This is a genomic window from Gemmatimonadota bacterium, from assembly GCA_039715185.1.
Classification (GTDB): Bacteria; Gemmatimonadota; Gemmatimonadetes; order Longimicrobiales; family RSA9; genus DATHRK01.
Map to the genome: position 1 here is coordinate 1 of JBDLIA010000020.1, position 44,316 is coordinate 44,316.

At 67.2% G+C, this 44,316-nt stretch carries 35 protein-coding genes and 1 riboswitch; of the genes, 20 read left to right on the top strand and 15 right to left on the bottom strand.

Going from position 1 to position 44,316, the window contains the following annotated elements:
- The 4 genes from ABFS34_05635 to ABFS34_05650 all read right to left on the bottom strand — a co-directional run.
- Positions 1-623: lytic transglycosylase domain-containing protein (locus tag ABFS34_05635; GenBank protein ID MEN8374913.1), on the bottom strand; the 623-nt coding region annotated here is incomplete at its 3' end.
- Between the two features lie 114 nt (positions 624-737).
- Entirely contained in the window at positions 738-1,643 is a 906-nt protein-coding gene (gene hslO, locus ABFS34_05640) for an Hsp33 family molecular chaperone HslO (GenBank protein ID MEN8374914.1), read from the bottom strand.
- A complete protein-coding gene (locus ABFS34_05645; protein ID MEN8374915.1) occupies positions 1,637-2,035 on the bottom strand; it encodes a co-chaperone GroES family protein in 399 nt (132 codons plus the stop codon). The genes hslO and ABFS34_05645 overlap by 7 nt, the downstream gene beginning before the upstream one ends.
- Positions 2,032-3,924 carry an acyl-CoA dehydrogenase family protein gene (locus tag ABFS34_05650; protein ID MEN8374916.1) on the bottom strand — a complete coding sequence of 631 codons (1,893 nt, stop codon included), beginning with the start codon at positions 3,922-3,924 and terminating at the stop codon, positions 2,032-2,034. Before ABFS34_05650 ends, ABFS34_05645 begins: the two co-directional genes overlap by 4 nt.
- Before the next feature lie 310 nt (positions 3,925-4,234).
- Positions 4,235-4,321, top strand: a riboswitch (cyclic di-GMP riboswitch).
- Between the two features lie 76 nt (positions 4,322-4,397).
- Between ABFS34_05650 and ABFS34_05655 the strand changes: the two genes are divergently transcribed.
- From ABFS34_05655 to ABFS34_05675, 5 genes are all read left to right on the top strand, one after another.
- A complete protein-coding gene (locus ABFS34_05655) occupies positions 4,398-4,547 on the top strand; it encodes a hypothetical protein (protein MEN8374917.1) in 150 nt (49 codons plus the stop codon).
- Between the two features lie 374 nt (positions 4,548-4,921).
- Positions 4,922-6,295, top strand: a complete 1,374-nt coding sequence (locus tag ABFS34_05660; protein MEN8374918.1) for an aryl-sulfate sulfotransferase — start codon at positions 4,922-4,924, stop codon at positions 6,293-6,295.
- On the top strand, positions 6,292-6,909 hold the full coding sequence (locus ABFS34_05665; protein MEN8374919.1) for a hypothetical protein: 618 nt from the start codon (positions 6,292-6,294) through the stop codon (positions 6,907-6,909). Before ABFS34_05660 ends, ABFS34_05665 begins: the two co-directional genes overlap by 4 nt.
- Positions 6,910-6,928: 19 nt before the next feature.
- Complete coding sequence (locus ABFS34_05670) at positions 6,929-7,054, top strand: hypothetical protein (protein MEN8374920.1); 126 nt, start codon at positions 6,929-6,931, stop codon at positions 7,052-7,054.
- Between the two features lie 491 nt (positions 7,055-7,545).
- Positions 7,546-7,701 (top strand): hypothetical protein, encoded by a 156-nt coding sequence (locus ABFS34_05675; protein ID MEN8374921.1) that lies wholly within the window; start codon positions 7,546-7,548, stop codon positions 7,699-7,701.
- A gap of 131 nt (positions 7,702-7,832) precedes the next feature.
- Here the strand turns inward: ABFS34_05675 and ABFS34_05680 are convergent, their stop codons facing one another.
- The 9 genes from ABFS34_05680 to ABFS34_05720 form a co-directional block, all read right to left on the bottom strand.
- Positions 7,833-8,444 carry a hypothetical protein gene (locus ABFS34_05680; protein MEN8374922.1) on the bottom strand — a complete coding sequence of 204 codons (612 nt, stop codon included), beginning with the start codon at positions 8,442-8,444 and terminating at the stop codon, positions 7,833-7,835.
- 38 nt (positions 8,445-8,482) lie between these two features.
- Positions 8,483-13,099 carry an RHS repeat-associated core domain-containing protein gene (locus tag ABFS34_05685; protein MEN8374923.1) on the bottom strand — a complete coding sequence of 1,539 codons (4,617 nt, stop codon included), beginning with the start codon at positions 13,097-13,099 and terminating at the stop codon, positions 8,483-8,485.
- A gap of 902 nt (positions 13,100-14,001) precedes the next feature.
- Positions 14,002-14,499 (bottom strand): hypothetical protein, encoded by a 498-nt coding sequence (locus tag ABFS34_05690; GenBank protein MEN8374924.1) that lies wholly within the window; start codon positions 14,497-14,499, stop codon positions 14,002-14,004.
- Between the two features lie 174 nt (positions 14,500-14,673).
- On the bottom strand, positions 14,674-15,288 hold the full coding sequence (locus ABFS34_05695) for a hypothetical protein (protein ID MEN8374925.1): 615 nt from the start codon (positions 15,286-15,288) through the stop codon (positions 14,674-14,676).
- Positions 15,285-16,082 (bottom strand): hypothetical protein, encoded by a 798-nt coding sequence (locus tag ABFS34_05700; GenBank protein ID MEN8374926.1) that lies wholly within the window; start codon positions 16,080-16,082, stop codon positions 15,285-15,287. The genes ABFS34_05695 and ABFS34_05700 overlap by 4 nt, the downstream gene beginning before the upstream one ends.
- Positions 16,079-16,366, bottom strand: coding sequence for a hypothetical protein (locus ABFS34_05705; protein MEN8374927.1), 288 nt, complete (start codon positions 16,364-16,366; stop codon positions 16,079-16,081). Before ABFS34_05705 ends, ABFS34_05700 begins: the two co-directional genes overlap by 4 nt.
- A 273-nt stretch (positions 16,367-16,639) precedes the next feature.
- Positions 16,640-17,302 (bottom strand): DUF3800 domain-containing protein, encoded by a 663-nt coding sequence (locus tag ABFS34_05710; protein MEN8374928.1) that lies wholly within the window; start codon positions 17,300-17,302, stop codon positions 16,640-16,642.
- A 372-nt stretch (positions 17,303-17,674) separates the two neighbouring features.
- Positions 17,675-18,028: a hypothetical protein gene (locus ABFS34_05715; GenBank protein MEN8374929.1), complete on the bottom strand. Its 354-nt coding sequence runs from the start codon at positions 18,026-18,028 to the stop codon at positions 17,675-17,677.
- Between the two features lie 209 nt (positions 18,029-18,237).
- Positions 18,238-19,407 (bottom strand): acyl-CoA dehydrogenase, encoded by a 1,170-nt coding sequence (locus tag ABFS34_05720; protein ID MEN8374930.1) that lies wholly within the window; start codon positions 19,405-19,407, stop codon positions 18,238-18,240.
- 763 nt (positions 19,408-20,170) lie between these two features.
- On the opposite strand from ABFS34_05720, the gene gcvH reads away from it, so the two are divergent.
- The 15 genes from gcvH to ssb all read left to right on the top strand — a co-directional run bounded on the left by gcvH (position 20,171) and on the right by ssb (position 40,735).
- Positions 20,171-20,557: a glycine cleavage system protein GcvH gene (gene gcvH / locus ABFS34_05725; GenBank protein MEN8374931.1), complete on the top strand. Its 387-nt coding sequence runs from the start codon at positions 20,171-20,173 to the stop codon at positions 20,555-20,557.
- Positions 20,558-20,659: 102 nt separating this feature from the next.
- Complete coding sequence (locus ABFS34_05730) at positions 20,660-21,346, top strand: metal-dependent hydrolase (protein MEN8374932.1); 687 nt, start codon at positions 20,660-20,662, stop codon at positions 21,344-21,346.
- 13 nt (positions 21,347-21,359) lie between these two features.
- The gene (gene gcvP / locus ABFS34_05735; GenBank protein ID MEN8374933.1) at positions 21,360-24,272 is read left to right on the top strand and encodes an aminomethyl-transferring glycine dehydrogenase; all 2,913 of its coding nucleotides are present in this window, start codon (positions 21,360-21,362) and stop codon (positions 24,270-24,272) included.
- Complete coding sequence (locus tag ABFS34_05740) at positions 24,269-25,123, top strand: lipoate--protein ligase family protein (GenBank protein ID MEN8374934.1); 855 nt, start codon at positions 24,269-24,271, stop codon at positions 25,121-25,123. The genes gcvP and ABFS34_05740 overlap by 4 nt, the downstream gene beginning before the upstream one ends.
- A 49-nt stretch (positions 25,124-25,172) precedes the next feature.
- Positions 25,173-26,774: an ABC transporter substrate-binding protein gene (locus ABFS34_05745; protein ID MEN8374935.1), complete on the top strand. Its 1,602-nt coding sequence runs from the start codon at positions 25,173-25,175 to the stop codon at positions 26,772-26,774.
- A 1-nt stretch (position 26,775) separates the two neighbouring features.
- Positions 26,776-27,759: an ABC transporter permease gene (locus ABFS34_05750; GenBank protein MEN8374936.1), complete on the top strand. Its 984-nt coding sequence runs from the start codon at positions 26,776-26,778 to the stop codon at positions 27,757-27,759.
- Positions 27,752-28,654 carry an ABC transporter permease gene (locus tag ABFS34_05755; protein MEN8374937.1) on the top strand — a complete coding sequence of 301 codons (903 nt, stop codon included), beginning with the start codon at positions 27,752-27,754 and terminating at the stop codon, positions 28,652-28,654. The genes ABFS34_05750 and ABFS34_05755 overlap by 8 nt, the downstream gene beginning before the upstream one ends.
- A 32-nt stretch (positions 28,655-28,686) precedes the next feature.
- Complete coding sequence (locus ABFS34_05760) at positions 28,687-29,724, top strand: ABC transporter ATP-binding protein (protein ID MEN8374938.1); 1,038 nt, start codon at positions 28,687-28,689, stop codon at positions 29,722-29,724.
- A complete protein-coding gene (locus tag ABFS34_05765) occupies positions 29,721-30,737 on the top strand; it encodes an ABC transporter ATP-binding protein (protein ID MEN8374939.1) in 1,017 nt (338 codons plus the stop codon). The genes ABFS34_05760 and ABFS34_05765 overlap by 4 nt, the downstream gene beginning before the upstream one ends.
- A gap of 140 nt (positions 30,738-30,877) precedes the next feature.
- Positions 30,878-32,977, top strand: a complete 2,100-nt coding sequence (locus tag ABFS34_05770) for a GWxTD domain-containing protein (GenBank protein ID MEN8374940.1) — start codon at positions 30,878-30,880, stop codon at positions 32,975-32,977.
- Positions 32,978-33,089: 112 nt separating this feature from the next.
- Complete coding sequence (locus ABFS34_05775) at positions 33,090-33,788, top strand: MotA/TolQ/ExbB proton channel family protein (protein MEN8374941.1); 699 nt, start codon at positions 33,090-33,092, stop codon at positions 33,786-33,788.
- Positions 33,789-34,109: 321 nt separating this feature from the next.
- Positions 34,110-36,500, top strand: a complete 2,391-nt coding sequence (locus ABFS34_05780; protein MEN8374942.1) for a transglycosylase SLT domain-containing protein — start codon at positions 34,110-34,112, stop codon at positions 36,498-36,500.
- A gap of 534 nt (positions 36,501-37,034) precedes the next feature.
- Entirely contained in the window at positions 37,035-37,238 is a 204-nt protein-coding gene (locus tag ABFS34_05785) for a cold shock domain-containing protein (GenBank protein MEN8374943.1), read from the top strand.
- A gap of 120 nt (positions 37,239-37,358) precedes the next feature.
- A complete protein-coding gene (gene polA, locus ABFS34_05790; GenBank protein MEN8374944.1) occupies positions 37,359-40,097 on the top strand; it encodes a DNA polymerase I in 2,739 nt (912 codons plus the stop codon).
- 242 nt (positions 40,098-40,339) lie between these two features.
- On the top strand, positions 40,340-40,735 hold the full coding sequence (gene ssb, locus ABFS34_05795; protein ID MEN8374945.1) for a single-stranded DNA-binding protein: 396 nt from the start codon (positions 40,340-40,342) through the stop codon (positions 40,733-40,735).
- A 41-nt stretch (positions 40,736-40,776) separates the two neighbouring features.
- Here the strand turns inward: ssb and ABFS34_05800 are convergent, their stop codons facing one another.
- Together ABFS34_05800 and ABFS34_05805 are read right to left on the bottom strand one after the other, a co-directional pair.
- Positions 40,777-42,837, bottom strand: a complete 2,061-nt coding sequence (locus ABFS34_05800; protein ID MEN8374946.1) for a hypothetical protein — start codon at positions 42,835-42,837, stop codon at positions 40,777-40,779.
- Between the two features lie 228 nt (positions 42,838-43,065).
- Positions 43,066-43,938, bottom strand: a complete 873-nt coding sequence (locus tag ABFS34_05805; GenBank protein MEN8374947.1) for an RNA polymerase sigma factor RpoD/SigA — start codon at positions 43,936-43,938, stop codon at positions 43,066-43,068.
- Positions 43,939-44,316 lie beyond the last annotated feature (378 nt).

The window sequence follows — 44,316 nt, forward strand, 5'->3', positions numbered from 1 at the left end:
GTGTTGGTCCCGTTCACGCAGCCGTTGTAGCCCAGCAGCGCGCGCTCCTCGTTGCCGCCGTAGCGGCGGATGTACCAGGACAGAATGCGCGTGCCGTAGCACAGGTTGGTTTCGATGTCGTACAGATCCCCGTCGGGGTCGCACCCGTTCCAGTGGCCCCGGTGCGTCGGCATGACCTGCATGAGCCCGCGGGCGCCCACGAAGCTGGTCGCCGCCGGCTTGCCGCGGCTCTCGAGCCACAGGATCGACAGCACCATCGCGGGGTCGAGCTCGCTGCGGTAGGAGTATTCGACCAGCGGCCAGGCGATCTGCCGGGCCCGCTCCGCCGGGACCCCGCGTACCTGCAGCACCTGCTCTACCGGCTGCACGTGCTCGCGGTACACGCGTACGAAGTCGTGGGTCTCCTCTCCTTCCACTCGGAGGGCGGCCATCTTCTCGCTGAGGGAGACGACTTCGCCGCCGTCCACGCGCTGGAACTCGTCTACGGGCTCGTAGATGGGCAACGCGAGCGCCTTGTTGGTTGCGTCACCCAGCGTGAACCCGGCGAGCGCCAAGAGCGGAACGGCCAGCGCGAGCAGCTTGGCGCGCCGGCCCAGGCGCTCGAGTTCCTCGAATAAGCCCACACGGGGCCGTCGTGGCCTGTTGGACCGCTTACGTGGCATAGAATCGGTGCTGTGGCCGGGAAGAGTACGACTCGGCGATCGAAATGTGTACGAGCCCCAGCGGGCTGGCAAGCTTCACGCTCGCGCGTCCTCGATGAGGCGATCCAACTGTTCGGGAGAGATCCGATAGATCTCGCCGCAGAAGGCGCACGTCAGCTCGGCTCCCGGGACGTCCGGCACTTCCTTGACCGCGCGCATCTCGACTGTTCCGAGCAACGCGAGCGCCCGCTCGGCGCGCTCGGGGCCGCACGGGCAAGCGAAGCGCACGGCGCGCTCCTCCTGAACGCGGAAGCCGTCAGTCGCCGCCAGCCGCCGAAGGATGTCCGCCGGACCGTCGCCCCCGAGCAGCATTTCCGTGGGTGGAGGAAGCGCGGACACGGCCTCTTCGAGCAGCGCGGCGTCCCTGCCGTCGGCTCCCGGCATGAGCTGCGCGAGGTAGCCGCCGGCAGCCTGGACCTCGCCGTCGGCGCTTACGAAGACGCCGATGCCCACCGCCGAAGGGACTTGCTCGCTGAGCACGAAGTAGTAGGCGAGATCCTCGCCTATTTCGCCCGACCGGAGCTCCACGGTGCTGACGTAGGGCTCGCCCATGGCCAGGTCGCGGGTGACGGTGAGGTTGCCCGGGAGGCCGACAGCCTGCCCGACGTTGAGCTTGCCGCTGGCGGCCACCTGGGCGATGTCCGGCCGCGGATTGCCTACCAGGGCGCGCACGTCGCCCGAGGGCGTGGCGCTGGCGATCAGGGAGCCGAGCGGCCCGGACCCCTTCACCCGCAGGGTAACGAGGTGCTCGTCGTCCTTCAGGAGCGCGCCGAGCAGGAGCGCCCCCAGCGCCACGCGGCCCACCGCGGCCGTGGCGACCGGGTCGGTCCCCTGCCTGCGCCGGATCTCCCCGACCACCTCCACTCCGTCGAGCGCGAGCAGGCGGTAGCGACCTCCCGCCGCGGTGGCGCGGACGAGGCGTCCGGGCGCGGGGGCTACCAATCCTCGGAGTGCGTGCTCTCGCGGACCAGCACGAGCACGGCGGCCTGCGGGACCACCAGGTAGGCATCCCCCTCGAAGGTGATCTCGACGGCGGCCTTGCGGAAGAAAATGGCGTAGTCGCCGCGCTCGGCCTGGACGGGCAGGTAACGCGCTTCTCCGCTGGCGATGCGCCACGGTTCGGAGTCCAGGTCGGTGGGGGGCGAGATGGGTGTTCCGGGCCCGGTGGCCATCACCGTACCACCGCGCACGGCCTGCGCGTCCACGGCGCTGGCGGGCAGGTACAGTCCGACCTTGCTCTTCTCCTCACCCTTCTCCGGCCGGATGAGGATGCGGTCGCCGACTACGATCAGGTGCTTCGGCTGCTTCGGTTCGGAGTCCGATCCGCTGCTCACGCGCCCGCGTCTCCATGCGGGGCGTCCACGATGCCCTCTTCGACGAACTCGTAGCGTCCCTCGAGCACCCTCTGCGCGAGCCTGTAGTTCGACACGTCGTCGTTGTCGAAGAGGCTGTCGAAGAGCACCTCGACGCGCCGCCGCGCGCCCTTCGCGAAGGCGTCGGCGAGCTCGTGGGCCGGCTCGGTGTCCAGATGCAGAGCGTAGGAGCAGGACGCGGCCACCGCGAACAACTCGGCGCCTATGTCCACGACCCTCCCGAGCACAGCCTGGCGGCGCTCCAGCTTGGGCCCGAACCGCGCCATCGCGTAGCCCAGGTTGCGCGCCAACCGGCTCGCCGCGCGATCCGCCCAGCGGATGTGGCGCGCGAGCGGACCGAAGTCCCCGTGCTTGGGCCAACGGCCGTAACCGACCACGTTGCCGGCCAGCCACTTGGCCATGTGCGCGCCCAGCCCGACCGCGTCCTTGGCCTTGTCGCCCAGGGAGCTGTCCGGCTGCACCATGGAGCCCGCGCGCTGGAGGTGCGGATCGAGAGCCTCGCGCGCGATGAAGAGGCGCATGATCTCGCTCGACCCCTCGAAGATCGTGTTGATGCGCAGGTCGCGCATGACCTGCTCTACGGGAATCGGTGCCTCGCCCCGCGACCCGAGGGAGGCCGCAGTTTCGTAACCGCGGCCGCCGCGCACCTGCATCGTCTCGTCGGCCACCAGCAAGGCGCACTCGGAGTTGAACAACTTCGCGATCGCCGCCTCCAGCCGGATGTCGTAGTCGCCGGCGTCGGCGAGGCTGGCCGCCAGGTCGGCGACCGCTTCCATGGCGAACGCGCGCGCGGCGATGTCGGCGATCTGCTGCGCGACGGCGTCGTGCTTGCCGATCGGCGCGCCCCACTGCGTGCGCTCGGCGGCCCAGCGCCGCACCACCTGGAGGCACCATTTGCCCGCCGAGGAGCACGTCGCCGGGATGGTGAGTCGCCCAGTGTTGAGCGTGATGAGCGCCAGCTTGAGTCCCTTGCCCTCGCCCCAGAGCAGGTTCTCCCTGGGCACCCTCACGTCCTTGAACGAGATCACGCCGTTCTCGATGCCGCGCAGGCCCATGAACTCCAGCCGGCTCTCGGTCTTCACGCCCTCCCAGGAGGATTCCACGATGAACGCCGAGATCCCTCGCCGTCCACCGGGCTTCCTGGCGGGCGTGCGAGCCATGACCACCATCACGTCTGCGATGGGGCCGTTGGTGCACCACAGCTTCTCGCCGTTGAGGATGTAGGCCTGGCCGTCTTCGGTGGGATCGGCGCTAGCCTGCATGCGCGCGGGGTCCGAGCCCACGTCGTGCTCGGTCAGCGCGAACGCCGAGATCTCACCCGCGGCTATGCGCGGCAGGTACTCCTGCTTCTGCTCGGGAGTGCCGAACATCTTGAGGGGCTGCGGCACCCCGATCGACTGATGCGCCGACAGCAGCACCGCCAGCGCGCCGGACTTGCTGCCGATCAGCGAAATGGCGCGACCGTAGGCCCGCTGGGACAGCCCGAGCCCCCCGTACTCCTCGGGTATCTTGATACCGAACGCGCCTATCTTGCGCAGCCCCTCGATGACCTCGGCGGGCACCCGCCCCTCACGCTCTATGCGCTCGGCATCGACCGTGTCCAGGAAGTCGCGCACGCGCTCCATGAACGCCTGCGCCTTGCGGACGTCTTCCGGGTCCGGCTTGGGGTACGGGTGGATCAGGTCCATGCGCAGCCGCCCGAGGAACAACTCCTTGGCGAAGCTGGGCTTGGTCCACTCGGTCTCGCGTGAGGACTCTACCACCTCGCGCGTCTCCCGTTCGGTCACCTCGGCCGGAGCCGATCGCTTCGTCCCTTCCTCCGGCAACGGTGGCGCTTGCGTCGTGCTCATGAGTGCGTCCGTGGAACGATGGGTGTGTGAGGACACCGCTTCCCGCCTGCCACATCCTCCCTCACAGACTACCCTCATGTGGGAGGCTGGTTCAAACATGCGCGGCGCTCGGCACTTTGTAGCGGGACCCGAAAAAGATGTCGCCCAACGTGCCCCGGCTCAATTCCCCTCCCGTGCCCCCGACAAGCGCGCTATGTGGTTTTCCGTCAACGGATTAGGCGCCTCGACGGCGGACACTGCCCTGGCGGGTGCGGGCGTTGCCCATTGAAACGGTCCGCGCGTCGAGCCGTGCACTCGGGGGAACGCGAAGCGCTGCAAAGAGCAAAGCCGCCGAAAGGCGGTGACGCAGAGCCACGGAGCTACAGCGGATTTCCGCCAAGCTAGCCGGGCCGCCAGCGACTCGGGGAACGAGTTTGTCGGCGGCCTCTTGTCGTATCGGGGCTCCGAGTCGATCGAAGCATGGGGTGGGGTGGATGACTGATGTAGTGATGCTCTCGATCTCGGTCCTGTCGTTCATGGTAGCGGGCGTGATCCTGGGTGCCGCGCTCGGCGGCGCGGAGGCGCCGGTGTCGGGCACCGGGCCGGAAGACGCGGGGAAGGGTGGTGGTAGGACGCAGTCGTAGTTGGGTGGCGTGGAGGCTGTGATAGACCGGCGTTGGAGTTCGGACGCCGGCCCGAAATGACAGGTCGGGGTGTGGGTTCTTGCCGCGCTCGTGTTTGCAACCGCAAGGCATCCCCCCCTCCCGGGCCGCGCGAGGCCCCGCCCCGACCTTTCTTCATAGCAGAGGGCGCTTCGACCAGGTCGAGGCGCCCTTTTCGCGTGCCCTCCATTTGATCGGTCCCGGGCGCGGGCCCACATTCGGATCCGTCGCAGCGTTGGATACCCCGAGACCGGACACAGAAGTCGTTGAATCCCGCAATCACGCCGCATCGCGCGCGGCCGAAGCGCGCCAGCCCCTCCTCGGTGTCCCAGCGCTCGGCGGCGCGGAGGGCCGGCTTGTACGTCGCCCTCGCGATCCTGGCCGCGGCTTGCTCCGATGCGACCGCCCCGGTCGACGACACCGATCCGCCACCCGGTCCGACCGTGTCGGTCGAGCAGTTGAGCACCCTCAACCCGCTGACGCGGGGGTTCAGGGTCGATGTCGCGCCCACCGCCGCGGTCACCGTGGATTACTGGACCGAGGGCGAACCCCGCCTGCGAGTGCGAAGCGACCCGGGGCAGAGCCACGAGCTGCTTGTGGGCCGGCTGCTCCCGGACGCGACCTACGAGTACGAGGTGGCGTTCGAGTTCGATGACGCCACGGTCACGGTCGATCCCGCGACCGGCTCCTTCGTCACCGATACGCTCCCGACTTTCCTTCAGGCGGTCACTCTGACGTCCACGGGCGAATCGACCTCTCCGCTCGTGATGCTCGAGTTGAGGGAGCCCACCTTCCAGGGATTCGCGGCGGTCGACTCCAAGGGCCGAGTGGTGTGGTATCATCCCACCACCGGCGGCTCCTGGAGCTGGACGCGTCGCGCCAACGGGAACTTCGTGTTCCTGGACACGGGCGCTGGGCTGAACGAGGTGACGCCGGCCGGGGACATCGTGGCCACGCTCGCTCGCGCCAACAACGAGTCGATCCACCACGACGTCATCGCGACGCCCCAGAACACCGTCTATTTCTTGACGCGGCACCCGCAGCTGGTGGACGGGATCACCTGGGTCGGCGAGATCATCTGGGAGTGGAATCCCGATACGGGAGGGCTCGCGGAGCGCTGGAACAGCTTCGATTTCCTGTCGCCTTCCACCGATACGACCTCTCGGAGCACGCGCTCGGACTGGCTCCACGGCAACAGCCTGAATGTCGGGCCGGCCGGCGGCATCCTGCTGTCCAGCCCCTGGCTCAATCAGGTGATCGCCATCTCGAGCGACTTCACGGCCCTGGCGTGGCGCCTCGGAGGCAAGAACGCCACCATTTTCACCGATTCCGCGGGCACCTTCAATTTCCAGCACACGGCGTCCAGGCTCTCGGAGAACAGGGTGCTCGTCTTCGACAACCGCGGCGGCGGGACGAGCGGCTTCCCCGTATCGCGTGCGCTCGAGCTGGAGGTCGACTTTGCGGCCGACTCCGCCCGCGCCGTGTGGAGCTTCCAGGCGCCGAACGACAACTACGCCTCCATCATCAGCGCCGCCCGCAGGATGGCGAACGGCAACACCATGGTGACGTTCGGCACCTCGGACGGATTCCGCGAGTCGCGCGGGCCCATCGAGGTCTACGAAGTAGCGCCGGGCGGGAGCATCGTCTGGAACCTGGTGGTGGAAGGCCCCGCGCTGATGTATCGGGCGACCCCGTTCGGGGACATCGCGGGTGAGGTCGAGGTGCCTTGAATCCCGCTGTCGCGCTGGTGAGCGCCTACCTGGAGTTGAACGGCTACTTCACCATCGTCGAGCAGTCAGTCGTGCGCGGCGAGGGACAGGGGCGTTTTCGCGAGATCACCGACCTGGACGTGCTCGCGCTGCGTTTCCCCCGCGCCCAGAACGTCGTGCCGCGCGGCCGTCCGGGGCTGGCCGACGACATTCGCTTCGCGGTGGACGACGCGCTGGACATCGCCGACGACTGCATGGACCTGATCATCGGCGAGGTGAAGGAGGGCAAGCCGGCGATCAACGAGGCGCTGCGCTCTGACGACGTGCTGTACACGGCCGTGGCGCGCTTCGGCTGCTGCCCCGAAGACGAAATCGACGGCGTGGTCGACGCGCTGCAAAAGCAGGGCATGGCGCGGCTGCGCCACGGCGTTCGGGAGATTCCCTGCCGCATCCGGCTGGTAGCGTTCGGCGGAGGAAAGACTGGCCCGCGCGCGGACTTCACCGTGGTCTCGATGCGCGACGCCGCGGATTTCGTCCAGGACCACATCGACCGCAACCACCACATCCTGAATCCCGCCAACGTGCGGGACCCCGTGTTGGGGCTGCTGCACCTGCTGCGGAAGCTGGAGGATTAGGGGCGGCGGGAAAGGACCCGTGGGGGGCGGACTCAGCGCGGTTCGGCAGGTCCGGCAGATCGCCGCCTCGAGCACGGGCGTAAGCATGAACGACTTCGTGAATGAGGCGCTGGAGCGGGCGACCGAAGACCTGGTGCCGGCATGAGCGACTCGTCCACGGCAACTGTCGGCGACTTACCGCAGCATGTACTTCGCGATGGTGTTGAGCTGCATGTTGGAGGTGCCCTCGTAGATCGTGCCGTTGTATCGCGCCGAAATCCGCATCGTTCGCGGGGTCGGCTACATGCCTCAACGGCGCCACATTGCGATAGCGCTCACACCTGCCAGATCGACCGATTTCGGCGATCGTCGGTCGGTGGTCACAACGAAAGTCACACCCGGGGGGAGCGGTGATGGCGGCGGTGCGGGTCGACCCGCCACCTCCCACTCCGAACCCCCAACCCTACATGCTCCGCTGGCGCGGACTGGTAGCCAGCGAGCAGGGGCCCGACAGTCCAACCACCCGGCTGGTGCTGCTCACCCTCGCGGTCTGCATGGACCGGCAGGGTAGCTGCTTCCCGTTGACCTCGCGTCTCGCGTCGATGTCGGGGCTCTCTGAGCGCTCGGTCTGCAGGCTTCTGGCTGGACGGCGACCTCGTGAGCTACCGCGACGACCTCACGATCGACAGGCGCGGCGTCTACGGCGCCTACCTGTCCCGCAACCTCAACCAAGGCCCCGACGCCGCGCAGTCGATGTGGTGGGCCCGGGCCGACATCTACGACCACCGCCCGAGCTGGGCGCTGATCGAATGAAAAACGGCTAAGGGCGCCGTGTCATACGCGTGGGTCGCGACGGACCCCGACACCTCCGGCCTCTTCCAGGAATCTGCGGACAAGTGAATCTTCGATGTCTCTTCTGGCATCGGCGCGTTCGAGCCGTCCCTTCAATGGCCGCGACGGCTTTGCCGATCGTTCTCCAGTCGGTCCAACTGCCTCTGGGCCATCCGCCGCGCTAGGGCACTTGGCCCCCTCGCCGCCGCGATTCGAAAGAAATCCTCATAAGCCTCGCGTTGGCGCCTTGGATCGACGTCAAGGTTCTTCTTTACATGAAAGCGTCCCTGGCGGAGAGAAACGCTCTGGCGCTCGAACACAGCGCGCGCCAGCCTCTCGGCCTGCATCGCGACATCGCTGAGCGGACCAGAGACACTCACCTCCAAGAATTCCACATGAGTGCCATTCTGTGACGAACGCAGCACTGCCTGTGGGTCTTCGTCGAGCTCCTGAAGATCCGCAATCAACTCCGCCCACTGCTCGTCGCTCCACTGGGCTCGAGGGACGGCCAAGAGTATTACATTCTCCTCTGGGCTGTCCGGCTTGCGAAATTGGGTGAACTTTCCGCTACGCTTCTCAGAGATGACCAAGAAGGCGCCAGGGAATGACACAGCCAGGGCTGGCACGGAGGCCAACGCGTCGTTCAGACCTCTGTGTCTACGACGAGTCAGAAGCAAAGTCCCCATGCCAAGGGCCACGACTGACAGCATTTGTAACAGCGTCATTTTCCTCCTCTCGCTCCAACCAGCGATCAGCGAGGCCGTCAGCTGCCCTTCTTGAGAAACGAGGCGGTCAGCACTCCAAGGGCACGACCCAATCCTGCGGTGAATCCAGTAGGTCTACCACTCGCTGGATTATCCGGGCCGCTTGCCAACCCAATCGCGAACTCAGAGGCAAAGACATCAGGGTTGAAGTCCCGTCGGATTCTTGCGCCTATCGCTGACAACGAATTTGCGCCAAAACTCTCGAATTGGCCATTCGTTGGGTTGAATGGCTGCAGCCTGCCCCCGGCTCCTCGCTTGAGCGGTCGCAAGATCCCGCTAGTGGCGCGACTCGCTATACGTCCTGCTCTGGCTGCTCTGCCGATAGGCACGAGTGAAACCGCGGCCACTGCGGTTCCGACCGCGTCTCGTTCGCTCGCGGCGCCGAGCAAGGCGTTTACGCCAGCTGCCTCCGAGAGGCCGTTGAGGGCTGCGGCCCCGTTAAGCATGACACTACCGAAGAAGCCGCCGCGAATCGCACCCCTGTTGGCGATTTCTTGGAGCGCGCAATCGGGGAAAGGAACGCAGAGCCCGAAGGGATCGATGAACGATGCCGGGTTGTTTCCTCCGTAGTTGTAGAGGTTGATGCCGCCGCCGAAGCCGATCGGATCCTCTTGAGTGAATTTGCCCGTCTGGGAGTTGTAGAACCGGTTGCGGAAGAACGAGAGCGAGACGCCGCCGATACCCGAGGCGTCGGAGGTCGAGCGAGAGAGCCCGAAGCCTCGGCTGTCGGCGACAGCGCCCGACTCGCTCCCGAACGCGGCGAAAACACCACCCACCCCCCCTGGATCTGCACAGTCGTCGCCATCGGCGTTTTGGAAATCGAACAGTCGGCCGCCGTGGGTAACGTAGAAATAGGCGAATTCACCGTCACAACTGTACGAGTCCAGCGGGTCCAGGAACAACGGATCATCTGTCCCGGGCCCGGGAGTGAAGTGGCCGCCGCCCTGGCCGTCGCCGTAGAAGGCGACGTTGTCTCCATCGAAGATGACTCGAGTCGTGCCGATTCCGCCGTTGATGGTGTCGGTCAAACCGATGCCGACCCGCCTACCGAAGGGATCGTAGCGAAACCGCTTCTCGAGAGGGAAGGCCGCGGTGAGCTGTCCCGCGGCGTTGTAGTACCTGGCGAAGTTGCTGGCGTTGACGCCGATCCCATCCAGGTGACGCACCTCGTTTCCGTTCTTGTCGTGCGTGTACTGGTCAAGGGCCGTACCCGTGGGTGACTGAATCTCGACCGTCATGTTGCCAAGCAGATCGACCACGTGCACCGTTGAGTCGCCACCGCCGATCCCTGTCCGATTTCCCGCGGCATCGTAGTGGAAGCGGTTGGGCGTAGTCGTCGAGTTCTGCGTAACGTCCACATGGGTTACTGCATCGCGCCCATTGTACTGGCTTACGGTGAGGTCGAATCCGCTGGTGGTAACCCGACGCTCGCCGTGATCCTCTTCTCGGATCAGGTTCCCGTCCCGATCGTAGGTATACCGTTGGTCAACTGGGTCCTCTAACTGTTGCGTGTGTGTTGAGTGAACCCGCCCGAGTCTCCCGTTCGCGTCGTAGTGGAAGTCGGTAGTGGAACCTGAGGAGTAGGCAAGCTGGTGCTTCCTGCCGAGTCCATCCCACGCGAAGGTCGCCGATGGGCCAAGGGCGCCAGATACGGTCGAGAGCTCGTTCCCGGCCCCGTACGTGTAGGTGACCGTTCGCACGATTGATGTTGGCTGGTATGGCCACGTCCATGACGCGCGATTCCCGGCCAGGTCGTAAGTGTAATCCTGCGTGTAGGAGGCGTTGGCGGCCCAGTCGGTGAGGTTCTGCACCTCTTTTGTAAGCAGTCCGCGGGAGTTGTAGGTCCTGACGACCTGGCTGGTCGCGTTCTCAGCAAGCTTCACACGCCCTGCAACGTCGTATTGCCACGTGATCGTATCGCCCACGACTAGCGTGTCGCCGATCTGCATTGGGTTAAAGGACCAGGGGCTTTCCATAAGATCCCTATAGAGATCCAGTTCCGCCTGGTCGTCGACCATGATCTGGCCGAGGATGCGGTTGATCGGGCGATTCATCGCGTCGTACTGCGTGGTGATCGTGTCGCCCTGGCGATCCTTCTGCCAGACTACATTTCCGGAGACATCGTGGCGCGTGAGCGCGGTGTAGCCCCGGGAGTCGCGCATGAGAGTGTCGCGCTCGAGTTCGTCGAACTCCCATTCCCTGGTGAGCCCTCGCGGATCTGTGACTCTCGTGGCGTTGTCGGCTCCGTCGTAATCGGTGGCAGTCGTGAACTTCTGCGCGCCCTCCCACTGCTCTACGTGCGTACGTCGGTTGCGGAGGTCGTACTGGAACGTCTGTCTTCTGCCCTCGGCGCTCAGCACCTCCTTGACGTTGCCGTACGCGTCCCGGCTGACGATGTCGGTCGAGTCGCTAGTGGGCGAGATCGTCCTCTTGAGATTCCGATTCCCGCCGTACTCGAACGTCGTCGTGAGATTCTGCGTGCTTGTCGTGTTTGTGGCCGGGTTGTAGACCTCCACCGACTCCTCGGTAATCGTCTTGACCTGGCCCTGCTCGTAGGTGAAGCGCGTGACGTGACCGTTCGCGGTGGTCGCAGTCTCGGGCGTACCGTCAGCGTTGTAGCTGAAGAGAGTTGTATCGGCGGCTGCGGAGTCGCCACGCGGGCGAATGACCCGGCTTGGTTTCTCAGGTGCGTCGGCATCAGCGTAGTCGTAGTGCACCGAGTCCGCGCCGCTCAGGTTGGCAAGGTCTTGCGTCATCTCAAGCCTGGCCGATGTGTCCCAACGCTGGCGGATCTGAGTCCCGTCCGGCTCGTTGATCGCTGTGACCAGCAGCGGGTGGGTCAGATCATAGGCGACGGTCGTCTCGTTCCCGGCAGCGTCACGGATCTTGGTGAGTGATCCAAACCGATTCACCCAGAACACGGCCGAGTCGCCGACCGTCGTGCGCGGCCCGTCAATCACGATGTTAGTCCGGGCCGCAGAAGCGACAGCGTTGCCTGCCGTAAGTTGGGCAAGGCCCCGTGACTCGATGGGCTTGTAAGTGAGGACGGCCGTACCACTGCCGGTTGCTGGCAGCGTGACCGTGCTGAGGAGGAGTGTTTCGCCGTGGTAGGCATAGGTGGTTGTGGCGCCACGGGGCGAGCGCCGACTGGTCAGACGCCGGAGGCCACCCGTTTCATAGCCTAGCACGACCTCTTCGCCTATCCACAGCCCGACAGGGAGAATCGTCAGCAGCAGTTTCTCACTGCTCACGTTCGTATTCAGACGCCGGCCCGCGGGGTCGTCGATGAAAGCAAGCCCGTGAACGCCGTAGACAAAGTCGTAGGTCAGATTCGCGGCCCATGGCGCGATCCGGACCTGTGTCAGCCCCGCGCCGAGCGTCGTGTTCTGGTAGGTGTGGCCGACGACGTTGCCGACCCGGTCCGTCACGTAGACCTGCTGGCCGTACTGGTTGAAGTAGACGTTTGTGCCGTCCTGCAACCTCCGCTCGTACAGCCACACCTGGGCGGTGACGTCGGGGCTCGGATCGTCGAGTTGCTTCCACTCGATCGTGTCCTGGAATGCGCCGGCCGGTGCACGCCACAGGTTCGGCCCGATCGGGATGTAGGCCGCGGCGCTTCCGTCACCTTCGACCAGCAGCAGCGTGTCGGCGAGCACGCTCGTGTAGAGCTCGCTCACGCCGGCGATCCACCAGCCGGCTCCGTAGGGGCTCTGCGAGCGGTCAACCGTAATGAACTTGCTCTTGAACACGGCCGTCGCAAACGGCTCGGTGCCGTAGTAGTTGACTACGTTCAGGTCGTAGTCGTGTATGCCCGTGCCAAGCGCGCCCGCGTCGTAGGGCATCGAGAAGCGGCTCTTCGCAGCCGAAGATAGGCCCGCGCCCTGGAAGGAGCGGGTCTCGGTCACCTGTCCGACCTTGACGCTCGTGCGGAAGCTGTCGGGTACGGAGATGCCGTCCAGCCACACGTCGCCCATCACGACGGGCCGTGGGCTCGCGGTCGCGCTGTTGTAGAGCAACGTTAGTGTGCGGTCCCGGTCGAGCGACTTGAACGCTGGCATGGAGTGCGTCACGAGCAGGTTTCCGCACTGAAAGGCGCCGGCCGGGCCGGCTCCGCTCGTCACGCACGCGCTCCGCTCGATCAGCTCCGTGGGGTTAACGGTCGCGTCGAGCGAGAGCGGTCCGTGCGCGACCACCAGCACGTTGTGGGAATCGGAGGTCGAGTGGCCGTTGTCGGTCGCGGTCAGGGTCAGAAGACCTGTGCCCGCTGTGCCCACGTCGAAGGTCACCGTTACGGTACGAAAGGCCTCGGGGAAGATCGTGAAGGAGCTCGGAGCGCTGCAGTTCGAGACCGGACCGGTGCCGCTACAGCTCAGCGAGACCGTGATCTTATTGGGATCGTCGTTGAAGATCCGGAACTGCGCCGTGTGGCCTGTAGTGTTCTCCTGCAACTGGCCCACCGACCCCCACCGGATCACCTCGAAGTGGTTGCGTGACGCGGCCTCCTCAGGCGGGGCCTCGCTCGCCCCGACCGAACTTGCCGCGGGCGGTGTGGCGGAAACCAAGCGGAGGGGCGTGAACAGCGAGGCCAGCAGGACCAACGCGAACCGGGTAGCCACGGGAGGGCTCCTTCAGTGCAGGTGGACCGGGCGACACGCGCGTGCGCGGGCATCGCCCTTCTTCGCTCCACCTACTTATCTATTGGGGAGGAACCACTCGGAGTGAGGACCGATCGTACCAAGAAGTCGACCTAGCGTCCGCGGAAGATCTTCCGGCCCGAGAAAAGCCACCGGCCCAGGTTGAAGAGTCCGGGGGCTAGGGTGTTAGGGGTGCCAGGGCGCGGCCATGGCTGCGGGGGACCGGGCGCTAGCTAGGTGAGATCTTGAAGTGCCAGCGGCGCGGGGCCAAGGGGAGCGTCAGGTGGGGTTGTGGTGTCGGGAGCTGGAGCCGACAGGTTGAGTTGACCCGGAAACTGCCGAGAGGGCCAGTTTGAGAAACCGCCAAAGACCACTCATCAAGTACCCATCAAGTACCCATCAAGAAGAGAGAGGCCCTCTCAAAGCCTTGCGCAGAGTAGCTTTCACCTCTGGTCGATCAGCAGTCCGGCCTCCAAGCGAAGTCACCCATCAAGAACCCGGTGCAAAGGCCCAGAAGGGCGCGTACTTCATCATCTTCGGGGGAGCTTCGGCATCGTGTGGCTGGATTGCACCGACCTTAACTGCTTCCTTGATCAGCCTCGATGCAGTCGCGCTGTTTCTCTTGGCGATCCCGAATCTCTTCCGAACCGAGGAGTTCGTGAGGTAGTCCCGCTGCACGTACTTCAGACAAGCGTGGAGGTAGCACGCACGCACCCTGTCTTCTGGGGCCATAGCTGACAGCGGACGCGGCGCGAGGAGCACAACTCGAGTGTTGTCTCCCGCTTGTTCGAAGATCGGGGCCGGCAACTGATACAACTCTGTTTGGAACACGATCTTGCGATCTGTTACCCATGTCCCTTCACTCACCCGTTACTCATGTCCCTTCATCGGACCATCAGGTCTTCAAACCCTGCGGCGTAACCCCCCGGTGCGACGTACTCTCTGATAGCGTTGACGCGACTTCGGCCCTTGTATTCGATCACTCGGACGGCCTTGCGGCGAAGGGTCGGAAACGCCGACAGATCCTTGGCGAAGAGTACGCCACCAAGACTGGTGATACGCCAGCGTCCTGAGTCGGGCGCGATCAAAGCATCTCGCTGAAGCGCGGGAGCTATCTGCGCTGGCCCTTCAGGCACTGGGAGCCCCAAGAGTTCGAAGTATGCGTCAGAATCGAGGAGTTGGATGACTTCGCTGGGATCCAGTGGCTCAGACGCAACACCTACTTCGAAAGGCGCCTCGTCAAACTGTCGCCAGAGCTGCCCCTCCAGCTGCGGGTGGTCTTTCAGCTTTTTCTTGTAGGATCCAACACGTATGAAGGCCACGTTCTTGAAGCGTGTTGGATGTCGAAACGCACGTTCAATCTTTAGAACGACCACCGGCATCCCGCCGACAGGCACGGTACGCGTTATGTCTCCCCGCAAGGGTAGCCGAGTTCGAGAGAGACGATACGTATTCGCCGATGGCCTCTGGGTCGTCCAAGTTCGTCTTGAACTCAACCCAGCCGGTCTCGTTCGGAAGCGTACGAAGCTGATGCACCAATTCTATCGCCGTCTCGGTCAAGGGCTGTCCTTTTGCGCCAGCGAGTTCTCCGGCGGCTCCGGCTCGACGCCGTCCTCCGCGCACATCTCGAGGTAGACCCTCATCGACTCAGCCATCTCGTCGACCAACTTTTCCGGGTCCTTGCTGACGAAGGTGATGACCGCCTTCGGGAGGAGGACGTGGCCGTGGAAGTGGCCCGCGCCGTCGTCCCAGCAGAACTCGCCCTTGTAGCCCTCCCACTCGATCGGGAGCCAAGCCGTCAGGGTCCGGACATCGTTAGTCTCCTTCGCTGCCAGGAGCGCAAGGGCCTTCTGCTCATCTGAGAGACGGGTCCACAGGTCCGGCGTGGTGCCCCAGGTGTACTCGTTCGAGTCGAGGATGAAGAAGAGCACCGTCCAGGCGGGCGCGGGCTCTTTGCTCAGCCCAACCCTCCCCCAGCCGACGTTCCACTCGTTGCCCTTCGAGTCGACGTAGGTCTCATCGTAGCCCTTGGGCCGGATGCCGAGCCGGCGACGGATCCGCCTGAGGCTGCGGATCTCTGTTCGGAGAATCTCGGTGCGCACCTCCGCACGCCGCCTCCGCTCGGGCGACATCTTTGCCTTGATCTCCGACCAGGGGTGGTGGCCGGTCATCGCACGCCGATCGGGTCCAGGCCGCGGAAGCGCAGAGGCTCAGGCGGCGCCACATGCTCGTTCAGGCTCACGTACATGACGACCGGCTCCTTCGCCGTGATGCGCTCGCGCGGCAGCGCCCTCCTGAAGCCCAGGCGCTGGTAGTAGCGGACCAGGTTCCTGACGGCGCCCTCGCTCCGGAGCGGTGTCGCGTCGTCGAACGGGTTGTGCATCGGATACGCCGCCAAAGCAGCAACGTCGCCCATCCCCGAGAACCGATCGAGGATCGCGTGCGCGAGGAGCCGGGCCCCGACCCACTGGTGCCGGAAGGTCGGGTGCACCGCGATTCGGTCCACCACGATCAGGCGGTTCCATAGCCCCAGGCCGCCGAGGCCCCGCCGCTTTCTCAGCCGGTCGATCGCGTACCCGATCTGCGCGCCGACACTGCTCGTCGCGTCCAGCATGTACCACCAGTTCGCGCGAATGCTGTCGCGCAGCCAGTCCGGGTAGACGTAGACGACGCAGGCGGCGACGGCGAGGTCGCCGCTCGTTTCGAAACGTTTCTCGGTGAACGGCGTGACGCGCTGCTCGAGGTCGGCCGTGTCGCCCTTCCAGATATCGCCGCCGACGACGCACGTGTAGGTGAACGTGCGCGGGTGCCCGTCCAGCTCCTCGCCGAAGTCACCGAACCCGAACCCGCCGGGCAGGTCCGCGGCGATCTGCACGATCGGCTTGGCCTCCAGGGTAGAGCCGTCGGCCAGCAGAACCTGCAGGTCCGAGCCGGGGAGCTCGAGGGGGGCAGGGCGGGGGGTCATACGAGCGGCGTCAACGGCAGGTAGCGCACGCCGGACTCAACGGACCGTAGCCCATTCAGGTACAGCGCGTGTTTCAGAACACGCTCCCGCTGCTCCTGCGACAGCTCGCCCCAGGGGGCCAGCGAAGTGGTCCACGTCCCTGCACCTGCCGCGTCCTTGCAGATGAGCACGCGTCGGAGGGGCGGGACACCGTAGGTCGAAGCTCCGCCCCACTCCTCAGAAACCATCCAGTCCATGAACATCATGATCACGCTCCTGTTGAAGACGTTCTGCCCTCGGATCAATGATCGCGTGAGACGCGCAACGTCTTCAACCACAACTACCAGCATCGACGTGCCGCTTGTGGCTTAACGGTACGGGATTTACGGGATTTGGCATGGCGGCGAAAAAGTCCAAAACCCCCCAATGAGACCACCAAGCCACGAGAAAACACTGGATTTCGACGGCGTATTCCTATACCATTGGCCTAGCACCGTTGTAGTAAGCGCGGCCGGCGATAAGAGCCCCTGGGCTCTGCCAGACCTTCGGGGACGGCTAGTCGGCCGCAACTACATCTACTAGTAGTAGAGCTTCGTGCCGTTCCTCCAGAGATCGAACTCCGTAACCAGCTTGTCTTTGATCAGGTCATAGGACCTCGCGTCGTCTCGCTCCCACTTCCTTCCGATTGCCCAGGAGCAATAGTCCGCAGCCTGTAGGCACGGGTCGCTCCGACAGTCCCATGACGCAACCCGGTGATCCAGCGTTGGTGCTACCTGGCTCATCACGTCGCTGACCGCGTCCCTGAAGGCTGCGCGTCGCTTCTTGGTGCCTACCGATGCACCGACAACCATCAGCTCGGTTACGCCTCTCCGGATTCGCGGCAGCAGATACCTCATGTGGTAGTACCACGCGTATTGGTAGAACCTCTCGTCGGTATTCCGAACGTGCGGCATCGCCTTCGCCTTTTCGAGGATTGTCGCGTCGAGTCGGAAGTCGTGCGGGGCGATCTGGGCGAAGACGCGGTCGCGGATGCGCTGCTTGTCCGTGGTGGCGTGGAATTCCGAGTTGAGCCCCAAACCGTCCCACGCAAGTTCCCTGCGTAAATCCAACAAGTGGTTGCCGACCTCGGGGCCGCTGCATGTGAGGGTGGTGAGTACGAAGTAGCGCGTTGGGCCGCTTGCTGTGTGCGGCCGGAAATCCAGGTTGCCACTTTCATCGGCGAAGACGTAGAGGCGTGCCATGCAGAGGGTCGGAAGTGTGAGCGCGCTCGACGGCAGGAACCTCGTAGTTGTCGTAGCGTAAGTCGATCCGCAAGGATCTCATCGAGAAGGCCACTCCTCCCGCAACACCCGATAGCCCACATGTTGGACTCCAACATCTTTGGGTAAGAGGTTCAGTAACTGAAAATCTAGGGACCGCCTCTACTGGGAATCCGCTGGGACCTCTTGAAAGCCCCTTTCCGAACGTCTACACGTTGCTGTCTACCGTGGGCGCGATTCCGTCAGCCGGGAGCAATCCTGACCAACGCATCCCGGCCAGCCATTCTCGCCAGTGTGACCAAATCACCCTGGCGAAAAGACTGCATTCTCGCCTAGCCAGCAGCGCGTCCTCAGTCATCGGAGCCCGCTCACCGAGGTCCACACGTTGTCGTCCACCGTCGGCTCGCTCCCGTCCGCCGGGATCATCGTCACCAGCGCGTCCGGGCCGTCCGACCTGATCAGCTTCACCGAGTCTCCCTCGGCGAAGAACCCGCACTCGAGCCGCGCGAGCAGTGCGTCCTCCATGAGGCCGTCCTTGGCCTCCCGGAAGTCTGCGTGGGTCGGGCACCAGACCATGCTGTCGGCAATGACGGCATGCGTGGGTTCCGGCCGCTCCTCGGCGGGAACGCACGCGGCGAGAAGGACCGGGCCGACCATGGCGATGAGGCGACTGCGGGTGTAGCCGCCGGTGCTCCGTTGCTCAGTCATCGATCGTCCCCAGCCGTTCATCATCGTAGTCCGGCCATTCGAGGGCCATCCATAGGTGCCTCTGAAGACCGCCCATAAGAAAAGCTCGGCGTTCCACCAACTCATCCTCGGATAGCGAGCCTAGAGCTCGCAGCCTCTACACTCACCCGAATACCCACCAACAGCGTTACGCGACTGCGACACCCGGAGGGCCGCAACCCCGTAAATCGTTACCGCAGCATGTACTTCGCGATGGTGTTGAGCTGCATGTTGGAGGTGCCCTCGTAGATCGTGCCGATCTTCGAGTCGCGGAACAGCTTCTCCACGGGGTACTCCTTGGTGAAGCCGTAGCCGCCGTGCAGGTCGACGGCCTGTGACGAGATGCGCTGGGCGGCCTCCGACGCGTAGAGCTTGGCCATGGCCGCCTCGATCAGGAAGTCCTCGCCCGCTCCGCGCAGACGCGCCGCGTTGTACACCAGGAGCCGCGACGCTTCCAACTCCGTGCGCATGTTGGCGAGTTGGAACTGGACCGCCTGGAAGTCGGCCAGCGGGGCGCCGAACTGCTGGCGCTCCCGCGTGTAGCGCACCGTGTGATCCAGCGCCCCCTGGGCCAGCCCCACCATCTGCGCGCCAATGCCGATGCGGCCCTCGTTCAGAGTACCTATGGCTATCTTGTACCCGTTTCCGACCTCACCGACGACGTTGTCCTTCGGCACGCGCACGGAGTCCAGCAGCACCTCCACGGTGGACGAGGCGCGGATGCCCAGCTTGTCCTCCTTCTTGCCGATGGAGACGCCCTCGTAGGTGCGTTCGACCGCGAAGGCCGTGATGCCCCGATAACCCAACGCCGGGTCCAGATTGGCGAACACGATGAAGAAGTCGGCCTCGCCGCCGTTGGTGATCCACAGCTTCGGTCCATCCAGCACGTAGTGATCGCCCGCGTCGGTCGCGCGACAGCTCAACGCGAACGCGTCCGAGCCGGAGCCCGCCTCGGACAGGCAGTACGCGCCTATCCACTCGGAGGCGAGTCGCGGCAAGTACCTGTTCTGCAGCTCGTCTTTGGCGTACCGGAGGAGGCAGTTGTTGATCAGCGTGTTCTGTACGTCCACCACCACGCCCACCGCCGGGTCCGCGCGCGAGACCTCCTCGATCACGACGATGGAGGCGAAGAAGGATGAGCCCGCGCCGCCCAGATGCTCGGGCACCTCGATCCCCATCAGGCCCAACTCGAAGAGCTGCGGAAAAAGATCCGCGTCCATCTCGCCGGCCGCGTCCATGCGCGCGGCGCGCGGGGCCAATTCCGCCTCTGCAAACTGGCGTACGGCCTCGCGGAACATCGCCTCCTCTTCGTTGAGCGAGGTAAGGGGCAGTACGGCGGGGGGGTCCATCGTCACTGTCATCGAGCCTCTCTCGCTGTTCCCTGCGAATCCCTTCGGACCGGAACCTACGACGCGCCCGGAAGGTCCGGCTACCTCACAGGCTCACCTAGTGTACCGTTGCAGAAGTCCCGTAGGCATTCGGCGCGCGCTGCATCCCGCGGATGCTGCGTTGGAACTCCTTGCCGTAGCTACGGCTACGGCGCGTCGTTCCGCCTTGCCCCGCGGGCGCATCACGCGCCTCGGTGCACACGGGACTTCCGCGCCGGCACACTCTAGCAAACGAAGGAGCGCCGCCGGATGGTTCCGGCGGCGCTCTGACTCTTCCGACTGGACCTGACGCGATCCCTCAGGGGAGCGTCGGGTCGGACAGCGTGAAACCGATCTACCGACCAGTCCCTTCGATGACCGCTTGCCCCGTCAGGTCCGTCCGGATACTCCAACTAGACAAGGATCACCTCCTGTTCGCTGTCAATGTAAGGGCTCTCTCCAGCGGGGTCGCGCCCCGCGGTCCGCGCTCGGCCCTCCATGAGGCCCGATCTCGCGGCCCAGGAGCCGCACGCGCAAGACGCGCGGCTCAACCGAATTGTACACGTCCCTCCTGGGGCCAGCAAGGCTGCTTGACGGCCCTCGCGGGGTCGTCTATTCTCGACGCGCTTCAGCGGACGACCCGCCCGGCCGCGCGCGGCCGGGGATAGTCTACGGGGCTCAGTTCAAGCGAGATCGACCGATGGCGGGGCCGCCGAGCCGACGCCTCTCCGACTCCCAGATGCGACCGGAGGGCCCTATGTCCGAAATCCCCTCGGACCTGATGTACAGCGAGGAACACGAGTACTTGCGGCCCGCTGAGGAGGACGGGTTCTATTACATCGGCATCACCGATTACGCCCAGGGGGAGCTGGGTGACGTGGTGTTCGTGGAACTGCCCTCCGCCGGGGACTCCTTCGCCAAGATGGACGTGTTCGGCACAGTGGAGGCGGTGAAGGCGGTCAGCGACCTCTACATGCCGGTCGGCGGCGAAGTGGTGGAGATGAACGAATCGCTGGACGCGGATCCGTCCCTCGTGAACTCCGATCCATACGGCGACGGCTGGATGATCAAGGTTCGGGTCGCCGACCAGTCGGAGTTGGATGCGCTCCTGGACGGCGCGGGGTACGAAGACCACATAGGCTAACGGCTCCGGGCCCTCGCGATCGCGGCCCCGCGGGCCTCGCTCGCCGTCGTCGCGGCCGGCCTCGGCCGGTCGTGGGTCGGGGCGAAGCCAGGACGGAGGCGCATGGCGAAGCTCACCTGGTACGGGCACTCGACGTTCGGACTGACGACGGACTCGGGGCACCGGCTCATCATCGACCCCTTCCTGAACGACAACCCCTCCTGCGCAGCGTCGGTGGACGACATCGCCGAGCTGGACTTCATCCTCTGTACCCACGGCCACCACGATCATTTCGCGGACGCCATTCCGCTGGCCAAGAGCACCGGGGCCACGCTCATCTCGACCTTCGAGATCGTCAGCTACGTGGGCACCCAGGGGGTGAGCAAGGCGCATCCGCTGCACATCGGGGGCGGGCACAGCTTCCCGTTCGGGTACGCCAAGATGACGCCCGCGCTCCACGGCGGGATGGTCGCCGGGGAGGGCGCCGGCCCCTACACGACGGTGCCCGGCGGCTTCCTGATCGACATGGACGGCAAGCGGCTCTACCACGCTGGAGACACGGCGCTGATCGTCGACATGCAGCTCCTCGAGGGGCAGGTCGACGTCGCCCTGCTTCCCATCGGCGATAACTTCACCATGGGACCGGACGACGCCGTTCGCGCGGTGGAGTTCATTCGCCCGGATGTGGTGATCCCGATGCACTACAGCACCTGGGAAGTGATCGACCAGGATCCGCACGAGTTCGCCGCGAAGGTCGGCGACAAAGCCCGAACCGTAGTGCTGGAGCCCGGATCTACATGGGAGTTTTGACTTGACGGAAGCCATGGCGGCGATACAGGGTCGGCCGGAGCGCGGGTCGGCCGCGGCCGCGAGCCCGCTCGCCTTCACCGACGCCTTCGCGCGTCGCCACATTGGCCCTTCGGAGGCCGAGACGGAGCAGATGCTCGAGCGGCTCGGCTACCCGGGGCTCGACGCGCTCGTGGATGCCTCCATTCCGGACGCGATTCGCCTGCGCCGGGACCTCTCGCTGCCCGAACCCGCGAGCGAGCACGCCATGCTGGCGGAGCTGCGGGACCTGGCGCTCAGGAACGAGGTCTGGCGGTCGTACATCGGGATGGGCTACCACGACTGCGTGACGCCGCCGGTCATCCTCCGCAATGTCCTGGAGAGCCCCGGCTGGTACACGGCCTACACTCCGTACCAGCCGGAGATCTCGCAGGGACGCCTGGAGATGCTGCTGAACTTCCAGACCGCGGTGATCGACCTCACCGGCCTCCCCATCGCCAACGCGTCGCTGCTCGACGAGGCGACCGCGGCGGCTGAGTCCATGGCGCTCAGCCAGGCCGTGACGCGCGGCGCCCGCAACACCTTTCTGGTCGCCGACGACTGCCATCCTCAGACGATCGAAGTGGTGCGCACCCGCGCGCGCGCGAGGGGCTGGGAGGTGCGCGTAGCCGATCCTTCGTCCTTCGCGTTCGACGACTCGGTGTTCGGCGCCCTGGTGCAGTATCCCGCCACGGACGGGTGCATTCGCGACTACTCCGCGCTCGCCGACGCCGCCCACGAGGCCGGCGCGCTCGTCACCGCGGCTACCGATCCGCTCGCGCTCGCGCTGCTGACTCCGCCCGGAGAGTGGGGCGCCGACGTCGCGGTCGGCAGCGCTCAGCGCCTGGGCGTACCGCTGGGCTACGGCGGTCCGCACGCGGCCTTCTTCGCCACGCGGGAGGAGTTCAAGCGGCAGGTGCCCGGGCGCATCATCGGCGTGTCGGTCGACGACCGGGGCCGGCCCGCGCTGCGCATGGCGCTGCAAACCCGCGAGCAGCATATCCGCCGTGAACGCGCCACCAGCAACGTTTGCACGGCGCAGGTTCTGCTGGCGGTTGTGGCCGGAGCGTACGCCGTTTACCACGGCCCGGAGGGCCTGCGCCGGATCGCCGAGCGGGTGCGCACGGCCACGCGGGCGCTGGCCGAGGGCGTCACCAGGCTGGGCCACGAGGTGGTGCACGAGCGCTTCTTCGACACGGTGCGGGTGCGCGTAGCGGAGGGCGCGCGCGATCGGGTCCTGGCCGCGGCTCGCCAGCGCCTCATCAACCTCCGCTCCTACGGCGAAGACCTGGTGGTCGCGCTCGACGAGACTGTCACCGAGGACGACCTCGCCGACCTGCTGGGCGCCTTCGGCGGCGACGGCTCGCTGAGCCCCGCGGAGTTGGCGGCGCAAGTCGACGGCTCGTGGGGCGGCGGCTTCGACCGCGTCAGCGAATACCTCACGCACCCCGTGTTTTCCCGCTTCCACGCCGAGCATGAGATGCTGCGCTACCTGAAGCGGCTGGAGAGCAGGGACCTGTCGCTCACCACGTCCATGATCCCGCTCGGCTCCTGCACGATGAAGCTCAACGCGGCCGCCGAGATGCTGCCGATCACGTGGCGAGAGTTCGGCGGAATTCATCCTTTCGCGCCGCCCGAGCAGGCCGCCGGCTACCAGGTCCTGTTCGGCCAGTTGGAGCAATGGCTAGCGGAGATCACGGGGTTCGCCGGGGTTTCGCTGCAGCCGAACGCGGGATCGCAGGGCGAGCTGTCCGGACTGCTGGTGATCCGCGCCTGGCACGCGAGCAGGGGCGACGAGGATCGCGACGTCTGCCTCATCCCCGCGTCCGCGCACGGGACCAACCCGGCGAGCGCGGTCATGGCCGGGATGCGGGTGGTGGTGGTGAAGACCGACGAGGGCGGCAACGTGGATCTGGCGGATCTACGAGCCAAGGCGGAGGAGCACGCGGACGACCTCGCGGCGCTCATGATCACCTACCCCTCCACGCACGGCATCTTCGAGGAGTCGATCACCGAGATCTGCCAGGTGGTCCACTCCGGCGGCGGGCAGGTGTACCTGGATGGCGCGAACATGAACGCCATGGTCGGCCTCGCCCGGCCGGGAGACTTCGGCGCCGACGTGTGCCACCTGAACCTGCACAAGACCTTCTGCATACCGCACGGCGGCGGCGGCCCCGGCGTGGGCCCCATCGGCGTCGCCGAGCACCTGGTGCCGTTTCTGCCGGGGCACCCCGTGATACCGGTCGGCGGCGAGGCGCTCGGTCCGGTGGCCGCGGCGCCCTGGGGCAGCCCCAGCATCCTGCCGATTTCCTGGGCGTATGTCAGGATGCTGGGCGCGGACGGCCTGAGGCGAGCGAGCGAGGTGGCCATCCTCAACGCCAACTACGTGGCCGAACGCCTGGACGAACACTTCCCGGTGCTCTACCGGGGGCCGGGCGGCTGCGTGGCTCACGAGTGCATCATCGACCCGCGCGACCTCAAGCCCGCGACGGGCGTGGACGCCACCGATATCGCCAAGCGTCTGATGGACTACGGCTTCCACGCGCCCACGCTGAGCTTCCCGGTGCCGGGCACGCTGATGATCGAGCCCACCGAGAGCGAGTCCAAGGCGGAGCTGGACCGCTTCTGCGACGCCCTCGTCTCGATCCGCGCCGAGATCGCCCGCGTCGAGAGCGGCGAGCTGGACGCGGACGACAATCCGCTGCGCAACGCCCCGCACACGGCCGCAGTCGTGACCTCCGACTCCTGGGACCGCCCGTACTCGCGCGAGCTGGCGGCCTTCCCGAGCCCGACCACCCGCGAGCACAAGTTCTGGCCCGCCGTGGGTCGCGTCGATGCCGCGTTCGGGGACCGCAACCTGGTCTGCGCCTGTCCCCCGATCGACGAGTACTCGGGGGCGGCGGCGGGGTGAGCTCGGCGCGCCCGTGGCGGCTCCTGCTCGGCACGGGAGACGCCGGAACGGGTGCCGCGCTGGAGGCCCGCGGCGCCCGCAACATGGGCCTCGACGACGCTCTGTTGGAGTCGGCGGCGAACGGCGCTCCGCCTACCCTGCGCTTCTACCGCTGGACTCCCTCGTGCCTGTCCGTGGGAAGGAATCAGCCGCTGCGTGGTCGCGTGGACGCGGCCACCATCGCGGGTTTCGGCTGGGATATCGTGCGCCGGCCCACGGGCGGCCTGGCCGTGCTGCACGCCGACGAGATCACCTACTCGGTGGCGGCTCCGGTGTCCGCGCTCGGACGGCCCAGGGCGGCGTACGCGGCGATCAACCGCGCTCTCGCCGCGGGGCTCCGGGCGCTGGGCCTGGAGGCGCGCGTCACCCCTCCGAGCGCCACCGGAGCCAACCGGGTCGGCGCGGCGACGGGCCAGGTCTACCTGAACGGGCCCGAGGCTCGCTGCTTCCTCACCGCGGCTCCGGGCGAGGTGACGGTCTCCGGTCGCAAGATAATGGGCAGCGCTCAGCGGCGGCGCGGACGCGCCCTGCTGCAGCACGGCTCGCTCCTCCTGTCAGGCTCCCAGGCAGGGGTCGGCAAGGCGCTCTCGGGGGCCCCCGCCGGCACGACCCCGGCGCGCGCGGGCACCTCGCTCGCGGCGGAGCTGGGCCGCGCGCCCGCCGACGCGGACATTCTGGAGGCCCTCGGCGCTGCCTTCGGCGAGTTGCTGGCGGTCGGCCTGGAGCGCGCCGGCATCACGGCCGAGGAGGGCGCACTCGCGGAGCGCCGCGCTGAGACGTACTCATCCGAAGCGTGGACCTGGCGCCGCTAGTGTGCAACGGTACACTAGGTTCGGACCCCTGACCGGAGCGCCCACGAGGATGAGTCGGCACCATCGTCGGATCGGCACGGTGGCCCTGAGCGCGGCCCTCGCGGCGGGGGTGATCGCCTGCGGAGCCGACGCGCCGTCCGCCGCGGGACGCGCGCTCGTGGTCGGCGTGCGCAGCGACTTCAGCGGCTTCAACTCCATCACCAACAGCAGCCAGTACACCGACGAGCTCATCAAGTACGCTCTATTCACCCCGCTCGTGCAGTACGATGAGCAGCTCCGCGTGCGTCCGTGGCTGGCCGAGTCCTGGCGACTGGAGGGCGACACGGCGGTGGTGTTCACGCTCCGGGGCGACGTCGCGTGGCACGACGGCGAGCCGGTGGACGCCGGGGACGTGGTCTTCACCTTCGAGCGCGCCAAGGACCCCGAGGCGGCGTCGCTGCTGGCCGAGGCTTACCTGACTCGGGTGGCGCGCGCGGAGGCCGTCGACGCGCGCACGGTCCGCTTCGTCTTCGACCGCCCACACGCGCAGGCATTGGAGGATTTCTGGTGGGCGCCGATGCCCGAGCACCTGCTCGCCGACGTACCCGTAGCCGAGCTCCGCAACGCGCCGTTCAACCGCGCCCCGGTGGGCAGCGGCCCGTTCCGATTCGCCGAGTGGCGCGCGGCCGAGCGCCTGGTGTTGGAACGCAACGACGCCTTTCCGGAGGCGCTCGGCGGGCCGCCCGAGGCGGCTCGGGTGGTGATCCGGGTGATCCCCGAGGCCGCGACCCGACTCACCGAGCTGGTGACGGGGGGAATCCACGCGGACATAGACATCGCACCCGACCAGGCGGACGATGTGGCCGGGTCCGAGGACCTCCGCCTGCTCTCGTTCCCCGGTCGGACGGTCTACTTCGTGGCGTGGAACAATCGTCGCGAGCCGTTCACCGACCCTCGAGTGCGGCGCGCGCTGACGCACGCGATCGATCGCGACGAGATCATCGCGGCGCTGCTGGGTGGATTCGGCGCGCCGGCCACGAGCCCGATTCCGCCGTGGAGTCCGCTGTCGCCGGAGGTGGAGCCGCTGCCCCACGACACCGAGGCCGCGGAACGCCTCCTGCTGGAGGCCGGCTGGGAGGACGGGGACGGGGACGGCGTGCGCGAGAACGGCGCAGGGGATCCGCTCCGGTTCACGCTGCTCAGCAGCGACCGAGCCTTGAACCGCGCGGTGGTCGAGGTCGTCCAGGCGCACCTGCGCGAGGTGGGCGTCGACGTACGCCTGCAGGTCACCGAGTTCCAGACGATGCTCGCGCAGTTCCGCGCGCGCGACTACGACGCCGCATTCGCCAACTGGGTGCTGGACAACTTCCAGGTCGGCTCCGCGCCCTTCGCTCTCTTCGACTCGGAGCAGGCCGGCATACCGGGGTCGGCCAATCGCACGTCCTTCTCGAACGCCACGGCGGACAGCCTGCTCGACGCCGGGCGCGCGCCCTCGGACCCGGACCTGGCGCGCTCGACCTGGGGCGAGTTCGTGCGGCTGCTGAAGCGGGAGCAGCCGGCCACCTTCATGTTCTGGCTGGACGAGCTGGCCGGAGTCGGGTCGGACGTCGCGGGCGTGGACATGGATCCCCGGGGCGAATTCCGCGGCCTCGCCGGCTGGGCGCCGCGCTGACGTGTTAAGGTACGCCGCACGCAGGACCCTGGGGGCGATCCCACTTCTGCTCGCTGTCGCGACGCTCATCTTCATCGTGCTCGACTTGGCGCCGGGGGATCCCGCGGCGCTCTACTTCAACCCCAACGTACCGCCCGAGGTGGTGGAGCAACTGCGGCGGAACCTGGGGCTCGACCAGCCGCTCGTCACGCGCTACGGAAAGTGGCTCGGCTCCTTTCTGACGGGCGACTTCGGCTACTCGTTCGCGCAGAATCGGCCGGTCGCCCAGGTCATCGGCGACGCGCTGCCCAACACCCTCCTGCTGGCCTTCGTCGCGCTGGCGGCGATGTTCGCGATAGGCATCGTTGTGGGCGTCCTCCAGGCGGTCCGTCAGCACCGCTGGGTGGACCGCGTGCTCAGCGTAGGCGCGCTCTTCTTCTATTCGATGCCGTCCTTCTGGCTCGCGCTGATGCTGATGCTCCTGTTCTCACTCAAGGCGCACCAGTGGGGCTTGCCCATAGCGCTCCCGGCCACCGGGATCACCAGCGTCGACTACGAATTCCTGAGCGCCTGGGGGAAGCTGACGGACAGGCTTACCCACCTCGTCCTGCCGGCGGCTACCCTCACGCTGGTGCTCGCGGCCGGCGTCGCCCGGTACACGCGGGGGCAGATGCTGGAGGTCATCCGCCAGGATTACATCCGCACGGCGCGCGCGAAGGGTCTGCCCGAGCGCACGGTGATCCTGAAGCACGGCCTGCGGAACTCGCTGATCCCCGTAGTCACGCTGCTGGGGCTGTACCTGCCGCTCCTGTTCAGCGGCACGGTGTTCGTGGAGACCATCTTCTCGTGGCCGGGCATGGGCCGCGTGATCTTCGACGCGATCTTCCAGCGCGACTACCCGGTGATCATGGCGACCAGCTTCATCTTCGCGGGCCTGGTCGTGCTGGGTAACCTGCTGGCCGACCTCCTCTACGCGGTTGTGGATCCGCGCATTCGCTATGACTGAGCCGCAGGTCGCCGAGTCCCCGGATGCCGGGGCGCCCCCGGAGAAGGGCGATTCCCAGTGGGCGATAGCGGCGCGCCACTTCCGCCGCAACGGCCTGGCGCTGGGGGGGTTGGCGCTGGTGGTCCTGCTGACGCTCCTGGCCGTGTTCGCGCCGCTCGCCGCGCCCTACGACCCCATCGCCCAGGACGACATCGTCGCGACGAGCTTCCTGGCCCCCTCCTTCGCGCACCCGCTGGGCACGGACCTGTTCGGGCGGGACGTTCTCACCCGGATCATCTACGGCGCCCGCATCTCGCTCGCGATAGGCTTCCTCGCGGTCGCGATCGCGGTGACACTGGGCACCATGCTGGGCGCCGTCGCCGGGTACTTCGGCGGCTGGGTGGACAGCGCCATCATGCGCTTCACCGATACCGTCCTGGCGTTCCCGCGGCTCATCCTCCTGATCCTCATCGTGGCGCTGTTCAGCCCCTCGGTGCTGCTCATCATCCTGGTCCTGGGGTTCACACAGTGGCCCGGCACCGCTCGCATCGTGCGCGGGGAGGTGCTGTCGCTGCGTGAGCGGGAGTTCGTCCAGGCCGCGCGCGCTCTCGGCTTCGGCGCGGGGCGCATCATCGCGCGGCACATAGTCCCCAACGTCCTCGCGCCGGTCATCGTGGCGGCGACGCTCGGCGTGGGGAACACCATCGTCCTGGAGGCCGGCCTCAGCTTCCTGGGGCTGGGCGTGCAGCCGCCCATGCCCTCCTGGGGGAACATGGTGGCCGACGGCCGCCAGAATCTGATCGGCGCGTGGTGGGTGGCCACGTTCCCGGGGCTCACCATCGTGCTGACGGTGCTCGCGTTCAATCTGGTGGGCGATGGGCTGCGCGACGCCCTGGACCCGCGCCTCCGCCAGTGAGCGATCCGGGCGCGGTGAGCGCCGCCGATCGGGTGGCCGACGAGGCCGCGGAGGGCCCCCATCCCATCCTGCGCGTACGCGACCTGCGGACCCATTTCCGGACCGAGCGAGGAGTCGCGCGGGCCGTCGATGGGGTGGGGTTCGACCTGCACCAGGGCGAGGTCCTGGGCATCGTCGGCGAGAGCGGGTGCGGCAAGTCGGTGACCTCGCTGTCGATTCTGGGTCTGGTGCCGGACCCGCCCGGCCGCGTCCTGGAGGGCAGCTCGGTGAGCCTGCGAGGGCGCGAGCTGGTGGGCCTGCCGGAGCGGCAGATGCGGGCCATCAGAGGCGCCGACATCGCGATGATCTTCCAGGAGCCGATGACCTCGCTGAACCCGGTGTTCCCGGTGGGCGAACAGGTGGCGGAGTCGCTACGCCTCCACCTGGGGATGGGGCGCAAGGCGGCGTGGTCCAGGGCCATCGAGTTGCTCGACCTGGTGGGCATCGCGGGCCCGGCACAGCGCGCCGGCGAATACCCGCACCAACTCTCCGGCGGCATGCGGCAGCGCGTCATGATCGCCATGGCGCTGGCGTGCGAGCCCGACGTGTTGATCGCCGATGAGCCCACCACCGCGCTGGACGTGACCATTCAGGCCCAGATCCTGGAATTGATCGCCGAGCTGCGCGAGCGCATGGGGATGGCGGTGCTGCTCATCACGCACGATCTGGGAGTGGTCGCGGAAACGTGCGACAGGGTCCTCGTCATGTACGCGGGCCAGGTCGTGGAGCGCGGTCCCGTGGGCCCCATCTTCGACGACCCGCGCCACCCCTACACCGAGGGCCTGCTCGGCGCGGTGCCGCGGCTGGGAGCCGAAAGGGATCGGCTCACGGTCATTCCGGGCCAGGTGCCGTCGCCGCTCGCCTGGCCGCAGGGGTGTCGCTTCCGGGACCGCTGTCCGTACGCGTGGGAGCGGTGTCGCGAGGCGCCACCGGAGCCGGCGGATGACCCGGGCGCGCGCTGTTGGCTCGAGGCCGAACCCGCCCGACGGGTGGACGGCGGATTCGCGGTGGGCGTGGGAGGGTCCGCGTGAAGGCCGAGGCGCTGGTGCAGGTGCAGGACCTCGTAAAGAGCTTCCCCGTACGGAGGGGTGCGTTCGGCCGGGGCGTCGGCGCGGTGCAGGCCGTAGCGGGAGTGGATTTCGAGGTGCGACGTGGGGAGACGCTGGGCCTCGTGGGCGAGTCCGGCTCCGGCAAGTCGACGACCGGACGGGCGCTGCTGCGCCTCATCGAGCCCACATCCGGCGTGGTGCGGTTCGATGGGCGCGATGTGGGCAGCCTGGACAGGGCCGGCCTGCGGGCGCTGCGGCGCCGCGCGCAGATCGTGTTTCAGGACCCGTTCGCCTCGCTGAATCCACGCATGACCGTGGGCGGGGCGTTGCGCGAGGTGCTGCGCGTACACCGGCTCGCCGCCGGCGAAGCGGCCGAGCGCAGGGTCAACGAGCTGCTGGGGATCGTCGGTCTGGCGCGCGAGCACGCCGGTCGATACCCCCACGAATTCAGCGGCGGGCAGAGGCAACGCGTGGGCATCGCGCGCGCGCTGGCGGTGGAGCCCGATTTCATCGTGTGCGACGAGCCGGTGTCCGCCCTGGACGTGTCGGTGCAGGCGCAGGTGCTCAACCTGCTGGCCCGTTTGCAGCTCGACCTGGGCATCTCCTACCTGTTCATCGCGCACGACCTGAGCGTGGTCGAGCACGTCAGCGACCGGGTGGCGGTCATGTACCTGGGAAGGATCGTGGAAACGGCTCCCGCCGCGACGCTGTATCGCGACCCGCGTCACCCGTACACGCGAGCCCTGCTGTCAGCGGTGCCGGTACCGCGACCGGGCGGCTCCCGCGACAGGATCGTCCTCACCGGCGACGTGCCCGACCCTTCCGCGCCGCCTCCCGGTTGCCCGTTCCACCCCCGGTGCCCGGATCCTCGCAAGGATCAGGAGTGCACGCTGGTGAGGCCACCGCTCGTGCAGATCGGGGTCGACCGCGCGGTGGCGTGCGTCAAGGAGGCTGCGGGGCCCGACCCCGGGCGGGCCGCCGCGGGCGCGGCCTAGTCGCCCCGCTCCCGCACGGCCGACCCCGCGCGGACGCGCCTGGCGGCCATCGGGCGTGCGTCCGCACCCGGCATCACCATATGTTATTGAAGCAGCATCCACGTGTGATACGTTTTCGCTCCCTCGCGCGTTACATGTAGATGATCGACTCCGCCCTCCTCCTCATGACGGCGGCGCTACAGGGCGCCGTCGGCTGTCTCCCGTGCGAACAATCTCAACAGCTCATCGCCAAGGGCGATACCGCCGGGGCGATGGCCGTCCTGCGGCAGGCGGCAACGAATGAAGCGCCGGCGGCGGTCTGGGGCGAGTACGGTATGCTCCTGGCCCAAACCGCGCCGCTGAATCCGCTCGACTACAAGCAGCGGCGAGAGGCCAAGCACGCCCTCGAGCGTGCGCTCGACGAGGACTACAAGAATCCCCGTTGGCTGTTCGGATTTTCGCTGCTGATGCGCAAGCGCGGGAGCATTGGTGACGCCAAGCGGGTCCTCGGCCGGGCGGTGGGCGAGGTCGAAGATGAGAGCCGGGATCTGGCCGCAGAGGACAGGGCGAGGATATACCTGGAGCACGCGCGGGCGATGGAGGAGTACGTTACGGACTACGACGGCTATCTCCCCATCAACCGCTTCATCCCGCGCAACTCCCCTTCGTGCAACATGCGCGGCCTCTTCTGCCTGAACTTCGCCCGCCCGAAGCGTTTCCACGAAAGGCTCTTCCAGTTCGATCCGCCGGACATGATGCGCGACGAGGCCGAAGAGATGTGGTCGAGCTTCGGCAAGGCGTTCGAGCTGCACCCGGCCAACGGTCAAGCCGCCGCGGGCCTGCTGGGCCAGCTGGCACGCGAGCGTCGTTGGGAGGAGTTTCGCGAAGTTGCGGAGCGGCATACTGCGTTCAGTGATACGTCGGGGTGGGCGCACATCTGGAAGGGCGCCGCCCATTTCCGTGCGGGCGATCCGGTCGCAGCTGAGCGCTTCTTCAAGGCCGGCATAGCGCGCCTGCAGCCGTCCGAGCGGGAGGTGTTGAACGACCTGACGGACATCGTTCTCAAGGACATCGCCGAACTGATGGAGGGCATGGACTGGGACGAGCTCGGCAAGGTCCGGCGACACATCCTTGCGATCTCGGACCCCATGCGCATGACGCGGGAGAACGAGCGCGCCCTGGAGCACTGGACGAGGGTGGCGCTCGCCGAGTTGTGGTTCGGCAATCCGCTGTCGGGTAGCCGCGGCTACACCACCGAGCCGGGGCAGATCATGATTCGCTACGGGCGGCCGCGTTGGGTGCGCCAGATAGCCGGCACGACCATCAATCCTCGCTCCGGTCGGACGATCTTCTGGACCTACACCAAGGACCAGCCGAGCTTCATCTTCGAGAAGAACCTGGGTTGGCGGCGCATGCGCCACGCGTTCAGCAGCTACAGCCGTGAGCACGCCAACGACCTGAAGAACTCCGTGCCGAGCGTGTTCCGGCCGACCTGGCTGAAGGACCTTCCGCACCAGGTGGTGCGCTTCAAGGGTGACCGCGCCGCGGCGAGCGTGGAGGTCTTCTTCCACCTCCCGGACGGCGGCCGCGATGCCGATTTCGACGGCATGGCGGGAGTGTACATTCTCCCGCTGAGGGTCGGGGACTCCGAACACAGAACCGAGCGCGAAGTGCAGATGGGTCCGGGGACCCGCCAGGTGGTCTTCCGGCTGCCGATGCGTCCCGGTACCTATCCCTACAGCGTGGAAGTCATGTCGGACGACCGCGAGGTTGTGGCCGTCGACCGAGGCAGCGTGGTGGTCGGTGTCTTCGGCGATTGGTTGTCGACATCCGACCTGCTGATCGCGACCGAGATCGAGGCCCACAAACCGGTCGTGGAGACGCGCGCGGACCTTTCGATCACGGCCTCGCCGGACCTGAGCTTCGGGGCGGGGGACCCGATCGGCGTCTACTTCGAGGTGTACGGCCTGGGTGAGGCGAACGACGCATCCCGGTATCGGGTCGAGGTGGAGCTCGAGGGGCGGCGCGGCCTGGTCGGGAGCATAGTGAGTTCGCTCGGACGACTTCTTCCGGGCGCGGGAGACGATCCCACGAAGCTCTCGTGGGAGCGCGAGGTGCCGGCCGGCAGCGACAAGATTCCGGAATGGTTCACCCTGCAGATCCCCGACGCGGACACCGGTTCATACCAACTCCAGGTGACCATCACCGACCTGGTAGAGCGGACGTCATACGCCGCGCGGCGGGAAATTCGTATCCGGTGATTCCTTGCTTGACACCCCGAAGGGGCCCCTCTAGTTTGCGACCCCTTCGCCAAATTCGCAGGCTCGCGCGCCTCGTGCTCGGGCCCGCATGGAACGATCGACGGAGGACTCCGTGAGCGGTCTTGGTTCCGTAAGCGCCGTACTGCTTCAGGTCCCGGGTCTCGAGACACAAGAGCTCAGTTTCTTTGAGCAGGTTGTCCAGATCTGGGAGGGCGGCGGCTTCATGATGTACCCGTTGGCCGCTGCCTTTCTGGTGGGGGTCGTGATCATCGTTTGGAAGTTCTTCACGCTGACGTCTACGGCGTCGCGGACCAAGAGCCTCCTGCGTGACGTGGACGCCCTCCTCGCGGATCACCGCACGGACGAGGCGCTCACCCGCGCCCGCGAGTCGCGGACGCCCGCCGGCCGCATTCTGGTTGCGGGGCTGGAGCGCAAGAACGAGGGTACCGACCGCGTGATGAAGGCCATCGAGAACGTCGGCCTGATCGAAATGGCCGGCCTCGAGCGAGGGCTCGTGTGGCTCGCGACCCTGTCCAACGTGGCGCCGCTGCTCGGCTTCCTCGGGACGGTCATCGGGATGATCCAGGCCTTCCAGGCGATCGAGCTGGCCGGCGAGGTGGACGCCACATTGGTGGCCGGGGGTATCAAGGTGGCGCTGATCACGACCGCCGCGGGCCTCGCGATCGCCATTCCGCTGAACATCTTCCACAACTACTTCATCACGCGGATCGACCGCCTGGTGCTCGATACGGAAGAGTCGGCGCAGAAGATGATCGACACGCTGCACGAACTGGAGGCGCGCACGGCCTGATCGAGGTCGCTGCCGGCTGTCCGGTCCGGTCGACAGGCCGCCGCCCGAGCTACCCGGGCGGCGGTTTTTTTCGTTTCATGGTCGTCCGGAAAAACATCGCACTTGCGCCCTCCCGGTGGTATCGTAGGGGTGCGCCGAAGGGGCGGGGTGCGGCAGGGCGGAGGATCTCGGCGCAATCCTCCGGTGTTCACAGACGGTACGGACGCGACGGTCTGGCGCATTGCCCGACTGGTGGGAGTGTATTCCCATCCAGGGCGGGCGTTGCTCGTGGCAGGCCTCGCCATTTCGCCGTACGTACGCTGGGTGGGCGGCAGGAGCATGATGCATCGGTCCGTTGTGATTCTCGCGCTATTCGTCGCGTTGGCGGCGGCGACGCAGCTTCGAACACCCGACCAAGGCGGTCGGGCGTCGGCCGAGGCGTCGGGGTCGGGTGCGCTCGTGTGGGCGGACACTCTGCCCGAGGAGGCGCGCGAGGCGCTCGAGCGAGGCCGGTACTGGCGCGCCAGCCGTATCCTGAGGGAGTACCTCGCCCAAGTCCCCGAACCCGAGCCTGCGACCGTGCTGTTGGCGGCCCGAGCCGAGGCGGGGCTGGGCCGCTGGGACCGCGTGGAGTCCCTGCTGGCGGACCGTCCGTGGCTGGACGAAGAGGCGGGGGGGCTGGGCTGGAGCCTGCTGGGCCGGAGCCGCCTGCTGCAGGGCGAGCGCGACCAGGCGGAGCTGGATCTGGCGCGCTTCCTGGAGATCACCCCGGACACCTCCAAGCGGGCGCGTGGGATCGCCGAGATCCAACGCGGCATGGCGGCCGCCGGAGCCGGCGGCCGGGACGAGGCGCGGCAGGCGTTCGATTCCGCTCGCACTCTGCTGCCGGAGATCGCGGACTGGATCGCCGTCCTGGCGGCGCGCGCAGCAGCAGAATTCGGCGACACCGCGAGCGTGGAGGTGGAACTCGGCTCTACCGATCCGGTGCTGGCGCTGGACTGGGGCTGGGAGGTGCGCATAGACGCCTACGAGGCCGCGGGAGATGTGGCCGGCGCGGCGTTGGCCGCCGAGAGGGCCGCGCGCGAGCTCGACAACGCGGGTCGTCGGGCGAGCGCCTGGACGCGCCTGGGAGGCCTGCGGCTCATGCGCGGCGATACCACGGCGGCACTCGAGGCGCTGCGCAACGGCATCGGAGCGGCGCCGAGGCACCCCAACGCCGTCCCGGCGGCGCGACTGCTGGCCACGATTCCCGACCTGACGCCGAACGATCACCTGCTGATCGGCCGTCTGTACATGCGGCACGGCAATCCGCGCCGCGGCGAGGAAGGGATCCGCAGCTATCTGGACGCGGGCGCCACGGAGGGCGGCGAGCGTATGCGCCTGCGACTGGAGTTGGGCCGCGCGCTGTTCAACGGCCGCCAGTACGCGAACGCCGAGCGCAACATGCTCGACCTCGCCGGCGAGTCGGGAATCCCGGGCGATATCGGGGCGACGGCGCTCTACTATGCCGGCCGCGCCCAGTACCGCCAGGGTCGCAGCAGCGAAGGCAGGTCGACGCTGTCGTCGATCACGGAGCGCTTCCCGGGGACCGAGGCCGGGGCGCGCGGTCGCTACCTGGTGGCCGACCTGGATCACGACGCGGGCCGGCTGCGCGCCGCCGCCATCGGCTACCGTGCGACCACCGACGCGGCTCCCGACATCTACGAATCCGGGCTGTCCATGATGCGCCTGGCCGGCATCGCGTGGCAGGACGGCAAGGTCGCCCAGGCGGCGGAGATATACGAGGACTACCGGGTCCGCTTTCCCACGGGCAGGCGGGTCGATCAGGCCACGTTCTGGGCCGCGCGGGGGTACGAGGAGCTCGGGCGAGATTCGCTCGCCCGTGAGCGCTATCGCCAGGCCCGCAGAGCGGACCCGCTCTCCTACTACGGGCTGCTGGCGGCCGACGCGCTCGGCGAGGAGCCTCTCGCGGGCGCCCTGGCCGAATCGCCGCCGCGCGACGCCGCGATCGAGCAACAGGTCGAGCGCGCGATGGAGCGGCTCGATCTGCTGCGCGAGTTGGATCTCTCCGACGAGGAAGACTACGAGGTCGGGCGTCTGCGCAGACGCTTTCAGGACCGCGACGGTTTCGATTACGCGGTCGCCGAAGCCCTCATCGCGCGCGGGCACACCATCAACGGGGTTCGGCTCGGCTGGGCGATCAAGGACGACGAGGGCGTCTGGAATCGGCGCATGCTGGAGATCGTATTTCCCTTCCCGTACCGGGAGGTCGTCGTCGCCGAGGCACGCGGGCGAGGGTTGGACCCATTCGTCGTGGCGGGGCTCATCCGGCGCGAGTCGCTCTTCCAGCCGGGCGCCGTGAGCTCGGCCGGGGCCATCGGGCTGATGCAGGTGCTGCCGACGACCGGGCGAAGCCTGGCCCGGGAGGCCGGCGTCCGCAACTTCTCGCCCGACCTGCTCAAGGAACCCGAAATCAACGTGCACCTCGGGACGCTGTACCTGCGCCAGCAGATGGATCGCTACGATCAGCGCCTGCCGAGGGTATTGAGCGCCTACAACGCCGGCCCGCACCGCGTGACCCGGTGGAGTACCTTCCCCGAGTTCGAGGACGATCGCCTGTTCACCGAGCGCATCCCGTTCCGGGAGACGCGCGAATACGTGCGCGCGGTGGAGTCGCACATCCACGTGTACAGGGCGCTGTATGGCGCGGCGGCGGCGAGTTCGGGTCCCTAGCAGGTCGCTGAAAAAGGGTAGCGAGCCGCGTTGGGAGCGCCACGGGGTCGGATGCAAGGCAGCGCGACGACGCGATACCGCTGCGTATCGGGGAGGAGCGCTAACGACCTCAGACGGCCCCGTGCCGCCCCAACCCGAAGGGAGCAGGGGGTTGCGGGATCCAGCGTTCGTCTCTCCTCGTCACCATAGCTTAGGCTATGCCTCCTCGTCGTTCCTGCCCTGGACGCCCGCAAGCCCCCTGCTCGCGGCCGCACTCCCCTTTTTCAGCGACCTGCTAGTTACCGTAACAGAAGTTTCAATGGCATTCAGCGCGCGCTGCATCCCGCGAGCGCATCGTTGCCGCTTCTCACCGTAGCTACGGCTACGCTTCGTCACGGCGCCTTGCGTCGCGAGCGCTTCGCGCGCTTCGGTGCACACCCAACTTCCGTTACGGCGCCCTAGGCCAAACAAATGTTTCCTTGACGGCTTTTTCCGAGCCGGCCTACCTTCGGTTACGCTCTCTTCCGTGGTAACCCTTCATCGGAGGCAGCATTAATGGCCAGGGGCAGGATCAAGTGGTTCAATGACGCGAAAGGGTACGGCTTCATTGAGCAACCCGACGGCGGCGAAGACGTCTTCGTTCACTTCTCGGCGATCGCCATGGAAGGATTCAAGACGCTCGCCGAGGGCTCCGAAGTCGAGTTCGAGCTCAAGCAGACCGACAAGGGGCTGCAGGCCGGGAACGTGATGAGGCTCTAGACCCTGCGGTCATAGGAGCCTTCGCGTAACGAGCGCCCCGACGCATGCCGCGTCGGGGCGCTCGATTGCGTTCGTCCATCGCCGTTGCCCCGAGACGCCTCCCCAACCAGCTTGGCGGCCATGGTCGACATTCCTGCCAAGACGCGTCCGCGCCTCTTCCTCATCGACGGATACGCCCTGATCTATCGGGCGTTCTTCGCGATGATCAGTCGCCCCCTGACCACCAGCTCCGGCGAGAACACCTCCGCGGCGTTCGGGATGGTCCGCTTCCTTCGCAAGATTCTGGATGAGCACGAGCCGGACTATCTGGGCGTGGTCTGGGACGCCGGGACGAGCATGCGGACCGAGCTTTACCCCGAGTACAAGGCCACCCGCGAAAAGATGCCGGACGACCTCGCGGCGTCCCTGCCTCGCATCCGTGACCTGATCGGCGCCTTCGACATTCCGGTCCTCGAGCTGGCCGACCACGAGGCGGACGACGTAATCGGCACCCTGGCCACCAAGGCCTCGAACCAAGGGTTGGAGGCCGTGATCGTGTCCGGGGACAAGGACTTCTACCAGCTCATCGCGCCGGGCATCAGCTTGCTGAATCCGGGCCGCGGCGGCGCCGGAGCGGTCGACGAGGAGTGGGTCGATACGCGCAACGCGTCGGAGCGACTGGGCGTGGTGCCGGAGCGCGTGGTGGACTACCTGGCGCTGATCGGAGACAGCTCCGACAACGTGCCTGGAGCGCCCGGAATAGGACCCAAGACGGCGACCAGGCTGCTGGCGGAGTACGGTGACCTGGACAGCTTGCTGGCAGCCGCGCCGGAGCTGAAGGCCAAACGCGCCCGGGAGGCGCTGACCGACCACCGCGACGAAGTGCTGCTGTCCCGCCGTCTCGTGACCATTCAGCGCGACCTCCCCATCGACCTCGACCTGGGCGCTCTCGCCGTGGGGAATCCGGACGTGGAGCGCCTGCGCCAGCTCTTCGTGGAGCTGGAGTTCCATAGCCTGGCGCGCGAATTGGGAGAGCCGGAGCGGCCCGCCCGCGAGGTCGAGACCAACTACCGGGTCGCCGCCGTGGCCGACCTGCCGGCGCTGGTGCGGGAGGCGCGGGCGGCGGCCGCGATAGGCGTAGACGTGCGACCGGACGAGATCACCAGCGCCCCCGTGGGCGTGGCGGTCGCGGTCGCGGAAGGCGACGCGTGGTATGTGCCGCTCGCGCACCGGCGCCCGGGCGAGTTGGCCCTGGGCGATACGGTGAGCAACGCCCCCGGCCTGGCGAGCGCCGAGCTGGCCGATCTGCGCGGCCTGTTGTCCGATCCGGGCATCGACAAGGTCGGACACGATCTCAAAGGGGCGCTCCTGGCGCTCAGGCGCGGCGGAGTGGAACTGGCCGGCCTCGCGTTCGACACCATGCTCGGGTCCTACGTCCTGGAACCCGGCAGGCGGGACCACGACCTGGAATCGCTCGCCCTGGAGCACCTGGGCCGCTCGGCATCCGCGATCGCGGATGTCACAGGCCGCGGCCGCGACCGGCTGCCCATCGCCGAGCGCGCCGTGGAGGCGGTGGCGGACCTCGGGTGCCAGCGGGCGGACATTGCGCTGCAGTTGAGGGCGGGCTTCGCCGAGCGACTCGAGGCGTACGAGCAGACCCGGCTGTACGGCGATATCGAGCTGCCGCTGGTTCCCGTGCTGGCGGACATGGAAACGGCGGGAATAGGGATCGACCTGCCCTTCTTCCGGGACCTGTCCGCGCGCTTCGACTCCGAACTCGCGGTACTGAGCGAGGACATCCACAGCGAGGCCGGGGGCGAGTTCAACATCAACTCGACGCAGCAGCTACGGGAGGTCCTGTTCGAACGGCTGGAGCTCCCGGTGATCAAGCGGACGAAGACCGGCCCCTCCACCGACGCGAGCGTCCTGGAGGAGCTGGCGAGCCAGGGGCATACGCTGCCCACCAGGATCCTGGAATACCGCCAGCTCGAAAAGCTTCGCAACACCTACGTGGACGCGCTGCCCCAGCTCGTCGATCCTGCGACCGGCCGTATCCACACCAGCTTCAATCAGGCCGTGGCGGCCACCGGCAGGCTGTCGTCGAGCGATCCGAACCTTCAGAACATTCCCGTCCGCACCGAGTTGGGGGCCGAGATTCGCAAGGGCTTCGTGCCGGAAGCGGGCCACCTGTTCGTGAGCGTCGATTACTCGCAGATCGAGCTCCGCATCCTGGCGCATCTATCGGGCGACACGGGGTTCGTCGACGCGTTTCGTGGGGGACGGGACGTCCATCGGGAGACCGCCGCGCGCGTCTTCGACGTGCCTCCGGACGAGGTCACGAGTCCAATGAGGGAGGCGGCGAAGACCATCAATTTCGCGACCATCTACGGCATCGGTCCGTTCGCGCTCGGGCGGCAGCTCGGCGTGCCCTATCAGGAGGCCAAGCACTTCATCGACCAGTACTTCGAGCGCTTTCCGGGTGTGCGCGCCTATCTGGACACCCAGATCGAGGCAGCCCGCGAGCGAGGCTGGGTGGAGACGCTGGTGGGCAGGCGGCGCTACATCCCCGAGATTCGGTCGAAAAATCACAACGTGCGGCAGTTTGGGGAGCGCGCGGCCACCAACGCCCCGGTGCAGGGTAGCGCCGCGGACATCATCAAGATCGCGATGATCGACATCCACGCCGCTCTGGCCGAGGCACCCCAGCGGGGGCGCATGCTCCTGCAGGTTCACGACGAGCTCGTCTTCGAGGTCCCCGAGGACGCTGCCGAAGAGCTTGCCGAAGACGTCCGGCGCAGGATGGAAGGCGCGTTCTCGCTCGATGTGCCGCTGGTCGCCAGCGCCGGAATCGGCGGAGATTGGCTCGCTTGTAAGGCCTGACAGAAGGTCCCCGAACTTTCATCCCGCCAGCCCGCGGCGTGACCTGACTGTGACTCGTCAAAGCGCGTTTTGCACACGGGCGGGCGTCTTTCCACGCACTTTTCCACATCAACGCGCCGTTCGCTCCCTCCACATCCGCCGATGGGACGACGCGTCGAACCATGTTGGAGCCCCGATTATCCCTGCATCTGCGGGCATGGCCCGCCGCCGACGGCGGGGTACTTCAATCGAAGGGGGATGCCATGAGCCGCTCGATCAACAAGATCACTCTCGTGGGCCACGTGGGTCGCGACCCGGACGTCCAGACCACCGGCACCGGAGCCCGGGTCGCCCACATGTCGCTCGCAACCAGTCGCCGGGTGCCGCGCGACGGAAGCGTCGAGGAGCGGACCGAGTGGCACCGACTGACGCTGTGGGACCGCCTCGCCGAGATCGCCGAGGCGCACATCCGCAAGGGGGACCGGATCTACGTCGAGGGCCGCATGGACTACGACAGTTACGAGCGCAACGGCGTGAGCGTGCCCACCGCCGAGGTAACGGTGCGCGAGCTGGTCATGCTCGGCTCCCCGCGCCCGGCCGGAGACGACGCCGACGCGCTCGAGGACGTCGAGGAGGAAGAGCTGGTCGAAGTAGGGTAGCCGGCCAGGGAGCAGGCGCTCCCGCGATCCTGTTGGTCCGGCTAGAGAAAGTCGCGGAGCCGGGGGCGGACGGAGACCAACGTCTGCCATTCGCCCCCGTCCAGGCCGCGCGCGACGTCCACGCGCAGGATGTCGTGGATGAGCCCCACTCCGAGTCCGAACGAGGCGCGCACGCCGTCCGTGGGGCTGGCCCCCCACTCGGCCGGCAGCTCTTGTCCGCCCTCCTCCGCCCAGCCGAGGTGGGCCAACAGGCGCGGGCGAATCCAGGGGCCGAGAACCCCGAAGGAAGCTTCCGCCGCGGCCGTGAAGTAGCGGTCACCGCCGAAGGAACGGAACGCGAAGCCCGGGATCGATCCCAGGCCGCCGATGGAGTAGAGGCGCTGCGGGGGAGCGCTGCCGAGCGCGGCTCCCGCCGCGAGGCGTGTTTCCAGGTCCGCGCCTCCGGGGCCGGAGGAAACGCGAGCGGCGAGTTCCATTTCCGGCTGCAGAAACACGTCCCCGTCCCATGTCCCCAGGGCCAGCGAGCCGCTCCCGTCCCAGGACCGCGCGGCGCCGGGCCGGTGGGGACGCTCGATCCGGATGGCCGCCTCACCCAGTACGCCTTTCTCCACCGCGCGTACGGGGCGGAATCCGTCCGTGTCCCCCGCGCCGGGCGGCTCGTCGCCCACGACCAGAGCTGCGCTGCGGTGTCGCTCCGCGCTCACCTCGCCGCTCATCGTCCAGCCGTCGGCGACCTCCCCCCGCAGGCGCAGCAGTCCGCCGCTGACAAAGAACGGATCCCAGTAGTCGATGTCGGCGAGCGCTGCGTGCAGCGAGTTCATGGCCCCCGACACGCGGCTGGAAGGACGTTGGTCCCGTCGCCGTTCGTGGTAGAGCTCGATGCGGCCGAGCAGGCCCTCGGACAACGGCCGCTCGGCCGCGACCATGCCATCGGCCCTTCGGCGGCCAGCCGCGTAGCCCGCTCCCAGCTCGATCCTCGTTTCGGGGCGGGGCGCCCATACCAGCCCGGCGCCGACGCGCACGCCCTCGGCGCGATTGTAGCGCAGGAAGGACGACGCGTCGTTCAGCCGTAGCCGCAGGCCAGGGAGGCCGCTCAGGCGGCGGGCGCCGACGAGGTCGCGCGTGACGCGGCGCAGATCCTCGAGCTCGGCCGGCGTCCCCAGGCCCTCCGCGTCCACCTCCGCGTGGAGCTCATCCTCGAACGGAAAGCGCTCCCGCGTCCCTTCGGGAAACGCCAGCACCGGGCGGCCGGCAAAGAAGTTGTCCGGCTGAGCCTCGTTGAAGCGATAGTCGCCGATCCGCAGGACCCCGCGGATTACCCCGCCGGTCGGGAAGTCGATCTCGGGAAGCTGCCTCCTGATCTCGAGCTTCTGCTCGTGAGGCAGCCAGTAGCGCTCGTCCCAGAGTCCGTTGTCCAGCGATATCCGGATGTAGTCCAATCGGCGATCCACGTACGACGCGGGCGTGAACGTGAAGCTCATGCGTACGATGGCGGCCGAGGATCGGTCTATGAACAGGGACCCGACGAACGCCGGGCTGTCGAAGCGCCGCGGCCGCACCTGGATCTCGTACACCCGAATCGGCTCGGGCCGGCCGGTCAAACGGATCGACAGCGAGTCGGCGAGCCGGAAGTCGTACGTCTGATCGGAGCGCGGCGCGGCGGGATGCGGCACGTCGCGGACTTCATCCCCATCGCCGAGGCGGATCACGTCGCCGAACTCGTCCTGCACCACCGTGAGGTGGTCCATGTGGTAGCGGATGCCGTTGGGCAGCGAGCTGGCGTCGCGCAGGCCGACGATGTGCTGTTTGGTCCGATCGGGCGTGGCCCAGAAGATGTTCAGGGCGATCTGATCGGTCTTGACCAGGGTGCGCTCCGCCGAGTCTCGCCTGTCCAGATAGAAGTAGACGTACCCGGTCGCGCGCGCCTGGTAGCTGGTGAGCCCGGAGTCCGCGCGGGGCACCGCCCGCCGGGCTCGGGCCGCCGCGACGAGCTCCAGGGATCTGGCGTCGTTCCAGTCGTCCGATTCCTGGGCGAGCGCCGGCTGAATGGTGCCGGCACAGAGGACCAGGCCGGCCACCCAGCGCGCAAGGCAGCGGCGCAACGGGGTCGCCCGTCCGCGGGCGCACTGAGGCGGTGAACGCCGCTGTGGATTGCTCGGGATCATGCCCGGAGGGGTTCGCTGGCCTAGCGCTTCACGAGCGTGGTGCCGGTCCTACTAACCGGCCGTTCCTTGCGCGGTTCCGGTGGCCAATACTGCCTCGGGGCCCCGCCGCGAGCGACGAAGGCCCCGAGTGCGCAGCCTCACGGCGCGTGCGCGCGCGGCTGCGAGCTAGGCGGCGCTCCAGAAGCCCGAGAGCGCCGCGCCGTCCGGACTCTCGCGGAGCTTCTCGAAGGCCCGGTTGCGAATCTGGCGGATGCGCTCGCGAGTTACGCCGAGCAGCGAGCCGATTTCCTCCAGCGTGCGCTCCTCGCCGTCGTCCAGCCCGTAGTACAGGTAGAGGATCTTGCGTTCCCGCTCGGTCAGGTACTTCTCGAACATCCGGTCCAGGAATTCCCGGCGCGCCTGATGCTCGACGGTATTCTCGATGTCGTCGCCCTCGGCCCCCGCGAAGCGCTCTCCGAACGAGGCGCTGTCGCGGTCTCCTCTGTCGATGGGCGCGTCGAGCGAAAGCTCGGAAGCGGCTACCCGACGCAGCGCCCGGATCGTCTCCAGAGGCTCCTGCATCTCGTCCGCGATTTCCTGATCGGAGGGAGTCCGACCCAACTGCTGCGTGAGCGCGGTCTCCGTGCGCGAAAGCTTGACCAGGTTGGAGTTCTGATTCAGCGGAATTCGCACCGAACGGGTCTGTTCGGCCAGAGCCTGCAGCACGGTTTGGCGGATCCACCAGACGGCGTAGGAGATGAACTTCACGCCCTTATCCGGATCGAATTTCTTGACCGCTTTCAGCAGGCCTTCGTTGCCGATGCATACCAGCTCGGCCAGGCCCAATCCTCGCCCTTGATACTTCTTCACGTAGGAGATTACGAATCGCAGATTCGCGGTGACCAGGCGTTCCGCGGCTTCCTTGTCGCCCTCGCGAGCACGCCGCGCCAGCGCGCGCTCCTCCAGGGGATGCTCGATCAGAGGGTACTTCTCTACATCGAACAAGTACTGATCGAAGGAATCCAGGGCGCGGGACTCTGCAAACATGGATCGCGACATATCTGGATCGGTCGGGTTACGGAGACAAAAAAAGCAGCGGGTCGCACTGTCTGGGTGCGCGCGCCGCTGCCACTGGGCTCAAGAACCGCGTCTCAATGCGTCGCAATAAGACAAGCGAAGTCTCTTCCCTACGATTCTGTGTGCCAAGGTTAGAACGAAAGAATATATTCCTGGGGCCGATCGAGATCAACCCTTTAGGATCGAAATTCCGTGCTAGTGTACCGTTGCAGAAGTCCCGTAGGCATTCGGCTCGCGCTGCATCCCGCGGATGCGGCGTTCGAACTCCTTGCCGTAGCGACGGCTACGGCGCGTCGTTCCGCCTTGCCCCGCGGGCGCATCACGCGCCTCGGTGCACACGGGACTTCCGCGCCGGCACAC

Coding starts and splice junctions, on each gene's coding strand:
- ABFS34_05700 (MEN8374926.1), bottom strand. CDS start 16,082: ATGACCCCCCGCCCTGCCCCCCTCGAGCTCCCCGGCTCGGACCTGCAG.
- ABFS34_05710 (MEN8374928.1), bottom strand. CDS start 17,302: ATGGCACGCCTCTACGTCTTCGCCGATGAAAGTGGCAACCTGGATTTC.
- ABFS34_05805 (MEN8374947.1), bottom strand. CDS start 43,938: ATGTCGCGATCCATGTTTGCAGAGTCCCGCGCCCTGGATTCCTTCGAT.
- ABFS34_05655 (MEN8374917.1), top strand. CDS start 4,398: ATGACTGATGTAGTGATGCTCTCGATCTCGGTCCTGTCGTTCATGGTA.
- ABFS34_05730 (MEN8374932.1), top strand. CDS start 20,660: ATGGCGAAGCTCACCTGGTACGGGCACTCGACGTTCGGACTGACGACG.
- ABFS34_05680 (MEN8374922.1), bottom strand. CDS start 8,444: ATGACGCTGTTACAAATGCTGTCAGTCGTGGCCCTTGGCATGGGGACT.
- ABFS34_05755 (MEN8374937.1), top strand. CDS start 27,752: ATGACTGAGCCGCAGGTCGCCGAGTCCCCGGATGCCGGGGCGCCCCCG.
- ABFS34_05650 (MEN8374916.1), bottom strand. CDS start 3,924: ATGAGCACGACGCAAGCGCCACCGTTGCCGGAGGAAGGGACGAAGCGA.
- ABFS34_05695 (MEN8374925.1), bottom strand. CDS start 15,288: ATGACCGGCCACCACCCCTGGTCGGAGATCAAGGCAAAGATGTCGCCC.
- ABFS34_05785 (MEN8374943.1), top strand. CDS start 37,035: ATGGCCAGGGGCAGGATCAAGTGGTTCAATGACGCGAAAGGGTACGGC.
- ssb (MEN8374945.1), top strand. CDS start 40,340: ATGAGCCGCTCGATCAACAAGATCACTCTCGTGGGCCACGTGGGTCGC.
- ABFS34_05745 (MEN8374935.1), top strand. CDS start 25,173: ATGAGTCGGCACCATCGTCGGATCGGCACGGTGGCCCTGAGCGCGGCC.
- gcvH (MEN8374931.1), top strand. CDS start 20,171: ATGTCCGAAATCCCCTCGGACCTGATGTACAGCGAGGAACACGAGTAC.
- ABFS34_05770 (MEN8374940.1), top strand. CDS start 30,878: ATGATCGACTCCGCCCTCCTCCTCATGACGGCGGCGCTACAGGGCGCC.
- ABFS34_05780 (MEN8374942.1), top strand. CDS start 34,110: ATGCATCGGTCCGTTGTGATTCTCGCGCTATTCGTCGCGTTGGCGGCG.
- ABFS34_05690 (MEN8374924.1), bottom strand. CDS start 14,499: ATGCCGGTGGTCGTTCTAAAGATTGAACGTGCGTTTCGACATCCAACA.
- polA (MEN8374944.1), top strand. CDS start 37,359: ATGGTCGACATTCCTGCCAAGACGCGTCCGCGCCTCTTCCTCATCGAC.
- ABFS34_05720 (MEN8374930.1), bottom strand. CDS start 19,407: ATGACAGTGACGATGGACCCCCCCGCCGTACTGCCCCTTACCTCGCTC.
- ABFS34_05715 (MEN8374929.1), bottom strand. CDS start 18,028: ATGACTGAGCAACGGAGCACCGGCGGCTACACCCGCAGTCGCCTCATC.
- gcvP (MEN8374933.1), top strand. CDS start 21,360: ATGGCGGCGATACAGGGTCGGCCGGAGCGCGGGTCGGCCGCGGCCGCG.